This is a genomic window from Terribacillus sp. 7520-G (genome assembly GCF_002271665.1).
Classification (GTDB): Bacteria; Bacillota; Bacilli; order Bacillales; family Amphibacillaceae; genus Terribacillus.
Window position 1 is genome coordinate 1 of the sequence record NZ_NQFP01000010.1, and the last position, 56,426, is coordinate 56,426.

Here is a 56,426-nt window from a genome sequence, read left to right on the forward strand (position 1 = left end):
GGCATCAGCACTTTCGCTGATGCCTTTTTTGTTCTGAAATATTTCTTCAGATAATACTTTATTATCTCAGGGCATTCGTGTAACATCATATAGAATAGTTTTTCAAGGAAAGAACGGAGGATCCAAGAAATGAAACTTGGTGCCAGAATGCTTAAAACTGGCGTGGCAATCACTCTTGCCTTATATGCAGCGACCTTACTTAACTTGACGCCGGTGTTCGCTGCCATCGGAGCTGCCTTCTCGATGCGGCAGTCCGTCTATCAATCCTACATCGGGCTTATGGATCAGGTGAAGGGGAACGTCGTTGGTCTGGTCGTCGCTGTTGCGATGTATTACACCTTCGGAACGGAACCGATCATCATCGGGGTTTCCGCCATCCTTACCATCGGGCTTTGTGTAAGCCTGAAAATACGGGAAAGCGTCATTGCGATCGTATCCCTTGTTTCCGTGATGGAGAACACGAGCGGTATGGATTTTCTCCCGTTTGCCCTGCTGCGGTTCTCGACATTGACATTAGGTATTTTATCTGCCTTTTTTGTGAATCTTGTTTTTCTTCCGCCTAAGTATGAAGTCGTACTATTGCAGAAAATCGATCAATTCAGCACGGAAATCCTGCAATGGCTGCGCGTGGCCACCCGCAACTGGTCGGATCAGCCGGCTCTGAAGGATGAAATAGCGAGAATCGAATCGGAAATCCAAAAAATAGACGATATCTATACTCGTTTCACTGAAGAACGGACCTACACCCAAAAACAAAAACTTGTGAAAGCTAGAAAACTGGTTGTCATCCGTCAGCTCATCACGACCTTGAAACAGTCGCACGGCATCCTAAAAGAAGTATATGATCTGGGGGAAAAGATGTCAGAGCTTCCGAACTGTTCAAGCGAAACATTCGTCGAAGAACTCGATAAGGCCATCATGTCACATGAAAAGCTGATTCTGAGTGCAATGGGCCGTATCAAGCACCAGCAAGAAGAAAGCAGCATCCGCGAAACACTGGATCCGGATATCCCGGCACTTGTCGACCTGCTGATCCATGTCTTCGAAAACAAGGAAAACGATGAGAAAATGCTCTTCCTTCCGCTAGCTTCGCGCCTGATGGAATATCACAGAGAGCTGGATAGACTGAAACGGCTGTTGAACAGCTACCTCCGATACCATAACGAGGACTCAACAGTGGTCATGCCAAAGGAATAAATACATCACTCTAATGGAGTGGTGTATTTTTTATATTCAATTTAATTTAATGGAAATGATGACTTCAAAGCAGCTCGGGAAAGATGGGTACTTCATTCAAAAGCTACATAGTTGAATATCCCATGCTTTTATTTTCCTGGCCGCTTATAACAAGAAAATGGTGCCCGAAGATGCAAAAGGAAAAGACTGTTGAGTTTTACTGCTCAACAGTCTTTTCCTTTAATTTCTCCAACCTTACCTGTCTCCTTTTAATTATTTCTTTGTAATTAAAATACGAGCCATCGTATGTTTTCTTGAATAATCGTTGTGCATGTAAAGCGGAAATTAGCGCCAAACCTGCAATCCAAAAAGAGGAGCTATAAATTCCTGATACTAATAACCCAGCGCTTATAAAGATCCATAATATAATGGAGTGTTTCATCACTATTCCTCCAAATTATAGGTATGGACTTCTTCTGAACGCTTTGAAATATTTAGCGCTTCAAATAAGAGAGCCTTTGAGGCTACGTACGCATTATATTCAATTCGCTCAAGCATATCATACGCCCTACGAAGTGTTTTATCTATTACGAGTATGCCGTGTTTATTCAGCAGCATCGCTTTAGGCAGTGTTGCAGCTGGCAACTCACTTAGATGATCTTTTACAATAGCTGCCAGCTCTTTAGAAGTAGCTGGCGCGAATGGCAATGTCGGAATTTGGCCAAGTTTTTGCGTGGCCTCCGTCAAGTTAGGCAGCTCCATACCTAAAGTTGCAAATACCATGGATTCCTTAGGGTGCGCATGTAAAACACAACCAATATCCGAACGTTGTTTGTAACAGGCCATATGCATGTTTATTTCACGTGTTATATTTCCCTCCCCTTCTACCTTTTGCTCATTCATATCCACTACTAAAATCTCATAAGGTTTTAAATCGCAGAACTTTTCTTGAGACATCAAAGTCGGAGTCATGATGATATGGTCTCCATTCATACGAACACTCACATTTCCTCCCGCTGCATTTGTCTCATAGCGATCAAACATCATCTTTACAACTTTACATAAGTCTTCTCGTTCTTTACGATATAGCATCTGGGTTTACCTCCAATTTTTTGATTTTTATCATTGGCAGCATCTGCCCTGCTTGGATTAAATCAAAATCAGTGCAATTCCGTTTTGTCACTTTAGATGCAGAACAAGCAGTAGCATAAGCAATTGCTGTTTCCAGATTTGCTCTAAGTGCTAGTTGTGCAAGGAAACTCCCAACAAAAACATCACCTGCACCTGTATCATTCACTTCTTTGACCTTCGGCGGAAAAACGCGGTATATTTCACCAGCGTGGACAACATAACTTCCCTCTTCCCCAAAGGAAGCAGCTATATATGGAACGCTTTCATTCAAAACTAATAAACGATCTTTCATGGATTCCATTGCTGGAGTCAGTAGTTCCTCTAACTCAAACTGATTCGGTTTTATAAAATCCACTTCCATTTTTACCGCCAGCTTAAGGGCATCCCCAGAAAGATCACACGCAATAAAGCTTCCAGCCCGTTTACCAACATCGATAATTTCTTTCAGCTGTTTCAGTGTATAATCAGGGGGAAGCGAACCCGCTAAAACAAGCATATCGTCTTTTTTCAATAACTTTTGCAGTTGGAAAATCAACTTTTCATGATTGGTCCTTGAAATGCGAAAGCCGCTTCCCGTAACCATCGTACTTCCCTGGCTCTCCTCATCAATTAACACAATGCACTCCCTGGTTGATGCATTTTTTTCAACGATCAACTGATGAGTCACTTGTTTCGCTCGCAGGATTTTTTCCATCTGCAGTTGATTCTCGGACCCTATAAAACCTAACGCAATATTTTCAATACCAAATTTGCTTAACACATGCGAAACATGGAATCCTTTCCCTCCTAAATCGTATTCTGCCGTTTTTACACGATTAGTTTTCTTTTTCGTTAACATACCGCTTGTTTGGATAAGCCGATCGATGGCCGGATTAAGCGTGACGGTGTAAATCATTTTTTTGGCCTCCTTACGCTACTTCTTCCTCCTTGTTTAAAGCTTCCGTACGTTTTTTCATCATTCTATAGTAGATTACGAGCAGCACAATCCATACTGCTCCAAAGAAGATTCCCAGAATGCTGCCGCTTGATGCATCTGCAAATATATAGCGGAAAACCGGATACTCAAGTGTACTCCAGGACAAGAGTTGACCTTCTGCAATATTTACTGCATTGGTATCCCGAGCAAGCTTTGTAATGGTTGGTGCGAATCCTGTAGCAATATATAAGAATATTGGAGTCGTCACACTACCGAGCAATATCATCCGAAGTAAATTTCCTCCCGTGATGATTAAAGCCGGAACAGCTAAAGACGTGTTGATAATCCCGGCAAACGGAAGAACATTGTTACCAGGCAGGATGATCGCATAAATAAGGGTAATTGGTACAAGGATTATCATTGCTACCCATACTTCGTTACTTCCGGCTAGTATTGGCCAGTCGAGCCCAATAAAGAGTTGTCTGTTTTGAAACTTCTTTCTCATAAAATCAGAAACTGCTTCTGATAAAGGAGATAACGCCTGCATAAACAATTTTGCCACCATCGGGAACAGCGTCAGTGCAGTCGCAGCCTGAACTGCCAACATCAAGCTTTCCTGTACAGAGTAACCAGCAGCAATACCTAGTAATAGACCAATGATGAAACCCATCACATGGTTTTCTGCAAAAATACCTATTCTCTCTTTCAAGGTATCTGCATCTACATGCTTATCCAGAAATGGCACTTTACTAATCAGCCAGTTAAACGGGAGCAGGAAGACACCAAATATCATCATACTGTGCGACACCGTCACACCAGGAATTCCGGTTATTTTTTCGATTTGCTTTTGATTCACATCCCCTAAAAGTAGTTCGATGACCATTTGGAAAGCTGCTACTAAAAAGGAAAGGATGATATTTCCGCTTACTCCAATAACAAGTACTGCCGTAAGGATTTTCCCCCATACATTCCACAAGTCAACGTTTAATGTCTGGGTCCTGTTGATGATCAACATCACTGCATTGACAGCCATTTGTAACGGAAACATAAGGAAGGCTAAAGGCCACGCCCAGGCTAAGGTTGCTAAAGAAGTCCATCCGCCATCGATGATATTGAGTTCAATACCAGTACGCTCTACCAGCCCCTGTGCTGCAGGCGTCAGCGCGTTGAGCATAAAGCTGATGACAATATTCATCCCGATAAATGCCACGCCAAGAATGACAGCAGCACTAAATGCATCTTTCCATTTCATTTTTGCTGTGATTCCTACAATGAACATCAGTAACGGAACGAAGACTGCCGCTCCCAGATCTAATACATATTGAAAGATTTGTTGTAAAAGATCCATCCATCTCCACCTCCTACGATTTTAAAAGCGAGATCAGTTTCTCCGTTTCTTCCTTCATTCCCATACCCGTTAAAAAAGCAATTCCATTTAAAGTAGGGATATCATAGTGTTTCTTGGCCTTTGTAATGGCGATATATACATGGCTGGTCTTGATATACTGATCCAACGATTTAATATCGACTGCCTCCACGTTCGCTTTCACACCATTTTCATTCAAAATTTTTTTTACTTTGGATGCGACCGTCTGACTGGTCGCTACACCAGAACCACATGCAACGATAACTGTTTTCATCTTGCTCACTCCTCAAACTTTTTTTTGATAAAAGAAAATAATGTATGCTGTTCTTGATTAGACTGAAGTCCTTCGACGAACTCAAGACTTGAAAACTTTTCCATCAGGAGTTGCAGCAGCTTTACTTGATCACCTGTATCTTTAATGCCAAGGATAAAAAAATAATCGATTAATATCTGTCGATTTTCCGTCCCCATATGAATGAATGGAAGCTTATATTTATTTTTAACTACTGCCACAAAACCTTTATTTACGTGCTCCGGGTCTGTATGCGGGATACCTATATTAATTTGCTCCAGGGCCAAACCTGTTGGATACAGTTCCTCCCTCTCTGTGATTGCACGGATAAAAGTAGATTTTACATATCCCCTCTTTTCCAGCTCCTCCCCTATAAATAAGAAAAGGTCTTCCGTATTCCTTGCATCAACATCCAGAAATACAAGCTCTTCATGTAACAAATCCACTTCACTCATCTTGGTCACCTCCTTTTTCCTCTGTTATAAATTTCAGAGCATCTTCCTCAGATGAAGCGCTTACAATTTTATTTAAACTATCCTCTTCTAAAAACAGTTCATTTAAATGTAATAGTGTAGGAACGTGGAGATGATAATCACTTGGAGCTAAGACAACTATCACCTTGGCAAAATGGGAATCCGGCATTTGAATTTGCTTCCTGCAAATAAGTATGGAGAAATCCTGCTTGTTCACTCCATCAGACGGCTGGGCATGTGGAAGATAGACATGCGGACCAAGCATCATCCTGTCACTCTCCCGTTCGAATATCTCATATAATTTTTGTGAATAACCTTCTGTTATGGACTCCCTGGATAATAAAGGTTTAATAGCATACGCTAATGCATCCCGCCAATGAATTGTTTCATCCAGGAATAAAATATGTTCTTTCTTAAAAGGGAAAAGATGCGAGTTTGTACTACTTTCCATTTTTAATTTTGGGGATTTATTAAAGAAGTCTACAATTTTATCGTGAACAATCTGGTAATTGCCTTCGTTGATATGTTCTTTTAGATAATAAATTAATTCCTTGGCTTTCTTATCCGCATTACGGTTAATATGTTTATCGATGGCATTTCGTATCTCCGATCTAGCTGCTCGATTTAAGAAGGGTTTCACTATAAACGTTTTCTTGGATGTATTAAGAGGGACTGTGGAAAAGATAAAATCCACCTCCTGTTCATATTCCTTGAAATGTCTTTCTGCATAAGCCCCCATAAATTGAATATGACTAAACATATCTTTTAACGTTTCCAATAACAGCTTGGAGACAGAGGTTCCATTTCTGCATACGACTAATGCTCGAAACGCATATTCTTGTCTTTCTTCCGTTCGATAGATCCATGCTTGAATGATCATGGCCAAATAAACCAGTTCTTCCTTGGAAATAGAAGCTCCAATAGACTTTTCGATTGGATAAACCGATTTTGAAACGATAGCAAACATGGCAGGAAATTCCGCAATAAATTGTTCAGTTAATGGATTTTGTATTGAAAGATTGAATCTTATCCTATATATTGCTGGTCTAAGATGAAGCAATATTTTATTCAAAAGCTCTGATTTATCAAGTAAATTGGTTGCAAGCTGTGTATCGACCATATCAATTGTTGTTCGGACCGCCAAGGACAATTCATTGCTCGAAGAGATTGCCAGTACAGATTCAAGCATATTGGATGACAGGATCTGCAATGCTAAATACGTTTTGTCTTCATCATCCAAATGACTATCCCAGAACATATGCTTCAAGGTTTGGATTTCATTTGATTGTTCCATATCTGCCAAATCGAATTCTGCCCTCCAAGAAGCATTTGAATGTTTCATTCGCTGTATAAGGAGATACAATACAACAGGTAAATCATCTATTTGCTCATCAGTTAAAGCTATCGACAACTTCTTCTCCATATTGATCAACCGCCGCCGTAGGAAAAAGATATCTTCTTTGTCAAGGAAACCAAGACGGCAGAGGAAGGAGAAACCGAATTGCGCTGCTAAAACCCTTTTAATTTCCTCAATAAAAAGCTTTCGTATCTTGAACTCTTCCCCACTGATACTGTATCCATTTTTTCTGGTATAGTTTAACTCAATCATTTTTTCAGATAATATATCTCTTATTCGTTTCAAGTCTTGCAGAGCCGTATTTTTGCTTACCTGAACCAAATCAGCCAAGTCTTGTAATGCAGGATTTCCATCTGTGATGCAGAGCTTGATAAACAGCAAACTTTCGCGCATTTCAGGAGCAATATAATTCAAATCGGCCATAACGCCATGCTTTAGAAAATAATATAAACCTTCTCTAGTACTTTCATTGATCGTAATATTGCCATTCTTACTATCAATCCTAATAGCTTCTCTGTTTTCTTTTATTAGGTACTGATTCACATCGTCTATACAGGCTTGAAGACTGCGTTTATTCCTGCACATCTCTTCTTCAACAGCTGTTAATGTTGATGAATGGTGCTCTAAAAAATACAGGACTAAATCACTCACTTCTTTTTTCATTTTTTCACTCCCTTCTTGACTCTTCCTAATCTCATTATATTCAATGAAAAATCGCGTGAGGTCTGATATATCACAATTTAGGTAAGCGCTTCCATTTGCGTTTGTGATGAAGTTTGGGTAATAGGGGGGAACAAGTCAGTAATTATTTTCTCATGCTATGCTACCCCTGTATCCATGCAACTAAAATAAACAAAAAAGGATAGATGAACAGGTCTCCCTGTCCATCTATCCTTTTTCCATCGTACTCAATGTACCAGAATCCTCATCCAGATGCTGTATCTGATATAGATTGAAGTAATTGCCTTGGAGCGCCATCAAGTCGACATGGGATCCTTGCTCGACAATACGGCCATCCTGGACGACGACGATTCGGTCTGCATGCGTGATTGTCGCCAGTCTGTGGGCGACAATGAAGGTCGTCCGATCAGATGCAAGCTTCTCCAGGGCTTCCTGAATCAAATGTTCACTCTCCAAATCAAGCGCCGATGTGGCTTCATCAAGAATAAGGATCGGCGGATTTTTCAGGAATATGCGCGCAATGGCAATCCGCTGCTTCTGCCCTCCGGATAGCTTGACGCCGCGTTCTCCCACAAGGGTATCGTATCCTTGCGGCAGATGCTCGATAAAGTCGTGCGCATTGGCTGCTTTGGCGGCTGCCACTACTTCTTCATGGGTAGCCTCCGGTCTTCCAAGCTTGATGTTCATTTCGACTGATTCACTGAACAGGATATTATCCTGCAGCACCATTCCGATTTTATCCCGCAAGGAACGTGACTGTACATCCCGGATATCGGTGCCGTCAATCGTTATCCTGCCGCCTGTCACATCATAGAACCGAGGGACGAGGCTGACGATCGTCGATTTACCGCCGCCGCTCATCCCGACAAAAGCGATTGTCTCCCCTTGTTTCACATCAAGCGAGATATCCTTGAGCACGAGCTCTTCATCGTCGCGGTAACGGAACGATACATTCTCGAAGGAAACATGGCCATCGACCTTTGTGAGCTTCGCGGCATCGGGTTTATCTTCAATATCATATTTCTCATCGATGAATTCAAATACCCTGTCCATGGAAGCGACCGCCTGTGTCAGTGTCGTGGAAGAGTTCACCAGCCGGCGGAGCGGGCTGTATACGCGATCCATGAATCCGGCGAAAGCAACCATTGTCCCCAATGTAAGATTCCCTTGAATAACCTCATAAGCTGCATATGCAATCACGATCAATGGCGCCAAGTCCGTAATCGTATTCGTTACCGCAAAGGTCTTGGCATTCCAGACTGTATGCTGGATGGCACTCTCGAGGAAGCTGCGGTTTTGTGCATCGAACTGCTTTTGTTCATAATCCTCCAGCGCAAAACTTCGTGTGACCGGGATACCTTGGACGCGTTCATGCAAGTGACCCTGCACTTCAGCCAAAGCTTGCGAACGTTTCCTGGTCAAACTGCGGAGACGCTCATAAAAATACTTGATCGCCACACCATATACCGGAAACAGTACGATGGCCACCAGCGTCAGCGATACATCCATCGTAAACATGATACCAACTGCAATAATGATCGTAGCCAAGTCCAGCCATACATTCATCAAGCCAGTCATGATGAAGTTCTTTGTCTGCTCCACGTCATTGATGACACGGGATATGATTTCCCCTGTTTTCGTCTGGGAATAATACCGCAGGCTCAGGCGCTGGATATGATCGAACAACTGATTCCGGATATCATACAGCACCCGGTTCCCCGTCCACTGCGCCAAGTACTGCCGATAATACTCCACTGGCGGCCTCAATATCAGAAAGACGATCAGGGAACCGCCAAGCAGCCAGAATAGGCGCTGCACCTTGTCCCCTGCCGATAAATCGGCATTGACGACATGATCGACTACGTAACCCAGGATCAGCGGAATCAGCAAAGGTATGGCGAATTTTACTATACCGATTATAATCGTAAAAATAATTTTCCATTTATACGGTTTTACAAAACGTAAATACCGTCTCGTACTGCTCAACACAATCACCTCTCTGTTGTGCACAACGATAAATCCCTGCCAAGGTAGGCAAGGATTCATAGCTTATGTTATTTATCTGTAGGTCAGGAAAAGCTCATACCATGTATCGATGAAATCCGGTGAAAATGGCCCTTTTCCTTGTCTGATCCAGCTGATCAGGATATCGACCTGATTCCATAGGATTTTCTCTATTTCCGGAGGATAATTCATCTGCCGCTTGTGTACATCGAATTCATCTTCATCCAGCAGTGTAAACGTCATATCGGGATATATCTTGATATCCAGATCATAATCGATATACTTCAGCGCCTCTCCATCATATACATACGGAGAACTGATATTGCAATAATAATAAATCCCATCCGTACGCAGCATACCGATTATATTGAACCAGTGCTTCGCATGGAAATAAACAATGGCAGGTTCGCGTGTGATCCACGTCCGTCCGTCGCTTTCCGTGACCATCGTCCGGTCATTGGCACCAATCAGGATTTCTGCCGTACTCTTCAATACCGTGCTGCTTTCCCATACCCGATGGAGCTGGCCGTTATGCTTATAGCTGTGTATCTGAATTTTCGTTCCTGCCTCTGGGCCAGCCATGCGAATCTTCCTTCCTTTGTATTGTCCTATATGTAAGATCGTTTCTTTATATTATAAAGATATTTCAGACACAATGGAAATGAAAAACGCTGATTGCTGCCCAAGCATCGGCAAAAGAGCCCCTCAGCGTGCGCTGAAGGGCTCCGTTCATACGAAAGTAACAATTCAGACGATGTCCGTCTTACTTGCGGGACTGTTTGTTTTGCTTTTGAACTTGCTGTACATCCGTCTCGGAAGCAAATTCAGTTCCGAACTGGCTGGAACCGCCTTTTGCTTTCTGTCGAGACTGCTGGTTCTGCTGTTGAACCTGCTGTACGTCAGTTTCAGAAGCAAATTCAGTTCCGAATTGGCCGGAACCACCTTGACGAGACTGCTGGTTTTGTTGTTTAACGTGCTTCGCATCAGTACCAGATTGTGTCTTTTTGTTCACTGTTATCACCTCCGCCACATTACTTTCTCCTGAATGCGGCGCTGTTATCCAAAAAAGTTCAAAAAGCTTCTGGTTTATTCTGGTATATGAAACTGGTGCAGGATTTTCTGATGCGGAACTGGAAATGGATATTCATCTATATCCGAAAGGGCAACGAATTTTCCTTGCTCCGGTATCGCGTCTGTTGTTTTTGCGCGCAGGACGATGATTTCCCATATGATATGGGAAAAAACATGACGGACAGGCTGCAGCGTTTCAACGAGCTCGATTTCAATGCCATACTCCAGCTTGAACCAATACGCGAGCTGTTCGACCGAAACCTCTGCAGCATCCGCCATTGGAAATTGCCATAGGTTCGCAAGCAGCCCTTCTTGGGGTCTTTTCTCGATAAGGACTTCTCCTTGCGGGTTCTCCACGACGACAGAAAGATATGGCATCGTCTTTTGCTTCTTCCCTTTGGATTTGATGGGCAGCTCTTCCTGAAGCCCTTGCCGGAATGCGGCGCAGTGCTCCTGTACCGGACATAACATACAAGCGGGCTTTTTCGGAGTACAAATCAGCGCTCCAAGCTCCATCAGCCCTTGATTGTAGGAGGACGGGTCCTCCTTCGAAATCATTTCTTCGACTGCTGCTTCAAAGATTTTCCTTGCTTTTGGCTTCGCGATATCTTCCGTGATCAAAAGGATCCGGGACAAGACCCTCATGACGTTCCCATCGACTGCCGGCTGCGGAATTCCGTAAGCGATGCTGAGGATGGCACCCTTTGTATATGGTCCGACACCTTTGAGCTTCCCTAACTCATCCACATCATCCGGTACCTTGCCGCCGTATGTCCGGGCCACCTCACGCACGGCTGTTTGAAGATTGCGGGCCCGGGAATAGTAACCTAAGCCTTCCCATGCTTTCAGGACGTCCTGCTCATCCGCTTCGGCCAATGCCTGGATTGTCGGAAAGCGTTCCATGAAACGATTAAAATAAGGAATCACAGTATCCACCTTCGTCTGCTGGAGCATGATCTCCGATACCCAAATCCGATACGGATCCCGCGTTTCACGCCAAGGCAGTGAGCGTTTTTCCTGCTGGAACCAATTAATTAAATCATCTTGAAATAAATCTATGGAAAAATGCTGAAACTTAACATGTAGATCGTCTAAATGCAAAATCATTCACACTCCGTGTTACAATAATAAATGTATTAGGTGGTTTGGTTTCATCAGAAGGAGGACACATCAATGGACACTGGTACCCATATTGTCATGGGGATAGCCCTTGGGGGCTTGGCCACACTTGATCCTGCTGTTCACCAAGACCCTGTATTGTTCAATGCAGTACTTGCAGGCACGATCCTTGGTTCACAGGCACCCGACTTTGATACAGTACTGAAATTACGGAACAATGCTTCTTATTTACGAAACCACCGGGGAATCACGCATTCGATCCCCGCTGTCATATTGTGGGGATTGGCGATTTCCCTGCTTCTGTACGTGTTAGTGCCAGAGATCGACTTTCTGCATCTATGGCTATGGACTTTCGGTGCCGTTGTGCTGCACGTATTTGTCGATGTATTCAATGCTTACGGCACACAGGCTTACCGGCCATTCACCAGACGCTGGGTCGCTTACGGCTTCATCAATACGTTCGATCCTTTCATCTTTACGATGCATGTGATCGGTATCGGCCTCTGGCTGATCGGTTTTGAACCTGGTCCGACCTTTGCAGTCATTTACGCGATCCTTGTCCTCTATTATGTGAAGCGTTACATGGATAAACGAAGGATCATCAAACAAGTGAAGGCACGGATTCCCGATGCCCAGATCATTGCCACTTCCCCGACGATGAAGCAAGCAGTCTGGCGTGTTGCGATCACAGCTCCCGATCATTTTTATGTCGGGAAAGTGGAGGATTGGGAGCTCCGCATCATCGATGAGTTCGAAAGGAAGCCTTTGCCTGACAGCGAGCTGATGGAAGTTGCCAGGGAAGACAAGAATATTGCAGCCTTCCTAAGCTTTTCCCCTGTTTTCACATGGGAAGTGAACTTGTATGATGATTTCACCGAGCTGCGGCTGATCGACCTGCGCTACCATAACAGCGCACAGCATTACCCATTCAAAGCAGTCGTTCAAATTGATGATAATCATCAAATCATAAGCTCCTACACAGGCTGGATCTTTTCCGAACAGAAACTGCAGCGAAAGCTTGTTACAGACGATAATCCATCTGCATTATAAAACCTGGAGATTTGATTCTCCAGGCTTTTATTGTTGTCTGCGTTCCTTGAATAGATAATGGTATTTCGGATTACGTTCCAGGAACTCATCCAGTCTTGGGCCATAATGCTGAATCCATTGGCGGACAATCGCTTCTGTCATGTCCTGCCCTTGATACTTGCGGCCGGCTTTTGCGCGTGTTGCCTCGAAATCTTCCCAAAGGATCTCGACCCATGTCCGGGCCTCATCCATTGTCAGCCGTTCGTTTTGCTGCTGCAACAGCGCAGCAAGCTCACGGAATTTATTTTCCATTCATTCTTCTTCCTTTCCATCATAAACCCAACATAATCTCAAAAACAAATGCACAAGCTAGAATCAATGCGGATCAACCAATCTTGAGGAGGCAGATACATGTCCAAGTTTGACCGTTTTTCCAGAACAGGCACCATCAATTCCGTCATCCAGTCACCCCGCACCACTTCAAAGCATGCGAATAACCAGGTGAATGGGGAAACACAGCAAACACAGACAGATATCATCATCCGTACTCAAGCAGTCAAGAAAAACCGCAGATAAAATTCACCTCGGCTCATCAGCCGAGGCAATTACATAGTCGGCCTGCCGAGCACGCTGATCGGCAAGGCTTCCAGTTCTTGTCCAGTTTCACTGCCATGACGGCGGTAGCCCCAGGCAAACACACCATTGAGATAATCAATCGTGAACACATGCGACCGATCGCCTTTGATTTGATACGTAACACCTGGCTTGAATTCATCCGGATTCATCGTATATGCTTTGGCCATTTGACGCTTGCGCTCCAAAATCTGATATTCGCTGAAATTTCCCATCTGTTCAGCCTTTTGCTGCTGGATTTTCAGCTGTTTCATTTCCTCTTTCAGCTGTTCCACTGTCAAATCACTATAACGCAATTGCATATTTGCACCTGCTTTCCCCTAATAAAGGTCTTTTTCCTTCGCTTCCTCTATATACTTCTGGATCAGCTCCATCGGGAAGCCTTTTCGATAAAGCGCCGTCTTGATCTTTTGAATGAGTTCATAGCCTTCCGCCTTTTGCGCATACCTGCGCCAAAGCTTGTCGCCTTGAAATCTGACAGCCTCCAGCTCCGCATCCGTGTCCTGATCGGTATCTTTCAGCGCCAGTGATACAGCTTCCTTGGCAGCAGCACTCGAGAATCCCTTCGAAAGCAGCTGCTGCTGGGCAAGCTGGATCTTCTCCTGATGGGATTTTTTTGCTTTTGCCTGCAGCTTGCTGCCGGCAAGCTTGACGGCTTTCTCCAGCTCTTTCTCAAAAGTGTAATACGTCATCGCTTGGTCTGCAGCTGCCCCGGCAATCCCTTTTTCCTGTAATTCTTTCCGGATGACAAGCGGACCCTTGCTCGTCGTGTTCACCTTTGTCCGGACAAAAGCGCCGGCAAAGGCCGCATCATCTATATAACCTTGTTCTTCCAGCCTGTTCAAGGCTTCTTCGATATGTGTCGGATCCTGTTCTTTCTTTATCAGATAATTTCTTATTTCTTTTTTTGAACGCATCCGGTAGCTTAAATATTGTAAAGCCAGGGTAAAGCACTTATGGGCCGTATCTTTTTCGATGATGGTCTGCAGCGCTTCGTCCGATAGTTCCTGTCCTTTGGCGATTCCGCTTGAAATCAGGATATCTTCATCGAGACCGAAGCCGAACTTCTCGCCTTTCCCATCGTCGATAAAAATATTATAGCGGCCGATTGTATTTTTCTGGGTCGTGATTTTTGTGATTTTCACCATTTTCGACACCTCTTGTGTCTTTATTCTACCACGAAATGATTGTCCATAAAATCGTAAGCTCAGCATAAAGAAGGAGGAGCAAGATCATGAATATCGTCATCAGCGGCGGAACAGGATTCATTGGAAAACGATTGGCAGAGATCTTGATCGAGAAAGGACATCATGTGTATATCCTCACTCGATCACCCGGGAAAAAGATAGATACGAAACAAGTCACTTATGTCGGCTGGCTGAAAAAAGGGGCCGATCCCCTTTCCCAGCTTCCAGAGGTTGATGCTGTCATCAATTTAGCCGGAACCAGCCTTTTCGGCAAGTGGACAAAGGAAAAGAAAGAGCAAATACGGAGCAGTCGATTGGAGGCTACTGAAACTTTGGTGGATATGATGGAGAAAATGCCGAAGAAGCCAAAAGTCTTTATCAGCGGGTCGGCTGTAGGCTATTACGGGACGAGCGAACAGGATGCTTTCACCGAGGAATCAAATAAACGCGGTCACGATTTTTTGGCGGATGTGACATATGATTGGGAAGAAACAGCAAAACAAGCACAGGGCATCGGTGTCCGTACCATACTGGCACGTTTTGGCATCGTGCTGGGTGACAAAGGCGCATTGTCGCTCATGCAGCTTCCTTTCCGTTACTTCGCCGGGGGAAAGATCGGAAGCGGAGAGCAGTGGCTGTCCTGGATCCATGTCGAGGATGCTGCTGGCATGATGGCGTTTGCGATTGATAATGAGCAGATCAAAGGACCGTTGAATGTCACTGCCCCCTCCCCGCGACGGAACAAAGATTTCAGCAAGGCATTGGCAAAGACGATGCGCCGTCCCTATTGGACGGCAGTACCGGCACCGATCATCGAAAAAGCTTTAGGTGAAATGAGCACTTTGGTTTTGGAAGGACAATGCGTCTATCCGAAGAAAGCAATCGAAAATGGGTACCGATTCCGATTTTCCAGCTTGTCCGAGGCATTGGAACAAGCTTTATGATCATACAGTCTGGACGCCGACATATTCATTGCCTTGTGCACAACCGCCCAAGGATTGTGGATGATGTGCATAAGTCGATTTTTCGTCCATTTCATAATTAAAATGCTGTTGATAAAACTGTTGATAAACATTTTGATAAAATCATCATCCTTTCCCCGCTTCCTTGGAGTGCCTGAGTAGATTAATTTCATACATAGGATTAAAATAAACATAATGGTTATTCGCCTTGATATTAGGCTATAATAATAGAACACTAGAATTACGGGAACAGCGTGTCAAAGAGGAGAGGAATGCCATGCCAGACTTGGAGCGTACCAATCAGGGGAAGTTCAGAAAATTCTTCCTGAATAATAAATTTGTCATCGCGATGCTGATTCTTTTCATCATCGGGTTGAATATATTAGTCTACTCGAAAGTATCATTTATTTTCACACCTGTTGTTGTCATAGTGAAAACAGTGATACTGCCCATCATTTTAACTGGTATTGTCTATTACTTGACAGTACCGATCGTCAATTACTTGGAGAAAAAGCGGGTAAAGCGGATATATTCCATCATTGTCCTCTATCTTGTCATCATTGGGCTGCTGACCATCCTTATCAGCTCCGTCATTCCTGTCTTGAAGGAGCAGACATTGAGTCTGATCGACAATAGTACAGTATACTTCGAACAAGGCGTCGATATGGTCCAATCCATAACAGGAAGCAACATCGTCAATCAGATTCAGCAATCAGGGAATATCGATTTCAATCAGATATTGAATGAATTACAGACTCGCGGAACAAGCATGCTGAACAATCTGTTCTCTAATTTGAGCAGCTTCGTCGGTGCGGTCACGGAAGTGATCATCTCGATTGTGACAGTACCTTTCATCCTCTTTTATTTATTGAAGGATGGCAAGAAACTGCCGGTCTACATTTTGAAATTGCTTCCGGTACGTTTCCGCAGCCAAACATATGAAGTGATGTCCGAGATGAATCATCAGATCAGTTCCTACATACGCGGACAGATCATCGTCAGTTTCGTCATTGGTGTATTGCTGTATATTGGTTATTTGATCATCGGTCTCGAATACGCACCAGTACTTGCTGTCATTGCAGCATTCACGAGTGTCGTTCCCTATCTTGGACCTGCCATCGCCATTACGCCCGCAATCATCATTGCGATTGTGACATCACCGTTCATGCTGCTGAAGCTGATCGTTGTCTGGACGGTCGTTCAGCTGGTTGAAGGAAAATTCATCACACCGCAGATCATGGGCCGCAATATTCGCGTTCACCCGATCACCATCATCTTTGTGATCCTCACCGCAGGAAATCTGTTCGGTGTTGTCGGCGTCATCCTGGCTGTACCTGGATATGCAATCCTGAAAGTAATTGTGACCCATACATTCCATTGGTTCAAAAAAAGATCCCATCTTTACGAGGAACCAACCAATACAAACTAAAAAAGGAGCTCCGAGAGCTCCTTTTCTTTATGGCTTCAATAGTACCTTGATGTTATTATCCGCCTTTTCATCAAATATCTTATACGCTTCTTCGGCTTCACTGATTTTCATCGTATGCGTGATGATATCCGTTGGATCGAATACTCCTTCCTCGATCATCCGATATAGCTTCGGCATCAAATGGATGACCGGGGCCTGTCCCATTGTCAGTGTCACATTGCGGGAAAAGAGATCACCAATCGGGAAGCCGTTCGCTTCTGTCCCATATACACCGGTCAGCTGTACCGTACCGAATTTCCGTACAGCTTCACTAGCAGTAATGATCGGCTGGATCGTCCCGAATTGATTGTCATGTTCAGAACCGAATTGAACACCTTCCGGCACTGTTCCATCCATGCCGACACAATCGATGACGACATCGGCTCCCCCATTTGTTTCGCTATGAAGCAGCGAACCGATTTCCGGATTATCGGAAAAGTCATAGGTCTCCACATTGTTCATCCGTTCAGCGTGCTCCAGGCGATGCGGTACATTATCGACTGAAATGACGCGCTCTGCACCTTGCAGCCAAGCAAATTTCTGTGCCATTTGGCCAATCGGTCCTGCTCCAAGGATAATGACAGTATCACCTTTCTTGACACCGCTGTTTTTCACACTCCAATAAGCCGTCGGTATGACATCCGATAGGAAAACGATGCTCTCATCCTTCAGTTCACTTGTTTCCGGTACTTTGAAGGAAGTGAAATCGGCAAATGGCACACGCAAGTATTCTGCTTGTCCGCCGGGATAGTCCCCGAACTGTTCGGAAAACCCGAATAAACCGCCTGCATCTGTATGCGGATTGCCATTTGAGTTATCACATTGGCTTTCCATTTGATGCGTACAGTAGAAGCACTCTCCGCAGCCGATGTTGAATGGAACGACGACACGATCACCTTCTTTCAAATTCTGCACAGCAGAACCTACCTCTTCCACGATTCCCATCGGTTCATGACCGATGATATAGTCTTTTTCCGGTGTGATTCCTCCATGATAGAGATGCAGATCAGAACCGCAGATCCCAGTAGCTGTAATACGTACGATCATATCGGTCGTATTCTCGATCGAAGGGGCCGCCACTGCCTTTACTTCGATGTTCTCTTTGCCTTGGAAGGTGACTGCTTGCATGGTATCAATCTCCCTTAAATGTAGTTGAAAGTCTATACCTGCTGTCCTCAGAACTTAAACTCGGATTTTTTTAAAAAAGTTGAAACCATTCTAGGGTTGCTTGCGTCTATATAGTCGAGAACGAAAAAATGTGTTTTCTAACAACATTACCTCCCACATATTTCGTTCATCTCACCACATTTATTTCTAACAACAACAGAAAAGCAGGCAGCCCCCGCTGCCTGCTTTTCCCCGTTCAAGACATTCTCGCTTCCTCTCTCTGCTCACTTTCTTTATAATAGATAAGTGAATTATCCTTCATTGGATTCATCGTTGATAAGGACCACTCGAGCTTGCAGTCACCTGTTGGCTCAGTTCTTTCCGACAGTGCCGAAAGATGCTGTTCAGATTCGAAAGGAGAGCAATATGTTCAAAGTCATTGCAGTCGACTCAAACCAAGTGAAGCTGGAATTCGTCGGAAAAGACGGAGAAGTGTTCACTTTTGACACATATGAAGCAGCGGAAGCCTTCATGCAGGAAGTAAAGGCGAAAGACACCCTGCCGGAACGGTACCGGGTTCTTGTAAAAAAATAGATTGAATCCCCTTCCTTGCATGACAGGGAATTGATCCTCATAATAGAAAAGAGAAAGTATCAAGGAGGCACACCTTATGAAATGGAACCTGACACAGCTCCTGCAGAAACGGCATGCTTACACACCCAAAGCAAAAGCATTGCTGCAGGATAAGGAGAAATCGAAGGAGCTCCTTGCAAATGTATCGACGAAAGCGACAGATAACAAAGGAAAACTTGCAGAAATATGGTCAGACTTGCAATTGATGGTGAATATGCTCCGCGATTGGCGCAAGGGTGCTTACAGCCATCTGCCGAAAAAGTCACTGATTATGATCGCTGCCACCTTCCTCTATTTCCTGAGTCCGGTCGATTTTGTTCCGGATTTCCTTCCAGGCGGACTGCTTGATGATGTTGCACTCATCGCTTTCACGTTCAAGCAGATACAGGAGGATGTAGCAGCATACAAGCAATGGAAACGCGAGCAGCCAATTGAAAGTCAAACAACGATCGTTTCGTAAAAAAGAGTGCAGACGCACTCTTTTTTTTATGGATATTTTTCTCATTTTGCTTTTTCAGGGGAATCTGTTATATTAATAGATTATGAGCCCAAATTTTGTTGCAGGGTTTTGGTTGTTTTTTAGATTGTTAATTTGATAGAATCAATGTCGTTGATTTATTCAGTAGATGCCTGATAAGAAAATGAAGAGGTGAAAGATAATGAAGAAGCTTCTGGCTTCAAGGAAAGGATTTTTTACGCTGGCCGTTATTTTCTTATGGGCCAAGACGTATTTAACCTACCAAAAGGAATTTAATTTAGATATAACAAACGCCATGCAGGAATTCCTGCTCGTAATCAACCCATTCAGTGCGAGCATCGTCTTCCTCGGTCTCGCCTTCTTGGCAAAGGGCAGAAGGATGGGAATCTGGCTGCTGGTCATCGATTTCTTCATGAGCTTCCTGCTTTATGCCAATGTCCTGTACTACCGATTCTTTAATGATTTCATTACGCTGCCTACCTTGAAACAGACGGACAACCTAAGCTCCGGTATGGGCGGCAGCATCTTCGGGCTGATGGAAGGCTTTGATTTCATTTACTTCCTGGACATCATCCTGTTGATTGTATTGTATGTCTACACTAGAAAGAACTGGACTACCGAGCGCCTTGCTTTCCGGAAGACGGCTATGGTCATCGTTTCCGGTATTGCACTATTCGCAATCAACCTGGGATTGGCTGAGGTTGATCGCCCGCAGCTGCTGCAGCGTACATTCGACCGTACGTACTTGGTGAAATACCTTGGACCATATAACTATACGATCTATGATGCAGTACAAAACGCGAAAACTTCCACACAGCGCGTCATGGCTAGTCCGAATGACGTAACGGAAGTAAAGGATTTCGTAGACAAGAATTATGCAGAACCGAATCCAGAATACTTCGGTAAAGCCGAAGGCATGAATGTCATCAAGATTCATTTGGAAAGCTTCCAAAGCTTCCTGATCAATTATAAATTGAATGGTGAAGAAGTGACGCCGTTCCTGAATTCACTGGTGAATGATAAGGAAATCACTTATTTCGACAACTTCTTCCACCAGACAGAACAAGGTAAGACAGCCGATGCGGAGCTATTGATGGATAACTCCCTCTACGGTCTTCCGCAGGGATCTGCCTTTTCTGTAAAAGGTACGAACACATATCAAGCAGCTCCTGCCATCCTGAACCAGGAACAAGGCTATACGAGCGCAGTATTCCACGGTGATGAGAAAACATTCTGGAACCGTGATGAGATTTACAAGCAATTCGGAGTCGATCATTTCTTCGATTCCACGTATTACAACATGGAAAACTCGATCAACTATGGTTTGAAGGACAAGCCTTTCTTCGAGGAATCCATGCCGATGCTAGAGTCGCTGCCACAGCCATTCTATGCCCACTTGATCACGCTGACGAACCACTATCCGTTCACGCTTGATCCGGAGGATGCAACGATCGATAAAGCAACGACAGGCGATACCACTGTCGATAACTACTTCCAGACCGCACGTTATCTGGATGAAGCACTTGAGCAATTCTTCCAAGACTTGAAGGAATCCGGCTTGTATGACAATTCCGTCATTCTGCTTTATGGCGACCATTACGGTATCTCAACGAACCATAATAGAGCAATGGAGCAAATCATCGGTACAGAAATCACCGATTATGAGAATGCACAATTGCAGCGTGTCCCGCTTATGATCAAGGCGCCAGGCCTTGAAGGCGGCGTGAACCATACGTATGGCGGTGAACTTGATGTTCTGCCTACGCTTGAGCATTTGCTTGGCATCGACTCTTCGAAATATATCCAGTTCGGTACCGATTTATTATCAGAAGAGCATAACGGTGTAGTCGGTCTGCGTAATGGCGACTTCATCAGCAAGGATTACACGGTGATCGGTGATGATTATTACGATACCGAAACCGGTGAAGTGATCAAGGATGAAGATGAAATCAAGGAAATCGAGTCCGAAAAAGATGAATTAGCCGAGAAATTAAGTCTCAATGACAAAATCCTATATGGTGACCTGCTCCGCTTCTATGACCCGGAAGGCTGGACACCAGTGAATCCGAGCGATTATGATTATAATAATCGCCAAGAAGAGGAAAAATGATTTGGAACACCTGCCAGTTATGTGGCAGGTGTTTTTTTATACAAGCCCAAATCACTAATTTCTTTAGACAATGCAGAGCAATATCGATACAATTGAGAATGCTGTATATAATAGAAAATAGGGAATACAACAACAGCATGACAGCTGAAAGGAGGTATGGCTTTATCGGAAGCTTCATTTATGCCGTATCCATCATTCTTATCGGTCTCATCATCGGCAGGGCCATCCGGATCATCGCCGAGAAATATCGGCTGCCGGAATGGTTCTCGCTTAATTATTTCATGAACGCATTGATTCGGGTCGTCTTGCTTGTCCTGAATCCCATCATTCTGATCAGCGCCTTTTGGTCTGCTGATCTGACCAATATCAGGCTGATTTACTTGCCCATCTTCGGAATCATAACCATCTTTCTTGGTGCTGGTTTGGCATTTCTCTACTCCAAATGGAGACAGCTTCCGAATGATCAAATCGGTTCCATGTTTGTATCTGGCGCATTTCTGAATCTGGGCAGCTTCGGTGTGCTCTTCTGCGTGCTCTTCATCGGCGAGGAAGCAGTCGCCTATGCAGCCATGTTCCGTTTACTCGAGGAATTCACTTATTATACAATCATTTACCCGATTGCAAAATCATATGGATCAATCGAAGGAAATGCACCTGGATCACGTGTGATGAGAATCATTAAAGATCCCTTCATCATGATCACCTTCTGTTCGATTATCGTCGGTGCTGCACTGAACTTATCTCCAATCGATCGATTCGAATGGCTGGGGGCAAGCAATTCGGCTTTGGTTGCATTGGCTTCCATCCTACTTTTGGTTCCGGTCGGCTTCAGTATGCGCATCGCTTCCGTCAAAAAGTATTGGAAGCTTAGTATCTGGCTGATACCAATCAAGTTTCTTGCTGTTCCGCTTATCATCACAGGCAGTGCCTACTTGATCGGCCTTGGCAGCTTATATGACGGCATCCTGTTACAGGTACTCGTCATCATGTCCGCCATGCCGCCTGCCGTAGCTTCACTTGTGCCGCCGCGGCTGTATGATCTTGATATGGAGCTGGCGAACTCTAACTGGATCGTGACGACATCTTCGTTGATTTTTGTATTGCCGATCTTGTTTATGCTTGTGAATTGGATGAAATGAAAAAGCTGCTGCCTCTTATGAAAGGCAGCAGCTTTTTCAGTCTTCTTTAGCGGAAATATATTCGTTTTCCGCATCGCCTGATCCATTGACGTTGTTCTTGAACTGGCTCAATCGGCCATTGCGCTTTTCGCCATGGTTCTTGTTTTCTTTGAATTGATGATCATTATTGGGCTTTTTCTTCGGCATGACAGAACCCCCTTTTTTGTCTATTATGCGAAAAGAAGGATCCATTTATTCCATCTTACCTGCCAGCAGCTGCTGCTGTGATGCGAACTCACGATACAGGTCGTGCTGCTTGAATAACTCCTCATGGGTTCCAATACCTGTTATGCTTCCTTTTTCAATGAAGACGATTTGATCGGCATCCACAATTGTCGACAGCCGGTGAGCTATCACAAAGGTAGTCCGATCCCGCATCAGATTTTGCAGCGCTTGCTGGACATAGATTTCCGAACTGCTATCCAGACTTGAGGTCGCTTCATCCAGCATCAGGATCTGCGGATCACGCAAGAGCGCCCTGGCGATAGCTATACGCTGGCGCTGCCCGCCAGAGAGCTTGATTCCCCGTTCTCCCACCTTCGTCTCATAACCATCCGGCAGCTCTTCGATGAATTGCTTGGCATAAGCCATCTCCGATACGCGTTCCAATTCTTCATCCGACACCTCTCGCTCCAAGCCATAACAGATGTTCTCACGGATCGTGCCGGATAATAATGCTGTCTCCTGTGCCACATACCCGATTTGACGCCGCCAGTCCTGCAGCTTGTAATCCTGGATAGGCGTATCAGCCAGCCTGATCATGCCGCTTGTCGGTTCGTAATACCGCTCCAGCAAGCCAAAAAGTGTCGATTTCCCCCCGCCGCTTGGTCCGGCAATAGCCGTCACCTTACCGGCAGGAGCGGTAAAACTAAGATCATGCAATACTTGTTCTGAGTGATAAGCAAAGCTCACATGTTCAATATGCAAATCCCCATCCACCTGCTGAATGGATTTACCTCTATCTGCATCCTCTATTTCTTCTCCAAGTACATCATAAATACGCTCCGTCGCCCCCATCGCCTTCTGCAGGTGTGTGAAGAACATCGACAGCTGTGTCATCGGCATGATGATCTGAAACAAATACAGAATGAAGGCAACCATATCTCCTGCTGACAATGCACCCGATGCGACACGTACCCCGCCGTAACCAATGATGGTCACCAGCAGAAGCATCATGATGAACAGCATGAGCGGTGAAAGCAGCGCCTGTATCTTTGCTTCCTTCAAGCCATATGTGAATAATGACCGGATCCCTTTGTTCCCGCGTTCCAATTCGACACGCTCGGCATTGGAAGCTTTGACGAGCTTCATTTCCGGAAGGACTTGATTCAGGACAGCTGTGAATTTAGCCGTCTCTTCCTGCATCGTCTTTGATACCCGATACATCTGACGTCCAAGCACCATGATGATAAGGATGGCTATCGGAACAGCCAGCAGCATGACGATGGTCATCTTCCAATCGAGGATAAGCAAAATGATGATGGAGCCGACAATCGATATGATGCCAGTCACGAAGCTAGTCAGATGATCTGTAATCAGCTCTTTGACAATCGTTGTATCATTCGTCACGCGGCTGAGCGTCTCGCCTGTTTCATTGTTATGGTGAAAACGAATCGGAAGATGCAATAGCTTCTCCCATAAACGCTCCCGCAGTTTCGCTACGACATGATGTCCGACTTTGGCCAGCAAGTAAATGGACAATCCACTGGCCAGCGCCTGCAGCACGAAAGCCATTACCAGTATGGCAATTTGACCGCCAGTGAACGATTGCCCGCTGAAACCGTCCACCAGATTTTTCGTGAACAACGGAACAGTGAATCCGACACCCGTCGTCAATAGACTCATGATCAATGCCGTCATGACAATTCCTCGCGGCGGGTTCGTCCCTTTGACCAATGCCAGGAATAGCCGCCAATCAAATGGTTTCTTTTCTAATCGGTTTTGATCCATCTTGACCCCCTAAGTTCCAATAAATGACTATCCACTTCAAAAAGCATCGCATAACCTTCATGTGCATTCGTTACGAAATACTCCTTTTCTTTCTTTAAAAAAGACAAATCCTCCGGAAGCTCCGGCTGCTGCCAGGCAAAAAGATCATCCGCCGCCCCCAAAATCACCCGCCGTGACTGCTCGCATATATGGTAATGATGATTCGCTGCCGATATATGCGGTTCAAAAAGATTCGCGCATGTACCATTCGCATGAACGACCTCTTTTAAATATGGATCCAGCTCTGTCAACAGCCGGCGGAGCGATTCTGTTTGCCCCATCATCCGCTTAGGCAGTACAGCAAATGTGAATGTGTCGCAGACATCGCATAATCTTTCAACCATTGGCTTATACGTTCCTGCCGCAATATCCGTTTCCATTATTTCAAACATATCATCTCTCCCAGTAAAAATAGGAGTCCTCCCGATGAGAACTCCTTATACCAATGATAGGAACTTTTCCTCTGATATGATTCGCAATGGTCTCCCATTCTCAATCATCCGCTCCGCTTGCACAAGCTTGCTCGTTTTCTTGCCAGCAGCGAACTTTTCATAATCCCTTGCTCCGACAACGAGATACCGTGTAGACGCATCCATCCTGTCTGTATGCACGCCGCCTACATTGACCAGCTTTTGGATCGCATCCTTCCGTTTCAAGCTTTTCATCGTCCCGGTGAACATCACCTGCTTCCGGTAGAACGGATGGGCCGGATCGAATTGATCCGTCTGAGGCTTGATATCCCCATATCGTGACCTGCTGCCAGAGGAGCTTGTATCATGGATGCTTTTTTGCTTCACCTTCAATACTTTGGTCAGCTCCTCGATACTCTGTGCACCTGAATCAGCCATCGCATGAAGGAAGATATTCGCTGCCACTCGTGCATCCTCCATGGCATTATGGTGCGCAAAGCTGATATCCTTGCTGGCAGCCAAGGTATTCAGCCGATGGTTCTCCATATCCGGCCACACCTTCTTGCCGATGATCCGCGTACAAAGATAATCAAAATCCGGCATCTCCAATCCAAAACGTGCCGCAGCCTTGCGAATCACACCCATATCAAAGCTGGCATTATGCGCAATGACGACATTGCCGGCCAGATAGCTGCTCAGCTTGGGCCAGATTTCCTTGAACGTCGGCGCATCCTCCACATCACGCGGAAGAATCCCATGCACCTGGATGTTCTGATCTTCAAAATCCATCAGCGGGTTGATCAGTGTGTACCATTCCTCCATCACACCTGTCTCATCCGCTACAGCAACACCGACCGAACAAGCACTGGACCAATACCGATTCGCCGTCTCGAAATCTATACTCACAAACCGCACTCCATCGTCCTCCAAATCGACATTATATTATTTAGATTATATCATAGCAGCCGATAGAGTCCGACAATCATGCTTGCAAAAAAGATATTGCCAGAAACGCAAAGAAGCGCTATAATACTTTTGTGACGGATCATCAATTACATACGGGGCATTAGCTCAGCTGGGAGAGCGCTTCGCTGGCAGCGAAGAGGTCAGCGGTTCGAGCCCGCTATGCTCCACTAAGATAGCGAAAAAGAGGCATACTGATTTATGCCTCTTTTTCGTTTTTCCCAATGAAATGATCTATCATCCATATATCCGATGCTCCTTGATATACCGATAACAGCTCTCCGGCAGCAAATATCTCGGCTCTCCTCCAACAGCGAGCTCATCGCGGATATAAGTGGAGCTGATTTCCATCGCCAGCCCTTTATCAATCAGATGAAAGGTTTGGCCGTCATCATGGTTGCGCAAAAGCGGTGAACGACTGATGACTTTCAGCATATCAATACCGTTACGGGCCATGACGATGAATCGATTATCACGCACCAGTTCTTCGCTATTTCCCCATTTGCCTGCTCCGATATCCTCAAGCAGATCTGCACCCATGATGAAATATATCTCATCATCTGGATAGACTTCCTTGAAATGCTTCAGTGTCTGCTCGGTATACGCATTCCAGGCTTCTTGCTTCATTTCGTAATCATCGGCAATATAACGGTCATTATCCTGTATAGCCATCTGAACCATTTGCCAACGATGTTCGTCGGTCGTATTGAGTTTTTTATCCTTCCGCTTACTGGAGCAAGGCAGGAAGATCACCTTATCCAGCTTGCAGCGATGGGCTACCGTGCTGGCGGTCCATAAATGGACATTGGTAATCGGATCGAAGGAAGAACCATAAATTCCGATTTTCCCCATATCACTTCTCCTCCAGCTGTGACTTGATGTGTTCAATCAATTGCATCTTATTGTTCCAGCAAGCTGTGCTCAAGTCGACAGGATACGCTTCGGGGTTATGTGTCCGTTTATATTCATCCCATAGATAGGTGAGGCTGTGCTTCACATATTCACGCGTCTCTTTCAGTGATGGCAGCTCATAGACGAGCTCGCCATTCCGGAAAATAGGCTGCTGAAGCTCCTTCGCCTCGAAGTCCGTTACGAACTTACTGATGTACGGATAAGTCGGGTGGAACATCTTAAGCCTCTTTTCATCCTCTGGCTTTTCATCCTTTAGCGCAATATAATCCCCCTCCGATTTCTGATTGACCCGATTTATGATCCGATAGACACGTTTCAAACCAGGGGTGGATACTTTTTCAGGATTGGCGCTGATTTTGATTGTATCGACCATATTGCCATTGTCATCCTCGATGGAGACGATTTTATAAACGGCCCCCAATGCAGGCTGATCATACGCGGTTATGAGCTTGGTGCCGATGCCCCAATTGTCGATCTTTGCGCCCTGTGCCTTCAATGCCCCGATTGTTTCCTCATCCAAATCATTGGAGGCAGTTATTTTCGTTTCCGTGAAACCCGCTTCATCCAGCATCTTGCGCGCTTGCTTTGACAAATAAGCGAGATCTCCGCTATCCAGCCGAATGGCATTGAAATTGATTTTATCTCCCATTTCTTTTGCTACCCTGATGGCATTAGGCACACCCGACTTCAATGTATCATACGTATCTACAAGGAAAGTACAGTCCACATGGCTTTCTGCATACTTGCGAAAGGCCTCATACTCGTCGATATATGCCTGTACAAGTGCGTGGGCATGCGTACCGGCAACCGGGATGCCGAATTTCTTACCCGCTCTCACATTCGACGTAGCATGGAACCCGCCGATGTAGGCAGCCCTGGTCCCCCAAATGGCTGCATCCATCTCTTGGGCACGCCGGGAGCCGAATTCCATTGCAGTATCCCCCTCATCCAAGACCTGCATGATACGGGCTGCTTTCGTGGCAATCAGCGTTTGATAGTTCACGATATTCAGCAAAGCCGTTTCGATGAGCTGGGCCTGGGCCAGCGGCGCTTCCACCCGGATGATCGGTTCGGTACCGAAAACCAGCTCCCCCTCCTGCATGCTGTACAAATCGCCAGTAAAACGCAGCTCGCGCAAGTAGGCGATGAATGCTCCATCATATCCAAGCTCCTGCTCCAGATAGTCCAAATCGGAGTTCGAGAAGCGGAAATCCTTCAGGTAATCGATGACACGCTCCAAGCCGGCAAAGACGGCAAAGCCATTGCCAAATGGCTGCTTACGGAAAAACAGTTCGAATACGGCTTTGCGATTATGTTTTCCATCCTTCCAATATGTCTGGGCCATATTGATTTGATAAAGGTCGGTATGCAATGCAGTGCTATCGTCCTGATAATATGTCATTTTTCCTTTCCTCCTTCGACAACTTCAGCACCTAATACGTTTTTAAAATGATGCAGCGCATAGGAATGCCCTTCCTGATGGAAGCTCGCCACCGCATCGGCATGGACGATGATTTTGAAGCCATAGTTATAAGCATCGACAAGCGTGTGAAAAACACAAATATCCGTGGCCACGCCAATCACATGGATTTCCTCAATCCCTCGTTCCTTGAGCCGCTGCAGCAGGTCGGTACCAGCAAATGCACTGTACCTTGTCTTATCCATAAAGTACACATTCGCTTTCTGTTTTGCCGTTTCATATACCTCGGCAAGTCTTCCGTACAAATCCCTCCCCTGTGTCCCTTCGATATTGTGGGGCGGATACAGCTTTGTTTCCGGATGGAATGCATCCCCTTCCTCATGCTTATCGATGGCAAAAACAACATAGTCCCCACTCTCGATGAATCCGGAGGTGATCGCTGTCAGCCGCTCCTCGATCTCACGTCCAGGCTCCCCGCAAGTGAGCGCTCCGTTTTCTGCCACAAAATCATTGGTATAATCGATATTGATCAATGCCTTCATCCTAAATCCTCCTCTTGATTAATGACGGGCTGTATAAATCGATTGCTTTATTTCTGCATCCACGAAACGATAAAGCTGTGTCGGAAGCTTGGAGGTACGCTGTGTCTTTTGGCCTTCGACTGCTTCAATGAAAGGCAGTGACTTGATTTTACGTGCAAACGCCTGTTCATTCCGGATTGCCTTGTCATCGGTGACGGTAAGCAGGACAGCCTGCAGCTCCGAGTAGGTGAATGCCTCCGGCAGGAATTGCTTTGCAACTGTAGTTTGCAATAAATCCCGCGAGATATGAGCGACGGCATCACGAATGATGGCTGAATGATCGAATGCCAACAGATCCCACTCGAGTTCCTCTAATGAAAACAATTCCACATCGGCAGCATCATCACTCGCTCTTCTGTCACATAATGCATGCTCCGGCACAATGGCATAATGTGCATTCGAAATGATCCATCCGCGCGGATCCCGTCCGGGCTGATCATAAACACCGAAATGCGCCAGATGAATGTGCTCTATACCCGTCTCTTTTTTCAATTCACGGCTGGCTGCCTCAAGGGCAGTTTCTTCCGGTGCCACGAATCCTCCTGGCAATGCCCATTTACCTGCTTCGATATTGGGATCCCCCTCCGTATCAAGCTCCGCTCGCTTAATGAGCATCAGCTTTAGCTCCATCTTGGGCGGGGCATATGCTTTCGTTTTTTCCGATGTAATCGTAAATACGGCTATGTCCGAGGTATAACCATCAGGTGTGCGATAGCGGCTGACATCATAGTGTTTCACTTCTTTATTCGACTTCAATCATATAATCTCCTTTTAATTAACAATATGTTAAATGTTAATCGTATTGTATGCAAGTTACCTTCTTCTTGTCAAGGATAAACAAAAAAGCCTCCTCTGGGATGAAGGAGACTTATGTCTGTGTCAAAATCATGGCCATTGCAACAACGACAATCACGAAAATGACGGCATATAATCCGGCAATCAGCTTTCTTTTGTTCAAGCTCGCCTCAATTGCAAACAGCAAAAACATAAGAGATAATAGCGGCAGCATCAATTTGGGATTCACTTCATAATCCTGATCGATATATCGGTAGACGCCGATCGCAATGACAATCATGGCGAGCAGAGCATTTATTTTTCGTAACATTTGCTTTCTTCCTTTCCAGGTCGCATGATGAGTCATAGACAGTATAACAGGACGAAGCTCCTTGTTGAATAGAAAGGGGTATGTACTATGCCGACTTATGACGAATGGCAAGCGACCTATAAAGAGACGGCCATCCGGGAAATTCAGAAATACTTCCGGATTCACGAAATCGGAAACATATCAGAAGCAGTTTTGGAATCAGTATCCACCCGGATTGCCCAGCAGTCGGAGCGCATTGAAGATGAAACATTCGCTTCCTTGCTGGATCAGATCAGCCGCAGCTTAGCTAAAAATGATATACAGGATGTCAGGAATAAATACTATGATTTGGAACAGCTGCCTATTTAGACAGCTTACGAAAGAATGTTTCGATTCGACTCAGATACTTTTTCTGTTTTCCGCCCTGCTTTTCCATGCTGCCAAACTCGAAGATCTTAAACTTGCGAATGCCGACAAACTGAAACAATGCTCGTTTCATCAGGATTTTATGGGCATTTCGCAAATAAAAACGGCTATATACGGAGGGGCCTTTCATCGTCGAAACACATACTGCCAGCTTTCCTTTCAAAAGTCCCTCCGGCAGCAGGCCCTGATCCCGATAGGCAAAATTTGCTGCAAAGACTTGATCGATGAACCCTAGCAGCATCGCCGGCGGCCGCTCCCAAAAAATCGGCTAGACGAATACAAGCAAATCGGCCTGACTGACTTTGTCGCGATATGATGCAAAATCCGGTTCGTTGTGCATATCCCGGCGCCGCTTTTTTTCATTGAAAACCAAGACAGGATCGAAGTCTTCCTCATACAAATCAATCGTATCGGTTTTGCTGATGGCAGGGTTGGCTTGGATGCCTTCTTGCACTGCCTGTAAAAAGCTATAGCTGAGTGATGCATGATTCGGATGAGTGTATACCAGTAAAGCGTTCATTTAATCCCTCCTGAATCAAGCTATCTCCTATACGCCAATCATTAAAAAAAGTTACAAAAAAAAGAATGCCGGCGTTATACCTGCACTCTTTTTCATTTATCCTGTCAAAGCAAGGATAAGGATGGCCACGATTTGATAGCCTGCACCGATGATACTCGTGGCCATCCCTCCGATTGCCATACCTCTTCCTGCCCTTTCGACATGATCAGCTTTCCTTATCGTATGTAACGCAAGGACAAAACCAATGATCCCGAAGAAGATACCGTATAGAGAAAGAAACAGACTGATGACCCCGAACACGAGCGATATAAGCGCTGTTTTCTGCATGGAGCAAAACTCCTTTGTCCATAGTTCTGATTCCATTGTACGCCTAGTCCTTCCCTGCTGTCGTGTTTCTTAACTTATCTAAATCATTTTATGCTAAACAAAAAAGGCACCCTCTTAAGAGGATACCCTTGATTTGTCAGCTTGCTTTGCCCAAACATCTTCGTCAACATTCGGGATTCCCGCTACGCTGTCTGCATAGAATTGTGGGTTTTTCCCAGCCCGCTTTTGGGTCATATAATCTTTCAAAGCACGGAAAGCGATTCTTCCAAGCAGCACAATGGCGATCAAGTTGATGAATGCCATGATTGCCATGAAGAGATCGGCCACTCCCCACACAAAATCAAGGCTTGCCACGGAACCGACTGCAACCATCGCAACTACTGCGACGCGATAGATGAACAGCCACGTTTTGCTAGGCTTGATGAAATTGATGTTCGACTCCCCATAGAAATAGTTACCGACTACAGATGAGAAGGCAAACAAGAGGACGATCAAAGCGATGAAGATTCCTGCCCATGATCCCACAAGTGAACTCAACGCATCCTGTGTCAGTACGATTCCATCAGATTCCGTACTTGTATAGAGGCCAGAAAGAATGACGATGAATGCAGTAGCTGTACAGACACCAAATGTATCGACATATACCCCAAATGATTGGATGAAGCCTTGTTTCACCGGATGGGATACATTGGCAGTAGCCGCAGCTTGCGGCGCACTACCCATACCGGCTTCATTGGAGAACATGCCTCGTTTGATACCTTGCATCATAGCAGTACCGACAGCTCCGCCAGCAATTTCCCTGATGCCGAAAGCATCCTGGAAAATAATCATGAATGCATGCGGAATATCTGTGATATGGAAGATGATGATACCGATCGCCAGCAGGATATATCCCCCTGCCATCACCGGCACGATGATTTCGGATACTTTGACAATCACCTTGGTTCCCCCGAAGATGATAAGTGCACTGACGACTGTCATAACGACCGCCAGCAATTCTTTGCTGATACCGAAAGAACTGTGGAATGCACTTACGATCGTATTGGCCTGGACGGAATTAAAGGCAAGACCGAATGTCAACGTAATGATCACAGCAAAAGTGACTCCCAACCAGCGCTGTCCCAGGGCTTTCTCCATATAGTAAGCCGGCCCGCCCCGGAAGGAAGCTTCACCGTCACGTGTCTTATAGATCTGCGCCAGTGTTGCCTCGATGAACCCGGAAGCTGCACCCAGGAAGGCCATCAGCCACATCCAGAATACTGCGCCCGGACCGCCGACAGAGATTGCCAGTGCCACACCTGCCAGGTTGCCAGTACCTACCCGGGCAGCTGCACTGATACAGAAGGCCTGGAACGAACTGACTCCTTTCCCATCAGCAGACTTTTCACCGATCAGTTTAAACATATGCGGTATTTGCGTGAATGTCGCCAATTTAAGCCGAAGGGTAAAATAGAGACCGACAAGGAGCAATAACCCCATCATGATATAAGTCCACATAAAATCGCTCGCGGACTGTATTATTTTTAATAATATATCCATTTCTTTCTCTCCCCATTAAAAATACACTTTTCAATGTAACAAAATCTAACATGATGCGCAATGTTTTTTCCTTCCATAGCAGTCTGTCATTCATGTTATACTGGAATTACAAAAGCAAGGTGGGATAAGAATTGACGCAAACCAAGGAGAAAAAACCCTTCCGCTACCCTTTGGCGATCACAGTCGGCATCATTACGGCAATACTGTTCGGTATCGCCCTTCAAAGTGTCGCAATCGGGTTAGCAATGGGCTGTATATGGGCAATCGTTTTCGGATCGATGCCAAAAGGAAAACAAAAGGGGGAAAAATAATGATAGCGATACGTCCCTATCGGACGGAAGATCTGCGCTCGATCATTTCATTATTAAAGACAGAGGGCTGGACTACACTCGCCGCTGATCCCAAGCGCTTCGACCAAGCGATGAAGGGATCGGCTCCTGCTCTGGTTGCTGTGAAGGATGGGATGATCAGCGGATATATCCGCTGTATCACGGATAAAGTCATCACGCTTCTCGTTGCCGAACTGCTGGTAGCTGACAGCCTGCGCGGGCAAGGTGTCGGCGGCAGGCTCCTTCAAGAAGCTCATGATCTGTTCCCTTCTACACGCATGGAGATGCTGGCAACCAGTACGTCAAAATCGTACTACGAACAAAAGAAATTCCGCCCCTTCTATGGGTTCCGCAAGACGTATGCCGAGTAACCCTCCATTTACCAGCATATTTGATCTTTTCATTGTTTGTCTATTTGCACAGTGGGAAATACATTACTGACGCAATAAGAGGAGGCAATGAAAAATGACAGATGAAGCTCGCGCGCAAAATACTGTGAAAAATTTACCTCAAGAAGAAAAAAACGAGATCCTGAACAACTTCCATGACTTCCAGGATTATTTAGGAAACAAAGTGAAACAAGGGGAACGCCTCGGTTTGAGCGAAGAGGCTTTGACAAAAGCCGCCCAGCGCGTTGCCGATTATCTTGCGGAAAATGAAGAACCTCGCAATCGTGAAGAGTACTTGCTCAAACAGCTATGGCTTGCAGCTGATGAAGAGAACAAAAAGCCACTTGCGAATACACTCGTGAAGCTGGCTGCCCGAACAAATTAAAGCGGATCCGATCGGATCCGCTTTTTCATTTGGCCCGATAAATCGGATCGGGCTTTTCACTGGTGATCCGACAAGACAGACCATTCGTTTCAATACTGATTGTCCCGCCTTTGGCCGTTGCATAGAGCACAGCGCCAGTCTTTCGCAAATTACGTACAACCTCTTTTGTCGGATGCCCCAATTCATTATCCTTCCCATAGGAAACCACAGCGTAATCAGGCTTCACTTTTTTCAGGAAAGCGAGTGTATTACTCGTGCGGGAGCCGTGATGTGCAACCTTATAAACCTCCGATTCCACTTCAAAATTATGTCTCATCCTATATTCCTGCTGCGCTTCCGCATCACTCATAAGCAGGAAATCGACTGTCCGATACGTAAGCCGCAATACGATGGACGCTTGATTATTTGTCGCCTTCGGATGATTGGCGTTTAATATTTGCAAGGAAATAAGCGGATCTATGGATAAATAATGGCCTTCTTTGGCGATGGTCACCGGTATTTGTTTTTCTGCCAGGATCTCCGTGTATCGCTGATACGTTCTGGTCGTATATAATTTCCCGCTATCCAGGACATGCTTTACTTCCAGCTCTTCAAGTATTGGAAGGAGTCCGCCGATATGATCGATATCCGGATGCGTCGCCACCAGGAGATCTATCTTTTCCACTCCCTTGGCCAAAAGCTCTTCCATCACTTTCTCCCCGGCTTCCCTATCCCCTCCATCTACGAGTATATTATAATGTGATGGCGTTTGTATCAGCATGCTGTCACCTTGCCCGACATCGAGGAAATGAACTTGGAGCTTACCTGCTTCTTCCGTTTGCGAAAATATATAGTCCCAAATACCACTCCCGCTTTCTGCAGCAGTATTGACAGGAAAAACAAGCATCAGGCAGAGACAACTCAAACATACCCATTTCTTCATTGGTTCCGCCCCCTTTTTCCATAGGATGCAGTCTGCAAAGGGTTCGTATGCACGAAGGCTTTCCTCCTAATTTTAACAATCGGCTGGACATGCTATACTAATAGCATTGGGAAAGGAGCGACATATCATATCATGTTTACACATCGTATTGACTCAGCCACTTATTTGAAGCTTTTGGAGCAGCACGATAGCGATAAGCTGTTCCAGCTGATCGACAGCTCCCGTGAGCACTTACGGCAATGGCTTCCTTGGGTAGATCAGAATACGACTGTCGAGCACAGCAGGCAATTCATCCAGCAAACACTGGAGCAATTCGCCGCCAATGACGGCTTTACTGCCGGAATATGGTATCAAGGAGCTTTAGCCGGAGTGATCGGCTTCCATAAGATTGACTGGCAAAATCGTTCCACCAGCTTGGGGTATTGGCTGGGAGAGGATTACACCGGTCTGGGCCTGATGCAGAAATCCGTCAGCAAATGCCTTGATTATGCCTTTCTTGAACTTCGGTTGAACCGGGTCGAAATCCGTTGTGCAATCGGGAATGTACGAAGCAGGAGAATCCCGGAGAAGCTCGGCTTCACGCATGAAGGAACAATCCGCCAAGCAGAAAGGCTCGTCTATGGATATGTGAACCATAATGTCTATGGCATGCTGCTGGAAGAATGGGAAGCAAAAGAAAACAGTAAGACGAACGATGATGAGGCAAAAGGTTAATCAATATATTTCAAATGAATTACAATTTTCCTTCATATGTTTAGTCTCATTTTCCAAGTGTTATATACACACCAAGGAGATGAGAAGTAAAATGAAGAAGAAAATGCATATTGTTTCATCGACAGACGACAACTACGCACAGCATTTGGGTATGACATTAAGTTCTTTACTTGAAAACACTTCCAGCCCTGAGGATATTGTCATTTCAATCATCGACGGCGGAATCAGCCGCGAGAAGAAACAGCTATTGAAGGAAACTGCAGCAATCCATGGAGCGCCGCTTGATTTCCTCACTGTGAATGTGGAAATATACAAAGGCGCAATTGCCAGCCGTCATATTTCAAAAGCGGCTTATTATCGTATTTCCATTCCTGAAATGATGGATCCTGCCATCGAACGGACGTTGTACGTTGATTGCGATATGCTGATATTGGATGATGTCAAGAAATTATTCGATATCGAGATGGAAGGAAACATCATTGCAGCCGTCGGCGACTACGGTGAGCACCACCGCCTTGAAAAAATGGGCATCACCAAGGAAGATCGTTATTTCAACTCTGGTCTGCTGCTGATCGATATGCAGGCATGGCGTGACCATGATATTACGGATAAAGTGCTGACATTCATCAATGAAAATCCAGATAAACTGGCTTGGCATGATCAAGATGCACTGAACGCCATCCTTTGGAATGACTGGCTCATGCTCCATCCAAAATGGAATGCCCAGACACATGTTATCCTGAAAGAATACAAAGCGAAATCACTCGAGGAGGAGCGGGTTTTGCGCACGGTAAGGGAGAAACCATCAATCGTCCATTTCTGCGGCGAAGAGAAACCTTGGCAGAAAGGATCCATTCACCCTTACACAGATGGTTACTACGACTATCTGGCTAAAACCCCGTTTGGCCGCCAGCCAGCACCCGCTTCGAAGAGTTCCTTATCTATATAAAATTGTTGTAAAACTGGAGTTAAAAAAACTCCAGTTTTTTCTATGGACTCTCCGTATATGTTACACTGGTACTAAAGGAGGTGCTTTCCCTGAAAGCTAGACGCACACTATACACTGTGCTGCTGTCGGTTGGTATTGCCATTGTCGCTTTATTCATTTTCCGCACTTTTTTTTATTTTCCCAGTACCGTATATGGCGAATCGATGGCCCCTACTTTGGAAGACCAGAACAAAATCATCATCAGCCGGATTGGAGAAATCAACCGTTTTGACGAAGTCGTCTTCCACGCGCCAGATCAGGATGCAAGCTATGTAAAACGCGTGATTGGTGTACCTGGAGACACGATCGAGTACAAGAATGATGTACTCTACGTAAATGGCAAAAAGCATCGGGAGCCTTATCTGAAAGAGATGAAGGAAGCTATGCAGGGAGATGCATTATTTACGAATAACTTCAAGCTGCGTGATGTCATCGGTGAAGATACAATTCCTGATGGTTACCTGTTCGTCATGGGAGATAATCGCAGAAACAGTAAAGACAGCAGGATGTTCGGCTTGATCCCACAAGACTCCGTTATCGGGGAAGTTAAGTTTCGATATTATCCATTCCCTCAGATAGGATGGACCAATTGAATAAATTTAGTGACGAGCAGTGCAGGCTATTGCACTGTTTTTTATTTTCTCCTTAGCTGGTAAACCATTCCACTAAACTTATACCCATCCAACATATCCACATTGTCCAATCAGCGCAGGCACCGAGCTAAAAAGTATACTGCATACTTTGCCGCTTTCTTTCTTTTGCAGGTCTATTATACTGTATAAAAAAAGAGACTCATGCTTTACATGCATGAGTCTCTTCCGTATCATTTACCAATTACAGTAATCTGTTCATCAATCAAATCCACTACCATACTGCTTACATCCTCTTCTTCAAGAATATAGTCGGTGATTTTATCCTCTACTTGATCCTGGATGACTCGGCGTAATGGACGGGCGCCAAAGCGAGGATCATAGCCTTTTTTCGCCAGGAAGTGTTTTGCAGCGTCTGTCACTTCCAGCTTGTAGCCTTCTTCTTCCATATTCTTAGTCAAATCTGCAAGCATAAGCTCTACAATCCGTACCAAGTCTTCCTCTTTCAGCTCATCAAAGCTGATGATGGAATCAAAGCGGTTCAAGAATTCAGGTTTGAAGTAAGCGCCCAGCTTCTCGATGACGGATACCGCTTCATTGCTGGAATTCGTAAAACCGACCGAGATCTGCTTATCCCCTGTACCTGCATTGCTTGTCATGATGATCACGGTATCTTTAAAGCTCACTTTTCGGCCTTGGCTGTCTGTCAAATGACCGTCTTCCATGATTTGCAGGAATAGATGCTGTACATCAGGATGTGCTTTCTCGATTTCATCCAATAGGACGATTGTATAAGGATTGCGGCGCACTCGCTCTGTCAGCTGTCCCGCTTCTTCATGTCCGACATATCCCGGAGGTGAACCGATAAGTTTCGCCACGGAGTGACGTTCCATATACTCACTCATGTCCAGACGAATATAGGAATCACGTGTACCGAACATCTCCTCTGCCAAGGCTTTCGTCAATTCCGTTTTCCCAACACCAGTCGGTCCGACAAATAGGAAGGAACCAATTGGGCGCTGTTTGGATTTCAAACCGGCTCTGCTGCGGCGAATTGCTTTGGCGACTCGATCTACTGCCTGCTGCTGTCCAATGACCTTGCTGGACAAATTAGCAGCTAAGTTTTTCATTTTATTCTGCTCTTCGGATTGGATTTTCGTTACAGGAATGCCTGTTTTCTCTTCGACAATCTGCTGGATGACTTCGACTGTCACTTCGCCTTTTTCTTCATTCTTCGGTTCCTCAAGCTTTTGTTCCAGCTGGATTTCTTCTTGGCGAAGATATGCTGCACGTTCGTAATCTTCACGGCCTGCAGCCTCTTCCTTCTCTTTGGCAATCTGTGCAAGACGAGCTTGGATTGCGTCTTCATCAGTTGTCACGGTCAGCAGATTGATTCGTGAACCGGCTTCATCCAGCAAGTCGATGGCTTTATCAGGAAGGAAGCGGTCTTGGATATAACGCTGTGACAAGTTCACGCTCGCCTTGATTGCATCCTCTGTGTAAGAAACCTGATGGTATGCTTCGTATTTCTCCTGCAATCCTTTCAGGATCTCAATTGCCTGCCCTGCTGACGGTTCTTTCACCATTACCGGCTGGAGGCGGCGTTCAAGCGCGGCGTCTTTCTCGATTTGACGGTACTCTTTCAAAGTGGTTGCACCTATCAATTGTAACTCGCCGCGTGCCAGTGCCGGCTTCAGGATATTCCCTGCATCCATTTGGGAACCTTCGGCAGACCCGGCCCCGACCAATAGGTGAATTTCATCGACGAACAGGATGACATTCTTACGCTGCTGCAATTCAGAGATCAGCTGTTTCATCTTTTCTTCGAATTGGCCGCGTACGCCTGTGTTTGCAACCAGCGAAGCGACATCGAGCAAGTAGATTTCTTTATTTTGCAGCTTTACAGGTACATTTCCTTCGACGATCTGCAAAGCTAGTCCTTCTGCAATAGCTGTCTTACCTACCCCTGGCTCCCCGATCAGGACTGGATTGTTCTTATTGCGTCGGTTCAATGTCTCGATGACACGTTTCACTTCTTGCTCACGGCCGATTACCGGATCGATCAGACCTGCACGTGCGCCATCTGTCAGGTTCTTGCCAAGTGAGTCGAGCAGCCCTCCGCGGCCATTACCGCCAGCTTGCGCTTGGCCGTTGGCTCCGGCTTGGAAGCCGGATTGTGCTCCTTGGAAGATATTCTTGAAGAAATCATCCATTGTTCCGCCATTGTTTGCGAAACCTGCAGGATTTTTAGATGTATTTTTCATTTCGTTGTAGCAAGTATGGCAGAGCTGTAATTGTTGTTTTTGGTTATTGAATTGCATAAACAAGTTCACATTTGCTTCTCGTTCACCACAATGTTGGCATTTCATAAATACAATTACCTCCCTAATCGTTTTGTTTGGTTCAATTGGTCAAGTGTCACGCTTTGACTTTGACTATCTTTGACCTTGTGACTTCATTATAGTCTGACCTTCTTTGACTTTCAAGTACTTTGCTTTATTTTTTATAATTATTTTAGTTTAAGCCCAAGGCAAATAAAAAAGCACCGCCCGGCTGTAGGCGATGCTTCTGTTTTATTTCGTTTTTTGTTTTTCCTGGTTGCGCAATTCGACCCGTCTGATTTTACCGGAGGAAGTCTTCGGCAATTCTTTGACGAATTCAATTTTACGTGGATACTTATAAGGTGCAGTGGTATTTTTCACATGTGTCTGCAATTCTTTGACAAGCTCCGGATCGTCCTCATCCACACCTTCGCGCAGGATGACGAATGCTTTGACGACATTGCCGCGAATTTCATCCGGGCTGGCAACGACTGCGCATTCCGCTACAGCTGGATGTTTGACCAAGGCATCCTCCACTTCGAATGGTCCGATCGTATAACCGGAGCTGATGATGATGTCATCGCTGCGGCCTTCAAACCAGAAATACCCGTCTTCATCGACGGAAGCTTGATCGCCAGTGACGAAGTAACCGTTTCTTTCCGCTTGTTCACGTCGTTCCGGCTCACGGAAATATGTTTTGAACAAAGCAGGACTGTCCAGCTTCAGTGCAATATCACCGACTTCACCCGTTTTTACCGGATTGCCATCTTCATCGATCACGACTACCTCATTACCTGGTGTCGGTTTACCCATGGAACCTGGTCTAGGCTCCATCCCTTTCATGATACCAAGCAGCAGCGTGCTTTCTGTCTGTCCATAGCCATCACGCACAATAATATCAAAGTGCTTTTGGAAGACATCGATCACTTCCCGGTTCAATGGTTCGCCGGCAGATACCGCACTATGCAAAGCACTCAAGTTATAGCTGCCAAGATCCGTCACCTTTGCCATCAGGCGGTATTCTGTCGGGGTACAGCAGAGCACATTGATTTTATAATCCTCCAAAAGGGAAAGATACGTTTTGGCATCAAAACGCCCCATGTAGACAAAGCCAGTTGCCCCTGTGCCCAATACGGATAGGAATGGGCTCCATACCCATTTCTGCCAGCCCGGTGCTGCTGTTGCCCACACGATATCCCCTTTGGAAGCGGATAGCCAGTTCTCAGCTGCTGTACGCAAGTGTGCGTAGCCCCAGCCATGTGTATGAACCACACCCTTTGGATTCCCTGTTGTACCGCTCGTATAAGACAGCAGCGCTAAGTCGTCTCTTGATGTCCGCACTGTTTCCAGCTCATCCGATGCTGCCGCTTTAAGCACTTGGAGTTCCTGCCATCCTTCAGCCGGCCCTCCGACAGAAAGCTTGATCAAACTCTCTTGGTTTTCGATTGCGTCGAATTGCTCTGTGAATTTATGAAAGCTGATGATCCCCTTCACTTTCCCATGATCGATACGGTATTGTAAATCCTTCGTTTTCAGCATTTCGGAGCTAGGGATGATCACAATTCCAAGCTTCAAGGCTGCAGCATAAATATGATATGCCTCCACGATACGCGGTACCATCACCAAAATGGAATCGCCTTTTTCCAAGCCCAGTTGTTTCAGAACATTACCTGTGCGGTTGACATCCTGGAATAACGCCTTGTACGTCACTTCCTTCTTATTGCCCGCATCATCCATCCAAATGAGCGCTTTACGATCTTCGTCTGTAACATGTCGCTCCATTTCATCAACGATGTTGTATTGCTCTGGTGCAATCAAATCTTTTCTATCCATACTTTCGCCTCCTAAATGGCTGCCTGATTTAACTAATGGACTTATTATAGCAGACTGAAGCACGACTTCCCAGCAATAATTGTTACCAAATTATAAAACTTGATATTAGTATCAGGTCTCAATACTTCTCCAAAGCGTAACAGCCGCATAACTACGGTAAGGAGCCCATCTTTCTCCCCGCTCATGTATTGCTGCTGGCGTCGGCTTTTCAACGAGATTGCCATAGGTCTTCAAAGCGTTTTGCACCCCGATATCAGCAGCAGGTAATAAATCAGCTCGCCCTAACCCGAACAGCATCCAGTTTTGAGCTGACCAGCTGCCAAGCCCCCTAATTTCCGTCAATGCTGCAGCGATTTCTTCATCAGATGCGGCAGCAAGCTGCATCAGATCTAATTTCCCCTCTGCAATCAAACGGCTTGTATCAATCACATATTCTGCCTTCCGCTGCGAAAACTGCATCGCACGTAAGTCTTCGTACGCCAAGGAAGCAACAACATCCGGCGACGGATAGAACCAGATGTCATCTTCCTTTGTTCCGAATGTCTCCACGAATCGATTCGTCAGCGTGTAGGCAAACTTCAAATTCAATTGCTGGTGGATGATTGTCTTCATCAAGCAGTAATACAAGTCCGTATCTTTTACGATTGGGGTTCCTGCATGTGCGTAAAATAGTTGTTCCAGATCCGAACCGACAAAATGCGCAGCTACCCCCGCAAGATCGATATCCCACTGGAGCCAGCTCTCCACCCAAGCAAGTATATCTGCTTGTCTCAAAGAATCCACGCTAGAAACGTTAACAACAGGAGCTGTGATAGGTCCGCTGAACTTCAATAAAACAATATGGCGGGACCCATCCTTTAAAACAACCGGAAGCTTCATTACATGACTTTCCGGATCAACTACATTCAGCTGATCCATACTCCATCTTTTCATCAAATAATGATAATTGTATGTATGTGTTCCTTTAAGCTGTTTTTCCCACATGATTAGTCTCTCCTATCCGATATGTTTTATTGAAAAGTCAATGACATCCTGTACCACTTTCGTCATTCGTTTATCTTTATGCCAAAGCAGTTTCGTTATAGGCTGATTGATCGGGGCATCAATCCGGATTGAGCTTAATTCCCCTGATTCCAATTCATTCCGTACAGTCATAAGCGGCAAATAGGAAAAACCAAGCCCAGCCTTCACACATTGTTTAATCGCTTCGATACTGCCGAATTCAATGATGTTTTCTAAATGTAAATTCTGTTCCTCCAGTACCTGCTCCAACTCCGTCCTGTAAGAACACCCTTTCTCAGTCAGTATTAAAGGATGCTGCATCACCTCAGACAAAGCAGCGGATGATTGAACTGATAATGGATGATTCGCCGATCCTATCAGGACGATATCCTCCTGAAATAGGGAAACGGATTCCAGGAAGTCATACTGCTGGTCCCGATCCATGATAAAAGCTAGATCCAATTCGCCCTTTTGCAGCATCTGTTCCGAGGTTTTACTGGATGGTACAGGTTTCAGGACGACCTGTACTTGCGGATATCGGGAACGGATGAAACGAAGCAATTTAGGCAGACGATAGATGCATTGACTCTCACAGGCGCCTATTAGAATTGTGCCTTTTTCCTCCATCCCCTCATCGAATTCCCGGCTCATTTCATCATGCAAAGCCAGGATCCTTTCAGCATAGCTTTGCATTTTTATTCCCGCTTCAGTCAAATAAATCCTCTTTCCCAGACGCTGAAACAGCTCGACACCGTATGCTTTCTCCAATGCTTTTATCTGGGCAGTGACACTGGATTGAGCATAATCAAGCCGTTGGGCTGTCTTCGTAAAATTAAGTGTGTCTGCTGCTACAGTGAATGTCTTTAAATGATTGATGTGCATGTGCACTCACTCCTAAATCGCTTTTTCCGATTATAATAATCAAATAATTCAGCTTTTCCTATGCATGAGTGCAGTATACACTTTTTATATAAATATTGGAAAGGGCGTGATAGCTTGTCTATCGGATTGATTCTTGGCAGCAGCCGTACGAAGAGCAACAGCAAAATACTCGCTGAAGCCCTTATAGAAAATATGGAACATGAAACACTTGATATCAGCGAATTATCCTTGACGGATTTTGAAGACTTCCGTCATGAATCAGTACATGCACCCCTGGATGAAAGCACTCAGATCTTACTGGATTTCCTTCTAAAACATGATATTATCATTATTTTTGCACCAATTTACTGGTACGGCATACCCGGAAAACTGAAAGTTCTTCTTGATCGGCTCAGCTATGTTTTCAGACAACCGGCATTCGAGAACAAGAAACCAAAGGAAGCCATCGTACTTGCAGTCGGTGGAGATCGACCACGAGTAAAAGGTTTGCCGATGATATTGCAATTCCAGCAGATATTCGACTTTATCGATATTCCCTTTGATCATTATGTATTGGCTGAGGGCAATAAACCAGGAGATGTAAGATCCGATAGTAGAGCCATGGCTGAAATAGCTTGGCTGCGCCAATATTTGCAGAAAGGGAACACACATGAAGGACACAACTGAAAAAACGTGGCGGGACTACTTCATGGAAATCGTCATAGCGATCATCCAAACCAAATGAAAAAGCTGATCCTCGTTCGGATCAGCTTAAAACTGCGTAATCGCCTTCGGTAGGATATCCTGTTTGACCAAGTCATCCAGTGTACGGAAAGAATATCCTTGTTTCTTCAATTCTATGATCAGTTTCTCCAGTGCCACGGCATTATCTTCAGATACGGAATGCAAAAGCACCACTGCTCCTGGATGCATCTGAGCCATCACTTGATCATACGCATACTGCCACCCTTTTTGTTCGCCCGTTCTCCAATCAGCATAGGCGAGAGACCAGAATACGTTCGTATAACCAAGATCTTCGGACCATTTCAGTGAACGGGCACTAAAGGTGCCACGCGGGGCTCGCAAATAATGCATCTCATCCTGATCCGTCAGATCTGCCACCGCATCTTCCAGCATCTCCAGTTCCCGCTGCATCTTTTCTTTGGAGACTTTCGTCAGGTCAGGGTGATGATATGAATGATTGCCCACGATATGTCCTTCTTCCACCATCCTTTTCACCAAATCAGGCGCTGATGATACATAATGACCTGTGATAAAGAATGCAGCTGGAACGTCGTGCTTCTTCAATACATCCAGGATGTCTCCTGTATATCCTTGTTCATATCCGTTATCGAAAGTGATATAGACTGTTTTTTCCCCGGAATCATCCAGATAATAGCTGTGGTATTTATCCAATAGCTGCTGGTATTTGCCAATTTCCGGTATGCTGCCATCCTTGCTCTTTACAAAGCCCCATCCATAGCTCACGGAACTTTCAGCAGCTACGAATGATGGCATGACAAACAGCAAAACAAGCAGGGCTAACATTGATTTCCATCGCATATGACACACTCTCCTTACCGATAGATTGCGCCAAATCCCATCCCTCTATGCGACGAAAACATAGAAAAGACCATGCCAAAAGCATGGTCTTACTTTAATTTATTTTCCATTTCATCAAGCATTCGGAGCATTTCATCGATTTCATCCAAGGACGTCTCTTCTGGTTCGATACTATCCAAATAATCCATGAATGCAGCCAGACGCTGCTTCAAATCATCCACTTTACTTGCTGCCAACTGTAAAACCCCTTTACCGCTTCATCTGGCTCTTAGTATATCACAGCCTCGTTCGTTATTGAACGTTGAAGGTGAAGGACAGATGGTCTTGAATCGGGATCCAGGCCCCGATTCCCTGTTTGGTCACATTCCTGACAACAATCTGTTTTCTGGAGCCCTTCAATTCCAGATAGACTTCCCCGAACGTGATCGTTCCCTTCTCATTGACTGCCGGTGCATAAGCAGTAAGGATCCCGGACTTATTCAAAGGAACACCATAGGCATTTTCCTTATTCGTTCCTTTTCCGATGACTGTCTGGAAGGATAGCGGAAGCTTCGTGTTCTTCTGTGCCTGCTGGAGCATCATTAGCTTGATGTCCTTCGGATTTTCGATCTCAGCTGTCAGTCCGCCTTTTACGTAGCGTTCTTCCTGCTGCTCGTAATTCATCTGCTTGGCTGATTCGCCGCCGGCATTGCTCAGCTGATTCGTATTCACTTTTTGATACTGCCAGTTGATATTCGTTTCGGCAGACTGGTATTCCAGCGGCCAATGCCCCATATAGATCATGCCGCGGTATCCGATTGCAAGCGGTGAAGGTTTCAGCGTCGATTCATTGAGAATGCGGATCAGTTCGGGATTTTGGATGATAATATCACTTTCTTCCGTCAGCTCCCTGACAAGTTCACTGGGCTCTAGCACAATCTGATCCTTATTTGAATTCGGATAAGTATTTTCCTTGGATATATTCAAAACATGATTCGGGATTTCAGTATCCTTCTTCTGTACTTTCTCCGCTTTCCCAGCTGCGGAGAAAGGAAAAGTCAGCAAAGTCAGTGCCATGATTGTTATGAGGATTCTAGCGAATTTCATAAAGAAAAGCCCCTGCCTTTCAGATTTTTTTCTAGTATCTGAAGTCAGGAGCCATCCTATACATCTCAATAATGATTCAAATGATTCAGATGGACTAGGTCCAATCGCTCTTCGATTTCAATGCTATCCTTCACCGTCTGCACCATGGAACAGTTTTTTCGGGCAAGCTCCAGATTCTTCTCCAGCTGCCCTCTATCCAAATGATAGCCGCGCACAATGAAAGTCAATGTGATTTTGGTAATGCGATTAGCTGCCAATTCATCGCGTTCCACTTCAGCCTCCACTTCCAAATCAGCTATTTCAAGACTTTGTTTCTCGATGATTTTCCGAAAAACGGAGGCACTGCATCCTGCTATCGAGGAAACCATCAGCTGATAGGGCGGAATACCAAAAAGCTCATTTCCGTCGATATCCAATGTTTGATGGGGCAATTCGGTACGGAAACCATGCTGTTTCATTGTAAGCCTCAATTCCTTCACCTCTCCTTGCTGGATCTTTAAAGGTATATATTCCCGGCCCGTGCAGATTTTAACCCTGAACCTTGATTGACCAAATCCAGGAAAAACTATAGAGTAGGATTGGGAAATCATCTTACATACAGGGGTAATGACATTATGAGAAATGCATATAGTTTTTGGATTCTTGTCAGTATTGTGGCAGTTTCCGGTTTCAGCCAAGGATTGCTGCTCCCGCTCATTGCCATCATATTTGAGCAAGACGGCCTTTCCTCCTCGATGAACGGATTGAATGCTGTCGCTATTTATATCGGAATTCTGCTTGTATCCCCCTTCATGGAAGCCCCTCTTCGTAAATACGGATACCGACCAGTCATCATGGGAGGCGGGCTGATCGTTGTTGTGGCATTGCTGGCCTTCCCGCTTTGGAAATCCTTTTGGTTCTGGTTTGTCCTGCGGTTATTGATCGGTATCGGGGATAATGCGCTTCATTTCGGTACGCAGACATGGATTACATCGTCATCACCGGAAGCAGTCCGCGGACGGAACATTTCCATCTATGGACTCTTCTTCGGGATTGGGTTCGCTGCAGGTCCGCTCATGACATCGCTCGTCAAGGTTTCGGAGTCCTTGCCATTCATCTTATCCGGCGGACTTTGCTTGATTGCTTGGTTCACTCTTTTCCAGCTGCGCAATGAATTTCCGGTCGAAGAAAATAACCAAGCAGTCCAGCAGCAAGGATTGATACAGCGCTTCGGCTCGACTTTGAAATATGCTTGGGTTGCTTTTTTGCCGCCGCTGGGATATGGCTTTTTGGAATCCTCTTTGAACGGAAGCTTTCCTATATATGGATTGCGTCAGGATATCGGTGTATCGGAAGTGTCCATATTGCTTACCGGCTTCGCCCTCGGTGGTATTGTTTTTCAGATTCCGCTTGGTATGCTCAGTGATAAATTCGGCCGTAAATATACGCTGCTGACCGTCATGCTGCTCGGTACGGTGTGTTTCGGGACAGCTGCATTGACAGAACAGCATTATATTGCCTTGCTCATCTGTTTATTCGCAGCGGGCATGCTGCTTGGTTCGACCTTCTCGCTCGGCATAAGCTATATGACCGATTTGACACCGCGGCACTTGCTGCCCACCGGAAACCTGCTTTGCAGCATCACCTTCAGCATCGGGAGCCTTGGCGGTCCTTATCTCAGCGGTGTATTTATCGAAAAGATGCCCGATGTCAGTTTCTTTCTTATCATGACAGTCATCTTCGCTGGCCTATTCACAACCTTGCTCCTCCATGCAGTTTTCACCAAACATACAATAGCTGCAGGACAGCATTAAAAGGGATGCACCCAGGCAGGCGCATCCCTTCTTTAATTGATATAACGGGAGAATCGCTTCTCCAGCCGTTCCTGGAAATAAGAAATGATGATACATAGCGGCCAATATACAAGCGCCACTGTAATATACATCGTCATCGAATCAAAAGTCCGGCCAGCCACTATTTGGGCCTTCTGGAACATTTCCGGCACTGTAATGACCGCTGCGAGGCTGGTTGCCTTCACTAAATCAAGAAATACATTTGTAAGCGGCGGCATCGCCACCCGAGCTGCCTGCGGGACGATGACCCTGGTCAAGGTCTGCCAATAATTGAGACCAAGCGCATAGGAAGATTCCCACTGGCCATACGGAATACTGTTCAATGCCCCTCTATTCACTTCTGCAATATAGGCTGCACTATTCAAACCGAAGGCAAGGACAGCACAGGTGAACGCATCCAATCGGATTTGGACAACCGGCAGCCCTTGATACAGGATGAATAAAAAAACGAGTATCGGCGTCCCGCGCATAAACGAAATATAAAAGCGTGAGGGCCATCTGAGGAAAAAGAATCGGGAACTGCGGCCGATCGCCAGGAAAAAACCGAGGATCAGCCCCATCCCCATACCGGCGAAAGCAACAGCTATCGTCATCGGCAATCCTTCCAATATGAAAGGCAGGTTCTCCCATGCCAGCTCCACATCAAAGAATTTCCCAATGTTCACCGCATCGAATGGTATCATTTTTCTTCTTCCTGCTGCTGTTTCAATACTTCATCGATCGTCGGGATATCCTCATCCGGTTGTTTGGAAACGTCCGCTCCGCCGAAGAACTCCTCGGAAAGCTTCGTCAGTGTACCATCTTCGCGCATCTCATCCAAAGCCTTGTCCACTTGTTTTTTCAATTCCGGGGCATCTTTTGGCATAATGGCAGCATTGGCTGTTTCATCGAATTTGAAATCCGGGTGGATGGTGATATCAAAGTCCGGGAAAGCTTGCAGTGCCAATGACTGCAAATAATAATCATTGATGATCAAATCAGTGCGGCCATTATCGACATCACGCAAATAGACATCGTTGGTGGTATTGCCATATGCCACTACCTCGGCACCAAGCTCTTCTGCGATCTTGCTGTACCCCGTTGTCGCCTCACCGCCAGCCTTCTTGCCTTTTAAGTCTTCCAGTGAATGGATCCCGGAAAGGTCATCCTTGCGTACGATCATCGTTGTATATGAATATTTATACGGGTTGCTATAGGCGAACTTCTCTTTACGCTCATCCGTCACACCGATATCATTTGCTGCCATATCGACTCGTCCATTCTGGACGGACGCAAGCATATTATTGAAATCGGAGGTTTTGAACTCCACTTCCAAATCAAGTCGCTTCGCAATTTCCTTCACCACTTCCACATCGTATCCAGTAATTTCGTCCGAACCTTCCGGATAGTAGCTTGCCGGATACAATGTACCTGAAGTGCCAACGGTAAGCTTTCCAGAATCCTGAATGGCTTCCCACACTTTATCCTCTGGCGCTTTCCCGGCACTGTCATTATCAGGAGAACCGCAAGCACTCAAGATAAGGACGACCAGCAAACTGCATAATACAAGCATTCGTTTCTTCATGATGATGTTTCTCCTTTATCGATTCACTTATTTCCTTCTTGTTCCATTAGCTCATCCACTGTCGGCAATTCTTCCTCCGGCTTTTGGGAGACATCCGCCCCGCCATAGAACTCCTCCGACAGCTTAGTCAACGTACCGTCTTCTTTCATTTCATCAAGTGCTTTGTCCATTTGTTTCTTAAGCTCAGGGGCATCCTTGGAAATGATGGCACCTTGCTCAATCTGATCGAACTTGAAATCTGGATGGATCATGATGCTGAAATCAGGAAAAGCCTGCAAAGCCAATGATTGTAAGTAATAGTCATTGATGATGAGGTCTGTCCTTCCATTATCGACATCCCGCAAGTACACATCATTAGTTGCATTGCTGTATGTGACAACCTCTGCCCCAAGCCGTTCTGCAACCTTGCTGTGGTTCGTCGAAGCTTCCCCGCCGGCACGTTTTCCTTTAATATCCGCCAGACTGTGGATGCCAGACAAATCGTCTTTACGTACAATCATGGAAGTATAGGAATACTTATAGGGTTCCGTGAAAGCGAATTGCTCTTTTCTTTCATCGGTGATTTCGATATCATTTGCCGCTACATCTATTCTGCCATTTTGTACAGATGCAAGCATATTATTAAAGTCAGATGTCCTGAATTCCACTTCCAAATCCAGACGCTTCGCAATCTCCTTGATTACTTCCACATCATAACCTGTCAGCTCATCGGATCCATCTGGATAATAAGATGCCGCAAAGAGAGTACCGGATGTACCGACTACAAGCTTGCCGGACTCCTGGATCCTCTCCCATGTTTTATCATTGCCAGCGCTTTCAGAATCTTGATCTCCACCGCTGCCGCAAGCCCCTAGAAGCAGCAGCATCAAAAATAAACTACATATAATACCTAATCCCTTCCCCATGAAGCTATACACTCTCCCCTTGTTATATTTTCATATATCCTAAAAGATAACAGGTAACCTCCACTATTTCAATATTTTTATTAACTGTTTCATTTTTATTTTCTATCTGTTATACATACCGGTAAAAATAATTCCTATTTTATATTGATTTTAAACTAATCCTATAATATAGTGTAATTACTATTACATTATAATTATTATAAACAAGCTATATTTGAATTGGAGGTTTTAACCGAATGAAGAAACACTTTGAACTGCTTGCCGCGTTAGTTAGTGGTGCAATCATCATCATTACCTATTTCCTGTTCCGCGACACCGAAGCTGCCCCTTTCCTTTATAGCGCCGCATATTTGATTGGGGGATACTGCAAAGCGAAAGAAGGAATTACCGAAACGATCCTGGAGCGGAAACTGAATGTAGAGATGCTGATGATTTTTGCCGCTATCGGAGCTGCTATAATCGGTCATTGGCTGGAGGGCGCTTTGCTCATATTCATCTTCGCCCTTTCCGGAGCCCTGGAAACCTACACCGAGAACCGAAGCAGTCAGGAATTACGCGCTCTGCTGTCACTTCAGCCCGATGAAGCGACCCGAGTGACCGATACCGGAAAAGAAACCATCCCTATCGGCCAGCTTCGAGTGGATGATCGAGTACTGGTACTGCCTGGGGAACGTATCCCAGCTGATGGCATCATCTTAAAGGGAACAACGAGCATCGATGAAAGTGCCATCACCGGCGAAGGGATACCAGTGACCAAATCAGAAGGACATGAAGTATTCGCCAGTACCGTCAATAGCAGCGCCGTCTTGGAAATCCGTGTCTCAAAGCCCGCGGAAGATACATTGTTTCAGCGAATCATCACAATGGTGCAAACTGCCCAAGCACAAAAATCACCGGCTCAGCACTTCATCGAACGTTTCGAAGGACCTTATGTCAAAATCGTCCTGTTGCTAGTATTGCTATTATTCCTGGTTCCTCCTATCCTTACGACCTGGTCCTTCACCGAATCATTTTACCGGGCGATGATCCTGCTTGTTGTCGCCTCTCCATGTGCCCTTGTTGCCTCAGTGATGCCGGCGACCCTATCCGCTATTTCCAAAGGCGCAAGAAATGGGATCCTGGTCAAAGGCGGCGTGCACCTGGAAGCGCTTGGACAAGTGAAAGCGGTCGCCTTTGATAAAACTGGCAGCCTGACTGCCGGAAAACCATCCGTAACAGATTTTCTTGTCAGTGAATCGGCAGACGCTTCCCTGGTGCAAAAGGCGGCTCATGCCATTCAGTCCCAATCCTCACACCCCCTTGCCAAAGCAGTGGCAGCATATACAGAAGCTGACTCTATCGAACCAGCCAAGCAAGTGACAGATGCTGCAGGACACGGCATGGAAGGGATATGGCAGGGACAGAAATGGCGGATCGGCAAAGCAGCTTATATGAATAATACGGCTGATCAAGAATTCGCAGAGCAAGCCGACGCATTGGCTGCTGAAGGGAAATCGCTGGTTTATATAGAAAATGAAGCTGGAGTTGCCGGGGTATTTGCTCTTCAGGATACATTGCGACCAGAAGCCAAAGCAGCCATCCGTTCTTTGACGAAGCTAGGTATATCGACTATCATGCTGACAGGTGATAATGATCAAACCGCAAAAGCAATAGCCGCTCAAGCAGGCATCACCACTTATCGCGCCAATTGCCTGCCAGAAGAGAAAGTTGCCGAAATCAAGGATCTCGAAAGGAATTATGGAATGATCGCCATGGTAGGAGATGGGATCAACGATGCTCCTGCCATTGCTACGGCAGAAGTCGGGATAGCTATGGGGAATGGGACAGATGCAGCACTGGAAACAGCGGATATGATCCTGATCAAGAACGATTTGGGAAAACTGGCCGATGCCATCAAGCTCTCGAAGCGGATGCGCCGAATCATCAAGCAGAACGTCGTTTTTTCCGTCACTGTCATACTGCTGCTGATTTTTGCAAACATCAGTCAATATCTTGGATTACCACTCGGTGTGGTGGGACACGAAGGCAGTACGATTCTTGTGATTTTGAATGGATTGCGTTTATTGAAATAAAAAAGGCTTCCTTGAATCAGGAAGCCTTTTTCGCTTTCTTCCGCTCCTCCAGCATGGCATTGATTTCACCGCCTGTAATGATGATGATACCGGAAAGGTAGAACCAAATCATCAAGACGATGACTGCACCAAGGGATCCATATGTTGCGGAATAATTGCCAAAGTTATCTACATAAAAGGAAAATAACAGGGATGCGATCATCCAGCCGACGGCCGCAAACGCTGCACCGACCATCGATTCTTTGATTGAAAGTCTCTTACTTGGGGCAAGCACATACAATGCAAGCAGTACGATGAAGAATATGACAAAGGAGATCACCCAGCGCAAAGCTCCCCAAACAGTCAGGAAGCCTTCATCCAATCCGAAAATCGAAAAGATATAAAGTCCAATCGATTTACCGAAAATCGGGAGCAGGAATGCGACTGCGATGACGAGTACCATCGCGATTGTCAGCACGACGGCTACTCCCCTGGCTACAATGAAAGATCGGTTTTCATTGACACCGTATGCCTTATTCAAAGCACGGATGATGGCATTGACGCCATTCGATGCAGACCAAAGCGTTGCCAAAATACCAATGGACAATAGTCCGCCATTCCGGTTGTTGACAAGACCCGTTATATTTTCTTCCAATAAATCCATGGTAGATTCAGGTGCAAATGTCGATAATGTATTCATGATATCTTGCTGACTGATCGGTAAAAAGGCGACCAATGATAAAAGAAAAATGATAAATGGAAATAGCGATAGTAATAAAAAATAAGCCAGCTGGGCAGACAGACCAGTCACTTCATCATTGCCGATCCGCTGCCCCAGCTGTTTCAGAAAGCTCCCCATGGCTTCTCCTCCTTCTCTCTCTATACAGCTTTTTCTTTATCTAGCTGCAGTCGTTCCAGTGCCTGCCAATTGTTTCGGACTCTCTCCGGCAGGCAATTCGATCTGATCATCCAGCCTACTCACTTTTTGCAATGCATGCTGGACTTCCTCCAATCCTTTCAGGCCCTTATCAGCCGAGGTGGATAAACTAGTCGCCACTCGCGCATAAGATGTTTTTACATCATCCACGAAAACGCCAGGATTGCGGAGATAGAAAACCGCTTCAGATCCTGCACGCATCAAGTTGCCGCGTACATGCGTCCTTGTCTGTGCATCACATAACGAAACCAAGCCGCCGACAGTAGCACCAATCGTTAAACCTAACGTGAACTTACTTTTCATCAAATCGGCTCCTTCCATCGTATCTGTTGTTTTATTGTCTCGCACAATTCCGCACACCCAGCATCCAGCTGTTCAAATACAGCTTCAAATTCACCAGTGAAGAACGGATCTGCGATATCCTCGCCTTCCCGTCCATTGATGAATTCCGAGAAAAGCCGATAACGGGACGAATAGGCAGGTATCATAGCTGATAAATCCTGCAAATTAAGCCGATCCATCACAATGATGTGATCATACGCATCCAGCTGTTCCAATTGTACTTGCTTCGCTGTTTTTTCGACAATCGGAATGCCCTTTTGACCCAGAAGCTCACGAGCGGAAGGATGTATCTTTTTTCCTTCATGCCAGTGACCGATTCCGGCAGAGTCCACAGCAACAAGCCCTGATAGGCCTGCTTCCTCTATTCGTTTGCAGAATATCGCCTCTGCCATCGGTGAGCGGCAGATGTTGCCTAAACAAATAAACAACACGTTTATCATTCACCCAACTCCCTCGTTTTATAAATGCGATTACAGATATCTGCTATTCCATTCCCCGCTCAACATTTGTTCAAACTGTGGTGCTCCCATGCTATAATATGGAAAAGAAAGGGTGATGCTGATGCCGATCATCTATCCACATGCTCTCACAGCCGACTCCACCTTTGCAATCACTGCACCATCCAGCGGGGTTCCCGCTTCCTTGCATCCCCGGATACATAAAGCAAAAAAGCAGCTGGAGAAGCTGGGAAACCGCGTGATCATAGGCGAGACAGTCTGGACCCAGGAAGCTGCCAGAAGCAGCTCTGCCGAAATCCGGGCAGCTGAACTGATGAGCTTCCTTACCGATCCTGAAATCGATGCCCTCATGCCGCCATGGGGCGGGGAATTGCTTATTCAAGTATTGCCAAGACTGGATTGGGACAAGCTAGCTTCAAGCAATCCAAAATGGCTGATCGGTTATTCTGATACAAGCACACTTCTTTGTTCCTATACGCTCCGGACAAATATCGCTACAGCCCATACAACCAACTTCTTCGATCTGCATATGGCATCACTCGATGGAACGACAAGGCAGTGGCATAAGGTTTTATCTGCACCATCACGCAAAAACTTTATCCAGCATGCTTCGGCCATGTATCAGTCTTCTTGGGATGCACTTTTCGAACAAGACGATGCAGCGGGATTTGATCTGGACAGCGAAACGGAATGGAAATCCACTACTGGTAAACCTGTTTCCTTTACTGGCCGATTGATTGGCGGCTGCCTGAATACATTGACGGTCATTGCCGGGACAAAGTATGCCCCGATCAAGAAATGGCAAGAGTCTTTTGAAGAAGATACAATCGTCTATCTCGAATGGAGCGATTGGAGTACAGCAGAAGCCTACCGGAATCTTTGGCACCTGAAGGAGCTCGGCTGGTTCGATCGGGCAAGCGGTGTATTATTCGGCAGACCCGCTCGAAGCACACCTTCAGAGGATTACACAGACGAGCAAATGATCCGGGAATTCGCCGATGAAATCGGATTGCCGATCATCTTCGACACTGATATAGGACATATGCCGCCGCAATTGACATTGATCAACGGTGCTTTGACAACGGTTTCGTATCAGGATGGGACTGGCACATTGACTTATCTGGAATAGGAAAGAGGAGCTGATGGTTCAGCTCCTCTTTCCTTGTTTTGCCGGATGCGTCCCGGGGAGATGCGGATGTCCGAATAATTTCTCCCGGAATGTACCTCCTGCATAGTCCTTTTTATACAATCCCCGCTCTTGCAGGATTGGCACAACCAATTCGACGAAGTCCTCCAAGTCCCTCGGCGTAATATAATGGGTCAGGTTAAAGCCATCCACTCCGCTCCTCACAAAAAAGTCCTCGATCCTGTCGGCCACCTGTTCAGGGCTGCCGATGATGATCTCCATTTCAGCTGGTTTGCTGAATTTCTCTTGTATCTCTTTGACCGTGAATGGCCTGGCAGCGTCCTTGGTCAAATATGCAGCTCGTGATTGCCCTTGTTCCGTATGCTTGTACGTGAACAGTTCATCCTCATCTTCATAGGATGCCAAGTCATAACCAGTCGATCCACCATACTGGGCCTTTGCTGCATCTGCACTCCAATATTTCTTGATTTCTTCATATTTCGCATATGCTTCCTCTTCCGTTTCAGCAACGACTACATTCAGGAAAGTGAATGCTTTGATTTCATCACGGCTTCTGCCGTATGCTTCTGCACGCGTTTTGATATCCTCGATATAGTAGTTGATTTTTTCCGGTGTCGGTCCGCCGACAAACACACATTCAGCATGCCTGGCTGCGAAATCGCGCCCTTTTTCAGAGGTTCCCGCTTGGTAAAGCACTGGCGTACGCTGCGGGGATGGCTCACTGACATGAGGCCCTTCAACGGAGAAGTATTTCCCCTTGTGCTTGATGCGATGTACCTTATCCGGGTCCACCAGAACGCCTCTTTCCGGATCTGAAACAACCGCATCCTCTTCCCAGCTGTCTTCAAGCAGCTTATAAGAAACCTCCAGGAATTCCTCTGCTATCCGGTAACGTTCATCATGCTTGACCATTTTTTCCAGCCCGAAATTCCGGGCCGCATTCGGTAAGTAGGATGTAACGATATTCCAAGCGACACGCCCCTTGGTCAAGTGGTCGAGAGTCGAGAATTTACGCGCATTATGGAATGGCTGCTCGTAGGATGTACTGACCGTGACAGCGAAGGAAAGGTTCTCCGACACAGCTGCCATTGCCGGGATGGCAAAGGCAGGGTCATTCAGCGGCACTTGGACTCCGTCGCGCAAAGCAGCCTTTTCATCCCCGCCATAGACATCATAAACGCCGAGTACATCAGCGAAGAACACCGCATCGAACTTGCCTTTTTCCAGCAGGCGCGCATGCCCGATCCAGTAGTCAAGCGACTTATACTCGCGATGCCTTCTGCTCTCGGGATGCTTCCATAAGCCGTGGGAATTGTGCATAGCTGCAGTCATATCGAAAGCTTGCAGGATGATTTGTTTCGTCATTATCTCTCACTCCTTTAAAATATGTAAAAAAGCCTCTTCCGTTTTACAGAAGAGGCTCCTTATCCAAGGCGAAAAGCTCCTCTTATCTGTCAGACCATCGTCTGCTGGAATTGGCACAGTGCATCATTGCCTGTTGCCGAGGCTTCCAAGGGCCAGTCCCTCCACCTCTCTTGATAAGAAAATACTATTTGATTATGTTAAATTGCGCTCGATTTGTTCCCGGTATTGACCCAAGGTGCTTGGCGAATGCTTCTTGAGCTTTTGCAGCAATGCTTCGTATTGAATCTCCTTTTCGCTGAT

The 56,426-nt window shown here is 45.7% G+C and carries 63 protein-coding genes, 1 tRNA gene, 1 pseudogene and 1 riboswitch (1 of these 66 running past the window's edge); of the genes and pseudogenes, 21 read left to right on the forward strand and 44 right to left on the reverse strand.

The window, feature by feature from the left end:
• The first annotated feature begins 129 nt into the window (after nt 1-129).
• A complete protein-coding gene (locus CHH53_RS04145) occupies nt 130-1,197 on the forward strand; it encodes an FUSC family protein (protein ID WP_095214865.1) in 1,068 nt (355 codons plus the stop codon).
• Nucleotides 1,198-1,393: 196 nt separating this feature from the next.
• On the opposite strand, the gene CHH53_RS04150 is transcribed toward CHH53_RS04145, so the two are convergent.
• The 11 genes from CHH53_RS04150 to mutY form a co-directional block, all read right to left on the reverse strand.
• Complete coding sequence (locus tag CHH53_RS04150) at nt 1,394-1,618, reverse strand: hypothetical protein (protein ID WP_095214866.1); 225 nt, start codon at nt 1,616-1,618, stop codon at nt 1,394-1,396.
• 2 nt (nt 1,619-1,620) lie between these two features.
• A complete protein-coding gene (locus CHH53_RS04155; protein WP_095214867.1) occupies nt 1,621-2,268 on the reverse strand; it encodes a class II aldolase/adducin family protein in 648 nt (215 codons plus the stop codon).
• Nucleotides 2,255-3,202: a 1-phosphofructokinase family hexose kinase gene (locus CHH53_RS04160; RefSeq protein WP_095214868.1), complete on the reverse strand. Its 948-nt coding sequence runs from the start codon at nt 3,200-3,202 to the stop codon at nt 2,255-2,257. Before CHH53_RS04160 ends, CHH53_RS04155 begins: the two co-directional genes overlap by 14 nt.
• A gap of 13 nt (nt 3,203-3,215) precedes the next feature.
• Nucleotides 3,216-4,571: a PTS galactitol transporter subunit IIC gene (locus tag CHH53_RS04165; protein ID WP_095214869.1), complete on the reverse strand. Its 1,356-nt coding sequence runs from the start codon at nt 4,569-4,571 to the stop codon at nt 3,216-3,218.
• 13 nt (nt 4,572-4,584) lie between these two features.
• On the reverse strand, nt 4,585-4,863 hold the full coding sequence (locus tag CHH53_RS04170; protein WP_095214870.1) for a PTS sugar transporter subunit IIB: 279 nt from the start codon (nt 4,861-4,863) through the stop codon (nt 4,585-4,587).
• Between the two features lie 5 nt (nt 4,864-4,868).
• On the reverse strand, nt 4,869-5,336 hold the full coding sequence (locus CHH53_RS04175; protein ID WP_095214871.1) for a PTS sugar transporter subunit IIA: 468 nt from the start codon (nt 5,334-5,336) through the stop codon (nt 4,869-4,871).
• Nucleotides 5,329-7,374, reverse strand: coding sequence for a BglG family transcription antiterminator (locus CHH53_RS04180; RefSeq protein WP_095214872.1), 2,046 nt, complete (start codon nt 7,372-7,374; stop codon nt 5,329-5,331). Before CHH53_RS04180 ends, CHH53_RS04175 begins: the two co-directional genes overlap by 8 nt.
• A 225-nt stretch (nt 7,375-7,599) precedes the next feature.
• Nucleotides 7,600-9,378 (reverse strand): ABC transporter ATP-binding protein, encoded by a 1,779-nt coding sequence (locus tag CHH53_RS04185; RefSeq protein ID WP_095214873.1) that lies wholly within the window; start codon nt 9,376-9,378, stop codon nt 7,600-7,602.
• A gap of 72 nt (nt 9,379-9,450) precedes the next feature.
• Nucleotides 9,451-9,978 (reverse strand): nucleoside tri-diphosphate phosphatase, encoded by a 528-nt coding sequence (ntdP, locus tag CHH53_RS04190; RefSeq protein ID WP_095214874.1) that lies wholly within the window; start codon nt 9,976-9,978, stop codon nt 9,451-9,453.
• A 181-nt stretch (nt 9,979-10,159) separates the two neighbouring features.
• Nucleotides 10,160-10,417, reverse strand: a complete 258-nt coding sequence (locus CHH53_RS04195; RefSeq protein ID WP_095214967.1) for a gamma-type small acid-soluble spore protein — start codon at nt 10,415-10,417, stop codon at nt 10,160-10,162.
• 65 nt (nt 10,418-10,482) lie between these two features.
• Nucleotides 10,483-11,568 carry an A/G-specific adenine glycosylase gene (mutY, locus tag CHH53_RS04200; protein ID WP_233134829.1) on the reverse strand — a complete coding sequence of 362 codons (1,086 nt, stop codon included), beginning with the start codon at nt 11,566-11,568 and terminating at the stop codon, nt 10,483-10,485.
• A gap of 72 nt (nt 11,569-11,640) precedes the next feature.
• Between mutY and CHH53_RS04205 the strand changes: the two genes are divergently transcribed.
• Nucleotides 11,641-12,636 (forward strand): metal-dependent hydrolase, encoded by a 996-nt coding sequence (locus tag CHH53_RS04205; protein WP_095214876.1) that lies wholly within the window; start codon nt 11,641-11,643, stop codon nt 12,634-12,636.
• A gap of 27 nt (nt 12,637-12,663) precedes the next feature.
• Here CHH53_RS04205 and CHH53_RS04210 read toward each other — a convergent pair whose 3' ends face one another.
• On the reverse strand, nt 12,664-12,927 hold the full coding sequence (locus CHH53_RS04210; RefSeq protein ID WP_095214877.1) for a YfhJ family protein: 264 nt from the start codon (nt 12,925-12,927) through the stop codon (nt 12,664-12,666).
• A 99-nt stretch (nt 12,928-13,026) separates the two neighbouring features.
• On the opposite strand from CHH53_RS04210, the gene CHH53_RS04215 reads away from it, so the two are divergent.
• Entirely contained in the window at nt 13,027-13,191 is a 165-nt protein-coding gene (locus tag CHH53_RS04215; protein ID WP_095214878.1) for a YpzG family protein, read from the forward strand.
• A 29-nt stretch (nt 13,192-13,220) separates the two neighbouring features.
• Here the strand turns inward: CHH53_RS04215 and CHH53_RS04220 are convergent, their stop codons facing one another.
• Nucleotides 13,221-13,550 (reverse strand): YfhH family protein, encoded by a 330-nt coding sequence (locus CHH53_RS04220; RefSeq protein WP_095214879.1) that lies wholly within the window; start codon nt 13,548-13,550, stop codon nt 13,221-13,223.
• Nucleotides 13,551-13,568: 18 nt separating this feature from the next.
• The gene (recX, locus tag CHH53_RS04225) at nt 13,569-14,396 is read right to left on the reverse strand and encodes a recombination regulator RecX (protein ID WP_095214880.1); all 828 of its coding nucleotides are present in this window, start codon (nt 14,394-14,396) and stop codon (nt 13,569-13,571) included.
• A gap of 86 nt (nt 14,397-14,482) precedes the next feature.
• On the opposite strand from recX, the gene CHH53_RS04230 reads away from it, so the two are divergent.
• Together CHH53_RS04230 and CHH53_RS04235 are read left to right on the forward strand one after the other, a co-directional pair.
• The gene (locus CHH53_RS04230; RefSeq protein WP_095214881.1) at nt 14,483-15,379 is read left to right on the forward strand and encodes a TIGR01777 family oxidoreductase; all 897 of its coding nucleotides are present in this window, start codon (nt 14,483-14,485) and stop codon (nt 15,377-15,379) included.
• Nucleotides 15,380-15,674: 295 nt separating this feature from the next.
• Complete coding sequence (locus CHH53_RS04235) at nt 15,675-16,826, forward strand: AI-2E family transporter (protein WP_095214882.1); 1,152 nt, start codon at nt 15,675-15,677, stop codon at nt 16,824-16,826.
• 27 nt (nt 16,827-16,853) lie between these two features.
• On the opposite strand, the gene CHH53_RS04240 is transcribed toward CHH53_RS04235, so the two are convergent.
• Complete coding sequence (locus CHH53_RS04240) at nt 16,854-17,993, reverse strand: alcohol dehydrogenase catalytic domain-containing protein (RefSeq protein WP_095214883.1); 1,140 nt, start codon at nt 17,991-17,993, stop codon at nt 16,854-16,856.
• Nucleotides 17,994-18,398: 405 nt separating this feature from the next.
• Between CHH53_RS04240 and CHH53_RS17280 the strand changes: the two genes are divergently transcribed.
• The 4 genes from CHH53_RS17280 (at nt 18,399) to CHH53_RS04255 (ending at nt 22,332) form a co-directional block, all read left to right on the forward strand.
• Nucleotides 18,399-18,566 carry a hypothetical protein gene (locus CHH53_RS17280; protein ID WP_158221477.1) on the forward strand — a complete coding sequence of 56 codons (168 nt, stop codon included), beginning with the start codon at nt 18,399-18,401 and terminating at the stop codon, nt 18,564-18,566.
• Between the two features lie 76 nt (nt 18,567-18,642).
• Nucleotides 18,643-19,065 (forward strand): YkvA family protein, encoded by a 423-nt coding sequence (locus CHH53_RS04245; protein WP_095214884.1) that lies wholly within the window; start codon nt 18,643-18,645, stop codon nt 19,063-19,065.
• Nucleotides 19,066-19,264: 199 nt separating this feature from the next.
• Nucleotides 19,265-21,193, forward strand: coding sequence for a lipoteichoic acid synthase (gene ltaS, locus CHH53_RS04250; protein WP_095214885.1), 1,929 nt, complete (start codon nt 19,265-19,267; stop codon nt 21,191-21,193).
• Between the two features lie 137 nt (nt 21,194-21,330).
• Nucleotides 21,331-22,332, forward strand: coding sequence for an AEC family transporter (locus CHH53_RS04255; protein WP_095214886.1), 1,002 nt, complete (start codon nt 21,331-21,333; stop codon nt 22,330-22,332).
• Between the two features lie 36 nt (nt 22,333-22,368).
• Here the strand turns inward: CHH53_RS04255 and CHH53_RS17475 are convergent, their stop codons facing one another.
• From CHH53_RS17475 to CHH53_RS04270, 4 genes are read right to left on the reverse strand one after another with little or no spacing between them, the layout of a single operon-like run.
• Entirely contained in the window at nt 22,369-22,518 is a 150-nt protein-coding gene (locus CHH53_RS17475; RefSeq protein WP_198946020.1) for a hypothetical protein, read from the reverse strand.
• A gap of 45 nt (nt 22,519-22,563) precedes the next feature.
• Nucleotides 22,564-24,321 carry an ABC transporter ATP-binding protein gene (locus CHH53_RS04260; RefSeq protein WP_095214887.1) on the reverse strand — a complete coding sequence of 586 codons (1,758 nt, stop codon included), beginning with the start codon at nt 24,319-24,321 and terminating at the stop codon, nt 22,564-22,566.
• Nucleotides 24,303-24,752 (reverse strand): hypothetical protein, encoded by a 450-nt coding sequence (locus CHH53_RS04265; RefSeq protein ID WP_095214888.1) that lies wholly within the window; start codon nt 24,750-24,752, stop codon nt 24,303-24,305. The genes CHH53_RS04260 and CHH53_RS04265 overlap by 19 nt, the downstream gene beginning before the upstream one ends.
• Nucleotides 24,753-24,797: 45 nt before the next feature.
• Nucleotides 24,798-25,676, reverse strand: a complete 879-nt coding sequence (locus tag CHH53_RS04270) for an exonuclease domain-containing protein (RefSeq protein ID WP_233134832.1) — start codon at nt 25,674-25,676, stop codon at nt 24,798-24,800.
• 154 nt (nt 25,677-25,830) lie between these two features.
• Between CHH53_RS04270 and CHH53_RS04275 the strand changes: the two genes are divergently transcribed.
• A tRNA-Ala gene (locus CHH53_RS04275) sits at nt 25,831-25,903 on the forward strand.
• A gap of 67 nt (nt 25,904-25,970) precedes the next feature.
• Here CHH53_RS04275 and nadD read toward each other — a convergent pair.
• The 5 genes from nadD to CHH53_RS04300 form a co-directional block, all read right to left on the reverse strand.
• A complete protein-coding gene (gene nadD, locus CHH53_RS04280) occupies nt 25,971-26,585 on the reverse strand; it encodes a nicotinate (nicotinamide) nucleotide adenylyltransferase (RefSeq protein ID WP_095214890.1) in 615 nt (204 codons plus the stop codon).
• 1 nt (nt 26,586) lies between these two features.
• The gene (locus CHH53_RS04285) at nt 26,587-28,047 is read right to left on the reverse strand and encodes a nicotinate phosphoribosyltransferase (RefSeq protein WP_095214891.1); all 1,461 of its coding nucleotides are present in this window, start codon (nt 28,045-28,047) and stop codon (nt 26,587-26,589) included.
• Nucleotides 28,044-28,607: a cysteine hydrolase family protein gene (locus CHH53_RS04290; protein WP_095214892.1), complete on the reverse strand. Its 564-nt coding sequence runs from the start codon at nt 28,605-28,607 to the stop codon at nt 28,044-28,046. The genes CHH53_RS04285 and CHH53_RS04290 overlap by 4 nt, the downstream gene beginning before the upstream one ends.
• A gap of 18 nt (nt 28,608-28,625) precedes the next feature.
• The gene (locus tag CHH53_RS04295; RefSeq protein ID WP_095214893.1) at nt 28,626-29,402 is read right to left on the reverse strand and encodes an NUDIX hydrolase; all 777 of its coding nucleotides are present in this window, start codon (nt 29,400-29,402) and stop codon (nt 28,626-28,628) included.
• A 112-nt stretch (nt 29,403-29,514) separates the two neighbouring features.
• Nucleotides 29,515-29,751 carry a hypothetical protein gene (locus CHH53_RS04300; protein ID WP_095214894.1) on the reverse strand — a complete coding sequence of 79 codons (237 nt, stop codon included), beginning with the start codon at nt 29,749-29,751 and terminating at the stop codon, nt 29,515-29,517.
• An 87-nt stretch (nt 29,752-29,838) separates the two neighbouring features.
• On the opposite strand from CHH53_RS04300, the gene CHH53_RS04305 reads away from it, so the two are divergent.
• Nucleotides 29,839-30,099, forward strand: coding sequence for a hypothetical protein (locus CHH53_RS04305; RefSeq protein ID WP_095214895.1), 261 nt, complete (start codon nt 29,839-29,841; stop codon nt 30,097-30,099).
• Here CHH53_RS04305 and CHH53_RS04310 read toward each other — a convergent pair.
• From CHH53_RS04310 to CHH53_RS04320, 3 genes and pseudogenes are all read right to left on the reverse strand, one after another.
• Nucleotides 30,092-30,676, reverse strand: a pseudogene (locus CHH53_RS04310) (NAD(P)H-dependent oxidoreductase). The gene CHH53_RS04305 and the pseudogene CHH53_RS04310 sit on opposite strands and share 8 nt — an antisense overlap.
• Before the next feature lie 96 nt (nt 30,677-30,772).
• A complete protein-coding gene (locus tag CHH53_RS04315; RefSeq protein ID WP_095214896.1) occupies nt 30,773-31,003 on the reverse strand; it encodes a hypothetical protein in 231 nt (76 codons plus the stop codon).
• Nucleotides 31,004-31,117: 114 nt separating this feature from the next.
• Nucleotides 31,118-32,542, reverse strand: a complete 1,425-nt coding sequence (locus CHH53_RS04320) for an alanine/glycine:cation symporter family protein (RefSeq protein ID WP_095214897.1) — start codon at nt 32,540-32,542, stop codon at nt 31,118-31,120.
• 131 nt (nt 32,543-32,673) lie between these two features.
• Between CHH53_RS04320 and CHH53_RS17115 the strand changes: the two genes are divergently transcribed.
• From CHH53_RS17115 to CHH53_RS04330, 3 genes are all read left to right on the forward strand, one after another.
• Nucleotides 32,674-32,853 carry a hypothetical protein gene (locus CHH53_RS17115; RefSeq protein WP_143594463.1) on the forward strand — a complete coding sequence of 60 codons (180 nt, stop codon included), beginning with the start codon at nt 32,674-32,676 and terminating at the stop codon, nt 32,851-32,853.
• Nucleotides 32,853-33,242, forward strand: coding sequence for a GNAT family N-acetyltransferase (locus CHH53_RS04325; RefSeq protein WP_158221478.1), 390 nt, complete (start codon nt 32,853-32,855; stop codon nt 33,240-33,242). Before CHH53_RS17115 ends, CHH53_RS04325 begins: the two co-directional genes overlap by 1 nt.
• A gap of 94 nt (nt 33,243-33,336) precedes the next feature.
• Nucleotides 33,337-33,645, forward strand: coding sequence for a DUF3243 family protein (locus tag CHH53_RS04330; RefSeq protein ID WP_095214899.1), 309 nt, complete (start codon nt 33,337-33,339; stop codon nt 33,643-33,645).
• Between the two features lie 25 nt (nt 33,646-33,670).
• Here the strand turns inward: CHH53_RS04330 and CHH53_RS04335 are convergent, their stop codons facing one another.
• Nucleotides 33,671-34,567: a ComEC/Rec2 family competence protein gene (locus tag CHH53_RS04335; RefSeq protein ID WP_095214900.1), complete on the reverse strand. Its 897-nt coding sequence runs from the start codon at nt 34,565-34,567 to the stop codon at nt 33,671-33,673.
• A 132-nt stretch (nt 34,568-34,699) separates the two neighbouring features.
• Here CHH53_RS04335 and CHH53_RS04340 point away from each other — a divergent pair, with 132 nt between their 5' ends.
• The 3 genes from CHH53_RS04340 to lepB all read left to right on the forward strand — a co-directional run bounded on the left by CHH53_RS04340 (nt 34,700) and on the right by lepB (nt 36,862).
• A complete protein-coding gene (locus tag CHH53_RS04340) occupies nt 34,700-35,281 on the forward strand; it encodes a GNAT family N-acetyltransferase (protein WP_095214901.1) in 582 nt (193 codons plus the stop codon).
• 91 nt (nt 35,282-35,372) lie between these two features.
• Nucleotides 35,373-36,230 (forward strand): glycosyltransferase family 8 protein, encoded by an 858-nt coding sequence (locus CHH53_RS04345; RefSeq protein ID WP_233134834.1) that lies wholly within the window; start codon nt 35,373-35,375, stop codon nt 36,228-36,230.
• 80 nt (nt 36,231-36,310) lie between these two features.
• Nucleotides 36,311-36,862 (forward strand): signal peptidase I, encoded by a 552-nt coding sequence (lepB, locus tag CHH53_RS04350; protein WP_095214902.1) that lies wholly within the window; start codon nt 36,311-36,313, stop codon nt 36,860-36,862.
• A 230-nt stretch (nt 36,863-37,092) separates the two neighbouring features.
• Here the strand turns inward: lepB and CHH53_RS04355 are convergent, their stop codons facing one another.
• The 4 genes from CHH53_RS04355 to CHH53_RS04370 form a co-directional block, all read right to left on the reverse strand.
• Nucleotides 37,093-39,228, reverse strand: a complete 2,136-nt coding sequence (locus tag CHH53_RS04355) for an ATP-dependent Clp protease ATP-binding subunit (protein ID WP_095214903.1) — start codon at nt 39,226-39,228, stop codon at nt 37,093-37,095.
• Nucleotides 39,229-39,432: 204 nt separating this feature from the next.
• Nucleotides 39,433-41,013, reverse strand: a complete 1,581-nt coding sequence (gene mbcS, locus CHH53_RS04360; protein WP_095214904.1) for an acyl-CoA synthetase MbcS — start codon at nt 41,011-41,013, stop codon at nt 39,433-39,435.
• 111 nt (nt 41,014-41,124) lie between these two features.
• Nucleotides 41,125-41,997 (reverse strand): DNA-3-methyladenine glycosylase family protein, encoded by an 873-nt coding sequence (locus CHH53_RS04365; RefSeq protein WP_095214905.1) that lies wholly within the window; start codon nt 41,995-41,997, stop codon nt 41,125-41,127.
• Between the two features lie 12 nt (nt 41,998-42,009).
• Entirely contained in the window at nt 42,010-42,897 is an 888-nt protein-coding gene (locus tag CHH53_RS04370; RefSeq protein WP_093728066.1) for a LysR family transcriptional regulator, read from the reverse strand.
• A 114-nt stretch (nt 42,898-43,011) separates the two neighbouring features.
• On the opposite strand from CHH53_RS04370, the gene CHH53_RS04375 reads away from it, so the two are divergent.
• Nucleotides 43,012-43,563 (forward strand): flavodoxin family protein, encoded by a 552-nt coding sequence (locus CHH53_RS04375; protein ID WP_158221479.1) that lies wholly within the window; start codon nt 43,012-43,014, stop codon nt 43,561-43,563.
• An 84-nt stretch (nt 43,564-43,647) separates the two neighbouring features.
• Here CHH53_RS04375 and pdaA read toward each other — a convergent pair whose 3' ends face one another.
• From pdaA to CHH53_RS04390, 4 genes are all read right to left on the reverse strand, one after another.
• A complete protein-coding gene (gene pdaA / locus CHH53_RS04380; protein ID WP_095214906.1) occupies nt 43,648-44,439 on the reverse strand; it encodes a delta-lactam-biosynthetic de-N-acetylase in 792 nt (263 codons plus the stop codon).
• A gap of 89 nt (nt 44,440-44,528) precedes the next feature.
• Nucleotides 44,529-44,675, reverse strand: a complete 147-nt coding sequence (locus CHH53_RS17480; protein ID WP_198946021.1) for an SE1561 family protein — start codon at nt 44,673-44,675, stop codon at nt 44,529-44,531.
• A 55-nt stretch (nt 44,676-44,730) separates the two neighbouring features.
• The gene (locus tag CHH53_RS04385) at nt 44,731-45,525 is read right to left on the reverse strand and encodes a YfkD famly protein (protein ID WP_095214907.1); all 795 of its coding nucleotides are present in this window, start codon (nt 45,523-45,525) and stop codon (nt 44,731-44,733) included.
• 65 nt (nt 45,526-45,590) lie between these two features.
• Nucleotides 45,591-45,983: an OsmC family protein gene (locus CHH53_RS04390; RefSeq protein ID WP_233134838.1), complete on the reverse strand. Its 393-nt coding sequence runs from the start codon at nt 45,981-45,983 to the stop codon at nt 45,591-45,593.
• Nucleotides 45,984-46,139: 156 nt separating this feature from the next.
• Between CHH53_RS04390 and CHH53_RS04395 the strand changes: the two genes are divergently transcribed.
• Nucleotides 46,140-47,318, forward strand: coding sequence for an MFS transporter (locus tag CHH53_RS04395; protein WP_095214909.1), 1,179 nt, complete (start codon nt 46,140-46,142; stop codon nt 47,316-47,318).
• 32 nt (nt 47,319-47,350) lie between these two features.
• On the opposite strand, the gene CHH53_RS04400 is transcribed toward CHH53_RS04395, so the two are convergent.
• Genes CHH53_RS04400 through CHH53_RS04410 form a run of 3 tightly spaced genes read right to left on the reverse strand, consistent with a single transcriptional unit; the run spans nt 47,351 to nt 49,826 of the window.
• Complete coding sequence (locus CHH53_RS04400; RefSeq protein WP_095214910.1) at nt 47,351-48,040, reverse strand: amino acid ABC transporter permease; 690 nt, start codon at nt 48,038-48,040, stop codon at nt 47,351-47,353.
• Nucleotides 48,037-48,921, reverse strand: a complete 885-nt coding sequence (locus tag CHH53_RS04405) for a transporter substrate-binding domain-containing protein (RefSeq protein WP_095214911.1) — start codon at nt 48,919-48,921, stop codon at nt 48,037-48,039. Before CHH53_RS04405 ends, CHH53_RS04400 begins: the two co-directional genes overlap by 4 nt.
• Nucleotides 48,922-48,944: 23 nt before the next feature.
• Nucleotides 48,945-49,826 (reverse strand): transporter substrate-binding domain-containing protein, encoded by an 882-nt coding sequence (locus CHH53_RS04410; RefSeq protein ID WP_095214912.1) that lies wholly within the window; start codon nt 49,824-49,826, stop codon nt 48,945-48,947.
• A gap of 218 nt (nt 49,827-50,044) precedes the next feature.
• Between CHH53_RS04410 and CHH53_RS04415 the strand changes: the two genes are divergently transcribed.
• Nucleotides 50,045-51,898 carry a heavy metal translocating P-type ATPase gene (locus tag CHH53_RS04415; RefSeq protein WP_233134842.1) on the forward strand — a complete coding sequence of 618 codons (1,854 nt, stop codon included), beginning with the start codon at nt 50,045-50,047 and terminating at the stop codon, nt 51,896-51,898.
• A 16-nt stretch (nt 51,899-51,914) separates the two neighbouring features.
• On the opposite strand, the gene CHH53_RS04420 is transcribed toward CHH53_RS04415, so the two are convergent.
• From CHH53_RS04420 to CHH53_RS04430, 3 genes are read right to left on the reverse strand one after another with little or no spacing between them, the layout of a single operon-like run.
• A complete protein-coding gene (locus CHH53_RS04420; protein WP_095214914.1) occupies nt 51,915-52,736 on the reverse strand; it encodes a YihY/virulence factor BrkB family protein in 822 nt (273 codons plus the stop codon).
• A gap of 36 nt (nt 52,737-52,772) precedes the next feature.
• Entirely contained in the window at nt 52,773-53,117 is a 345-nt protein-coding gene (locus CHH53_RS04425; protein WP_095214915.1) for a hypothetical protein, read from the reverse strand.
• Nucleotides 53,117-53,596: a low molecular weight protein-tyrosine-phosphatase gene (locus CHH53_RS04430; protein WP_095214916.1), complete on the reverse strand. Its 480-nt coding sequence runs from the start codon at nt 53,594-53,596 to the stop codon at nt 53,117-53,119. The genes CHH53_RS04425 and CHH53_RS04430 overlap by 1 nt, the downstream gene beginning before the upstream one ends.
• A 121-nt stretch (nt 53,597-53,717) precedes the next feature.
• Here CHH53_RS04430 and CHH53_RS04435 point away from each other — a divergent pair, with 121 nt between their 5' ends.
• Nucleotides 53,718-54,743, forward strand: a complete 1,026-nt coding sequence (locus tag CHH53_RS04435; protein WP_158221480.1) for a S66 family peptidase — start codon at nt 53,718-53,720, stop codon at nt 54,741-54,743.
• Nucleotides 54,744-54,761: 18 nt separating this feature from the next.
• On the opposite strand, the gene CHH53_RS04440 is transcribed toward CHH53_RS04435, so the two are convergent.
• Both CHH53_RS04440 and CHH53_RS04445 read right to left on the reverse strand, forming a co-directional pair.
• Nucleotides 54,762-56,126, reverse strand: a complete 1,365-nt coding sequence (locus CHH53_RS04440; RefSeq protein ID WP_095214918.1) for an LLM class flavin-dependent oxidoreductase — start codon at nt 56,124-56,126, stop codon at nt 54,762-54,764.
• 79 nt (nt 56,127-56,205) lie between these two features.
• Nucleotides 56,206-56,306, reverse strand: a riboswitch (SAM riboswitch).
• 12 nt (nt 56,307-56,318) lie between these two features.
• Nucleotides 56,319-56,426, reverse strand: the 3' end of a protein-coding gene (locus tag CHH53_RS04445) for a DnaJ family domain-containing protein (protein WP_095214919.1). Its footprint extends 264 nt past the window's final position; 108 of the gene's 372 nt are visible here — the last part of the coding sequence; the start codon falls outside the window, past its right edge — the gene reads right to left on this strand; it ends in the stop codon at nt 56,319-56,321.

Coding starts and splice junctions, on each gene's coding strand:
- CHH53_RS04440 (WP_095214918.1), bottom strand. CDS start 56,126: ATGACGAAACAAATCATCCTGCAAGCTTTCGATATGACTGCAGCTATG.
- nadD (WP_095214890.1), bottom strand. CDS start 26,585: ATGGGGAAAATCGGAATTTATGGTTCTTCCTTCGATCCGATTACCAAT.
- CHH53_RS04420 (WP_095214914.1), bottom strand. CDS start 52,736: ATGGGGAGCTTTCTGAAACAGCTGGGGCAGCGGATCGGCAATGATGAA.
- CHH53_RS04315 (WP_095214896.1), bottom strand. CDS start 31,003: ATGCAGAAAACAGCGCTTATATCGCTCGTGTTCGGGGTCATCAGTCTG.
- CHH53_RS04340 (WP_095214901.1), top strand. CDS start 34,700: ATGTTTACACATCGTATTGACTCAGCCACTTATTTGAAGCTTTTGGAG.
- CHH53_RS04425 (WP_095214915.1), bottom strand. CDS start 53,117: ATGAAAAGTAAGTTCACGTTAGGTTTAACGATTGGTGCTACTGTCGGC.
- CHH53_RS04285 (WP_095214891.1), bottom strand. CDS start 28,047: ATGACATATTATCAGGACGATAGCACTGCATTGCATACCGACCTTTAT.
- ntdP (WP_095214874.1), bottom strand. CDS start 9,978: ATGGCTGGCCCAGAGGCAGGAACGAAAATTCAGATACACAGCTATAAG.
- CHH53_RS04150 (WP_095214866.1), bottom strand. CDS start 1,618: ATGAAACACTCCATTATATTATGGATCTTTATAAGCGCTGGGTTATTA.
- CHH53_RS04160 (WP_095214868.1), bottom strand. CDS start 3,202: ATGATTTACACCGTCACGCTTAATCCGGCCATCGATCGGCTTATCCAA.
- CHH53_RS04345 (WP_233134834.1), top strand. CDS start 35,373: ATGAAGAAGAAAATGCATATTGTTTCATCGACAGACGACAACTACGCA.
- CHH53_RS04410 (WP_095214912.1), bottom strand. CDS start 49,826: ATGGGGAAGGGATTAGGTATTATATGTAGTTTATTTTTGATGCTGCTG.
- CHH53_RS04390 (WP_233134838.1), bottom strand. CDS start 45,983: ATGAAACAGCATGGTTTCCGTACCGAATTGCCCCATCAAACATTGGAT.
- CHH53_RS04400 (WP_095214910.1), bottom strand. CDS start 48,040: ATGATACCATTCGATGCGGTGAACATTGGGAAATTCTTTGATGTGGAG.
- CHH53_RS04435 (WP_158221480.1), top strand. CDS start 53,718: ATGCCGATCATCTATCCACATGCTCTCACAGCCGACTCCACCTTTGCA.
- CHH53_RS04320 (WP_095214897.1), bottom strand. CDS start 32,542: ATGGATATATTATTAAAAATAATACAGTCCGCGAGCGATTTTATGTGG.
- CHH53_RS04385 (WP_095214907.1), bottom strand. CDS start 45,525: ATGAAATTCGCTAGAATCCTCATAACAATCATGGCACTGACTTTGCTG.
- CHH53_RS04265 (WP_095214888.1), bottom strand. CDS start 24,752: ATGTTTGAAATAATGGAAACGGATATTGCGGCAGGAACGTATAAGCCA.
- CHH53_RS04260 (WP_095214887.1), bottom strand. CDS start 24,321: ATGGATCAAAACCGATTAGAAAAGAAACCATTTGATTGGCGGCTATTC.
- CHH53_RS17280 (WP_158221477.1), top strand. CDS start 18,399: ATGTTCAAAGTCATTGCAGTCGACTCAAACCAAGTGAAGCTGGAATTC.
- CHH53_RS04145 (WP_095214865.1), top strand. CDS start 130: ATGAAACTTGGTGCCAGAATGCTTAAAACTGGCGTGGCAATCACTCTT.
- CHH53_RS04170 (WP_095214870.1), bottom strand. CDS start 4,863: ATGAAAACAGTTATCGTTGCATGTGGTTCTGGTGTAGCGACCAGTCAG.
- CHH53_RS04165 (WP_095214869.1), bottom strand. CDS start 4,571: ATGGATCTTTTACAACAAATCTTTCAATATGTATTAGATCTGGGAGCG.
- CHH53_RS04300 (WP_095214894.1), bottom strand. CDS start 29,751: ATGTTACGAAAAATAAATGCTCTGCTCGCCATGATTGTCATTGCGATC.
- recX (WP_095214880.1), bottom strand. CDS start 14,396: ATGGTGAAAATCACAAAAATCACGACCCAGAAAAATACAATCGGCCGC.
- CHH53_RS04230 (WP_095214881.1), top strand. CDS start 14,483: ATGAATATCGTCATCAGCGGCGGAACAGGATTCATTGGAAAACGATTG.
- CHH53_RS04180 (WP_095214872.1), bottom strand. CDS start 7,374: ATGAAAAAAGAAGTGAGTGATTTAGTCCTGTATTTTTTAGAGCACCAT.
- CHH53_RS04430 (WP_095214916.1), bottom strand. CDS start 53,596: ATGATAAACGTGTTGTTTATTTGTTTAGGCAACATCTGCCGCTCACCG.
- CHH53_RS04370 (WP_093728066.1), bottom strand. CDS start 42,897: ATGCACATCAATCATTTAAAGACATTCACTGTAGCAGCAGACACACTT.
- CHH53_RS04240 (WP_095214883.1), bottom strand. CDS start 17,993: ATGCAAGCAGTCACCTTCCAAGGCAAAGAGAACATCGAAGTAAAGGCA.
- CHH53_RS04405 (WP_095214911.1), bottom strand. CDS start 48,921: ATGAAGAAACGAATGCTTGTATTATGCAGTTTGCTGGTCGTCCTTATC.
- mbcS (WP_095214904.1), bottom strand. CDS start 41,013: ATGGATAGAAAAGATTTGATTGCACCAGAGCAATACAACATCGTTGAT.
- CHH53_RS04235 (WP_095214882.1), top strand. CDS start 15,675: ATGCCAGACTTGGAGCGTACCAATCAGGGGAAGTTCAGAAAATTCTTC.
- CHH53_RS04245 (WP_095214884.1), top strand. CDS start 18,643: ATGAAATGGAACCTGACACAGCTCCTGCAGAAACGGCATGCTTACACA.
- CHH53_RS04365 (WP_095214905.1), bottom strand. CDS start 41,997: ATGTGGGAAAAACAGCTTAAAGGAACACATACATACAATTATCATTAT.
- CHH53_RS04395 (WP_095214909.1), top strand. CDS start 46,140: ATGAGAAATGCATATAGTTTTTGGATTCTTGTCAGTATTGTGGCAGTT.
- CHH53_RS04305 (WP_095214895.1), top strand. CDS start 29,839: ATGCCGACTTATGACGAATGGCAAGCGACCTATAAAGAGACGGCCATC.
- ltaS (WP_095214885.1), top strand. CDS start 19,265: ATGAAGAAGCTTCTGGCTTCAAGGAAAGGATTTTTTACGCTGGCCGTT.
- CHH53_RS04325 (WP_158221478.1), top strand. CDS start 32,853: ATGATAGCGATACGTCCCTATCGGACGGAAGATCTGCGCTCGATCATT.
- CHH53_RS17475 (WP_198946020.1), bottom strand. CDS start 22,518: ATGCCGAAGAAAAAGCCCAATAATGATCATCAATTCAAAGAAAACAAG.
- CHH53_RS04290 (WP_095214892.1), bottom strand. CDS start 28,607: ATGAAGGCATTGATCAATATCGATTATACCAATGATTTTGTGGCAGAA.
- pdaA (WP_095214906.1), bottom strand. CDS start 44,439: ATGCGATGGAAATCAATGTTAGCCCTGCTTGTTTTGCTGTTTGTCATG.
- CHH53_RS04330 (WP_095214899.1), top strand. CDS start 33,337: ATGACAGATGAAGCTCGCGCGCAAAATACTGTGAAAAATTTACCTCAA.
- CHH53_RS04220 (WP_095214879.1), bottom strand. CDS start 13,550: ATGCAATTGCGTTATAGTGATTTGACAGTGGAACAGCTGAAAGAGGAA.
- CHH53_RS04175 (WP_095214871.1), bottom strand. CDS start 5,336: ATGAGTGAAGTGGATTTGTTACATGAAGAGCTTGTATTTCTGGATGTT.
- CHH53_RS04215 (WP_095214878.1), top strand. CDS start 13,027: ATGTCCAAGTTTGACCGTTTTTCCAGAACAGGCACCATCAATTCCGTC.
- CHH53_RS04335 (WP_095214900.1), bottom strand. CDS start 34,567: ATGAAGAAATGGGTATGTTTGAGTTGTCTCTGCCTGATGCTTGTTTTT.
- CHH53_RS04205 (WP_095214876.1), top strand. CDS start 11,641: ATGGACACTGGTACCCATATTGTCATGGGGATAGCCCTTGGGGGCTTG.
- CHH53_RS04210 (WP_095214877.1), bottom strand. CDS start 12,927: ATGGAAAATAAATTCCGTGAGCTTGCTGCGCTGTTGCAGCAGCAAAAC.
- CHH53_RS04255 (WP_095214886.1), top strand. CDS start 21,331: ATGACAGCTGAAAGGAGGTATGGCTTTATCGGAAGCTTCATTTATGCC.
- CHH53_RS04355 (WP_095214903.1), bottom strand. CDS start 39,228: ATGAAATGCCAACATTGTGGTGAACGAGAAGCAAATGTGAACTTGTTT.
- CHH53_RS04155 (WP_095214867.1), bottom strand. CDS start 2,268: ATGCTATATCGTAAAGAACGAGAAGACTTATGTAAAGTTGTAAAGATG.